A 57,671-nucleotide genomic window follows, 5' to 3' on the forward strand; every position below is an offset into this window, starting at 1 on the left:
GCCAGTCCTACCATGCAAAACCAACCCTCTTCAATGGAACGGATCAATAAATTCCGAGATGATCGCAATTGGCGACAATTCCATAATGAAAAAGATCTAGCTATTTCTATCTCCATCGAAGCCGCCGAATTGTTGGAGATTTTTCAATGGAAAACACCTGAAGAAGCCACTCAAGATTTCGAACATCTAAAAGAAGAAATTGCCGATGTTCTGATTTATTCCTATATGCTGGCAGACAATTTGGGTCTTGATATTGATGAGATCATCAAAGAAAAGCTGGAAAAAAACAACATGAAGTATCCGGTGAAAGAAAGTAAAGATTCGAAAAAGAAGTATAATGAATTGTAACAAAAAGAAGCAAGGACGCTGCAGGTTCTTGCTTCTTTTTTTGATGGAATAGGAGCAGCAACGGCTTTCTGAATTCATCTGCGATTGGTTACGAACGTCAAAAATCTGTCATAATTGAGAAAGTTGAAGATAACTTCAAATTGGTTACAATTTTTCGGAAATTTGAAGTTAACTTCAAATAAGCGCAATTTTTGATAAAAAATGAAGTTAGACCTAGTATCTGCTAGAGCAAAAACAAGATTATCCTATCCGAAAATGAAGACAAGATCATCGGTAAAAAATCGGCAACAATGAAGGTCGTTTTCTATCAAAAATATTTCTCCCCCAAAAACCTAAAAAACCTATTGCCCCCCAAGCCCACTTACTGTATAGTAAACAAGAATATTTCATGAAAATAACCAAAAATAACTAATTAAAAAGACTTCGTTATTGAAAATTGCGATTAAACGTTGCCGCAAACGGAATATAAGAAGGGGAAAACAATGACGTATTTAACAAATAATTTTGTGAATTGCATGATCACTTTAGGGTTTATCTTCATCCATCTATTTTCAAATGTTATCTCATCCAGAAAACTAAACGTGCAATACATGAGCTCCTTTGCCGCTGGGGTAGGGATCTCCTATGCGATCGTTCATCTATTGCCCCATTTGGCGTATTTTCAAACGGTGTTGATCGATGAATTTGGCTGGGATTCGGGGATTTTTTATAGTCATGGGGTCTATGGCATCGTTTTGTTTGGCTTAGTCTTCAGTTACGTGATCTACAAAATCGATGAGCGGACGTTTATGGTGTTAGAAAAGAAAGACATCACCAGTGCCAAAAACGCCTTTTTTTGGTCGGATATCGCTTTTCATGTGATTTATAATATTATGATCGGCTATATCGTGATTGCCAATACGCTATCAGAGCGTTTCTACATTTTGACCTACTTTATCGCTTTTGGTTTGCACTTTCTCATGAACGATTGGTTGCTCTATCACCATCATGGTGCCCTTTATAACAAATATGGCCGCTTTGTGCTTTCCTTCAGTATTTTCGCGGGAGCGGCGTTCTCCCTCTTTGTATCATTGCCCTACTATTTGGTGGTCATCATTGAAGCCTTGATCACCGGCGCTTTGCTGGTGAATATCATCAAATTTGAGTTACCCAATGAAGGGGAAGGCAGTATTCGTGGGCTATTGGTAGGCACGATCTGCTCTGGAATTTTGTTTGTATTTGTCTAACGCGAAAAGGAGGACTGAATCATGGATGATTCGGTCCTCCTTTTTTTATAAATACGCAAAGTAATTACTATTTTCTATTTCAATCGAACAAATCACAATAGTTTTTTATTTTTTTGACCATTATTTACAATTTTGTTACGATGTTCGCTTGCTTTTCCCAAAAACATTCTATAAAATGTAAGCGAATAGAAACCAAAAAAATAGGCACCTCGTATCTCTGCGCCAACAGATTTACGAGGCCCTGATCAGTCACACCCTTAAGACGGATGACCAATCAAGTTGCCATAGTTGATCGCCAAAGGCATCAACGTGTTTATTGTACCCGATTTCCTTGTCGATTTCTAGTAGATTCAGGCAGGTTTTTGGGCAAAAACCGTGGGATGCTGGACGCTTATTTTGCTATGCCAAAGGCATTGGACAATCTTGTCCAATGCCTTTTTTGTCGTTTGAAACGGTTCATGCGCAGGATCGTTTGCGGCAAATAAAAGGTGTGAAGATCAGTTGAGAACAGTTGCATGGAAAATAGGCAGTCATAGTTGAGAAATCCAATGCCTTGCGTTCTTACTGTGTTCATAGCAATAGCGTTTTGGCGATCAGCACTTCAATCCTAGGTTCTTGAAGGTGGCAAGCCTTGGTTTCTATTCACACTTCGAAAAGATACCTGAACGCACTCTTTCAGCGATCTTTTAAGGTTAAGGAGGAAGCTTATGAAGGATTCGTTAAAGAAATTTATGGAAGAAAAAATGCTGCCATGGGGAATGAAAATTGGCGGTGAAAAGCATCTGGTTGCCATCCGTGATGGACTTGTCACCACGATGCCTTTGATTATTATCGGCTCCATTTTTGTTATTTTATCTAACGTTCCATGGGAAGGCTTTAACCTATTTGTTACGAGTATTTTTGGCGGGGAATGGCGCAGCAAATTAGACTTTGTCGTTCAAGTGACCTTTGGTGTGATGGCGCTGTTCAATTCCTTTGCTATTGCGTATAGTTTAGCAACCACTTACCGCGTCAGCGGTTTATCTGCCGGTGTATTGGCAGCGTCGGTTTTTCTTTTAGTCACTCCGATTGAAGATGGCGGCATTCAAATGTCTTATCTTGGTAGCCGCGGGCTGATCGTAGCAATCATCACTAGTCTAATCACGGCGGAGATTTTCCGATTATTCGTACAAAAGAATATCGTGATTCGCATGCCAGAAAACGTTCCCCCGGCGGTCAGTCGCTCCTTTATTGCATTGATCCCCTCATTCTTTTGCCTCTCGCTTTTCTGGGTGATTCGTTTATTAGTGGAATCATTCGGCAACACGAATGTTCATGATCTGCTGTACAGCCTTGTGGGACAACCTTTATCGATCATTGGCGGAGGCTTTATAGGTGGTCTATTTGCCATTATGTTTACGTCATTGTTTTGGTCAGTGGGCATCCACGGTTGGGACTTGGTCTTGAGCGTCCTGCAGCCGACATGGATTCAAATGATCGATGAAAATCGGATCGCTTTTCAAAACGGCGAAACGATTCCGCATATCATCAATTATACCTTTATGAATACCTTTGTCTGGATTGGCGGTAGTGGGGTGATTTTGGGCTTGGCGATCTTGCTATTAGTCAGAAGTAAAAGTAAGTATTTAAAAGAGTTGGGGAAACTCGGATTTCCATCAACGGTTTTTAATGTCAATGAACCCATCATGTTTGGGTTGCCTGTTGTCATGAATCCATTGATTTTGTTCCCATATATTCTGACGCCGGTCGTGTGCTATGTCATCTCTTATACGACAGTTGCCATGGGGATCGTCCAACCTGCCGTCGTTTTGGTTCCCTGGTCGATGCCGCCAATCATCGGCGGTTATCTAGCCACAGGCGGACATATTTCGGGGGCAATCTTACAGCTGGTGAATCTGACGGTTTCTATCGCCATCTATTATCCATTCTTCAAAATGCTAGATAATCGGACATTAGCCAGTGAACTCGGTTCAGAAAGTGGGGCATAAAATGAAGACAAAACGATTATTGAATTGCACGGCAGCTGATTTTAAATCATTTGATAAAGACCAACTATTGGAAAGTATCCGAGGAAGTGCCGGTCGGACGATCGTAGCAGAAAATGATGTCCAAATCGATCCGATGTCTAGAGGAATCACTAATGCTGAATTCGTCGCTGCATTTGGGGCGGATTTGATTTTGCTGAACCTATTTGATTTCGAAAACGGCGCTATCAAAGGATTACCGACAACGGATGACCCCATTCGCTTTTTGCAGTGCTTAACGGGGCGGCCTGTTGGGGTCAATCTTGAGCCTGTCGACGATTGTGCGGAGCAGATGGAACAGTTGACAACTATCGCTACAGGGCGTTTGGCAACAAAAAAAAACATGGCTCGTGCAGAAGCACTTGGATTTGATTTTATCTGTCTGACAGGAAATCCTTCAACTGGCGTTTCAAATAAAGAGATCACAGCGGCAATCAAACAAGCAAGAGCCATTTTCTCTGGGATCATTATTGCTGGAAAAATGCACGGAGCTGGTGTCAATGAACCCGTGTTAGATGAAGAAATTGCGTCTGCGTTCATTCAAGCTGGAGCCGATGTTATTCTTGTACCCATTGCGGGCACGATTCCTGGGCTGAGTGAACAACACATGAGTGATCTAGTGGCCTTTATCCACCAAAAAGAGAAGTTGGTCATGGGCACCATCGGTACTACACAGGAAGGTGCAGATACAGGTACGATCCGTGCCTTGGCATTGACTAGCAAACGTGCCGGCTGCGACCTTCATCATATCGGAGATGCAGGTTTTTCTGGGACCGCTGATCCCGAGAACATCTTGCAACTATCCATCGCCATCAGAGGCAAGCGCCATACCTATCACCGAATGGCCGTCTCAGTGAACCGATAGGTGGAACAAATCGGCACATGCCTATGAAATGCAAGAAGTGTTAGAAGAATTTTTCGTTGAATGTTGAATAATGAAGCAAGACCGAAACAGAGAGTGAGTTCTTTGTTTCGGTTTTTTATAGTGAGTAGCATTGAAGTGTGGATAAAGTGTTTTTATAATAAATCTATCGGAGGTGCGTATGTTTAAGATAGGTGAATTTTCAAAGCTCTCTCAAGTGAGTATCAGAATGTTGCGTTACTATGATGAGATGGGTCTATTAAAGCCCGATAGGATTGATACGTTTACTGGTTATCGACTGTATTCGGCTGTTCAATTGCCTGAACTCAATAAAATACTCTATTTGCGTGATAGCGGCTTTAGTGTAGCAGAAATTGCGGTGTTGCTGAAAAACCAAGAGCAGGACTTCCTTGCAGAACAATTAGAAAGAAAAAAAGATGAAATTGAGACAACTATAGAGGCGGAAAAACAAAAATTAATCAAACTAGAAGTAGCTAAATTAGAATTGACGAAGGAACGAACAGAGCGCAATTATCAGGTCACAATGAAAGCAGTCCCGAGTTATCATGTGCTCTCCCTTCGCAAAGTCATACCAAATTATTTTGCTGAAGAGGAACTGTGGAGAGAACTAGCCACTTTTATGGAGCTTCATAAAATAAAGAATTTCGGACAATCATTTTCGATTTATCACGACCAAGAGTTTAAAGAAAAAAATGTCGATGTTGAATTGTGTGTGCAAGTGAAAGCAGGCCTGCAAGTAGATTCCAAAGTATTTTCTATCTACGAAACGGAGGCAGTGCCAATTATGGCGTGCACGATGGTGTACGGTGCATTCTCCAACATAGCCAACGTCTATTTGTCCTTGGCTGAGTGGCTACAAGAACATCCTTATTACCAAATGGACGGACCAGACAGGCAAATCGTGCATCGCGGTCCTTGGAATGAGCAGGAGGAAAGCAATTATTTGACTGAAATACAAATACCACTCATAAAACGATGAGTAGCAGATTTTTTCTATTTTCTCTTGACTCTCACATTGTGTCAGGCACTATTCTAAGAGCACAAAGAGGAAATGGAGGAAAGAAAATGACAGAATATAAACTACAACCGATCGGAATCATTCAAAACAATGAGGACGGATGCTTGCTCAAGCTAAAGAAAGAATATGTTCCAGCTTTGGCAGGGATTGAAGGATTTAGTCACCTTCAATTAGTATGGTGGTTCAGTGATTTTGCGGATGCAAAGTATCGAATGATTTTGGATGCTGAGCAACCCTATAAACATGCGCCTGAAAAAATGGGGATATTTGCTACGAGATCACCCATCCGACCAAATCCAATTGCATTAAGTGTTGTTCAAGTATTATCAGTCGATGTTGAGAAAGGAATTCTTTCTATTCCTTATATTGATGCAAACGACCAAACGCCACTAATAGATATCAAACCGTACACACCAAGTTTGGATCGAGTAGAAGTGCCCAGAGTTCCTTCCTGGTGCCATCATTGGCCGAACAGTTTAGAAGAATCTGCTGATTTTAATTGGGAAAATGAATTTAATTTTTAGAGGATAAAAAATAGAGGAATCAATCGGTAGATTGTTGGCGCAACAATGAAAATTTAAGAAATGTCGATGTTCGATTCAAGTAAAGAAAAAACGCGGTTTGTTTTTAAGGGACATCCTCCGCTATAATTGGGGGGAACATTAGGAAGAGCGAAAGGAGTACACCACATGCTAACAGGCAACAAAGTCACTTTAACCCCTGCGGAAATCAAAGATAAAGAAGCGGTCTATCAATGGTGTTTTCACTCTGAAACCACAAAATATCATTCCGGACCACCTTCTTATCCTAATGCACCGATCGCCACTGAAGCAGAGTTTTTTGAGGACTATCAAGAGTATTACTTTACTGGTGCCCAACCGCAAGATGGCAGAGGCTTTTTGATTCTACATGCAGGTGAACCTATTGGCTTTATTAGTTACTCCTCGTTTCATCTAAAAGACGGCATAGCAGAATTGGATATCTGGTTGAATCGAGAAGGTCATTGTGGTAAAGGATTTGGTACCGATGCGATCGTCACCCTCGGTGATCATTTACATGAAACATTCGACATTCAAAAATTGATGATGCGACCATCGAGAAAAAATATCCCTGCAGTCAGATCTTACGAAAAGGCTGGTTTTACGCAATCTACCCAAGACCTTGCTGACTATTTGTTGGAAGAGTATCTTGCTTTATATGCCGAAGGGGATTATGGGGCAGAAGAAACGGTGACATTGATCAAAACGTTTCCGTCAACTGTAGTGAGCTGATCTGGCTGATCTGGCCGATCTCTAACATTCGGCTTCAAACGATTAAAGGTTATTTCATGAAAACAGTCCATTTCACTTTGCAAGCAAGGGGAAATGGACTGTTTTTTACCTTTTAGCAATTTAAGGTCATTCAAAATACTCCTTCTTCGCTCTATCTTCTAACTTCGTTCGCACTCTAAATTCCTTCCTATACAATAGTTATCGAAAAATTGCATAAGCCCTCTATCCTTGCTATTCCAACATTGAGAACAAAACATAAAATAAACATAGTTTTTTTGCAAAATTCCGAGAAACAGCGAGAATGTTTGTGCTATAATGGTCGCTCACTGTAAAAATTCAATAGAATCTGGGAGGGTATAGCATGCAGGAATACATTACGATCCACAACGCCAGGCAGAACAATTTGAAGGGCTTTGACTTGAAGATTCCCAAAAGAAAAATCACGATTTTCACGGGTGTCTCTGGTTCTGGCAAGTCATCGATCGTCTTTGACACGATCGCACAAGAAGCTGGTCGACAGCTGAATGAGAACTTTTCGAAATTTGTCCGCAACTTTTTGCCAAAATACAGCCAGCCCGATGCCGATGCCATCGACAATCTTTCGATGGCGGTAGTAGTTGATCAAAGCCGTTTAGGCGGCAATTCCCGCTCCACATTAGGGACGATCACGGATATCAACCCCTTGATCCGCTTGCTTTTTTCTCGTCTTGGTCAACCGTATTTAGGTCCTGCATGGAATTTTTCCTTCAATGACCCTCATGGGATGTGTCCCACTTGCGAAGGGATTGGGCGGATCGTCGGGTTAGATTTAGAAAAGGCACTGGATCTTGAAAAGTCCTTGAACGAAGGGGCGATCCTGCTTCCTGGCTACAAAGTCGGCTCTTGGCTACTGAAGTCCTTCACCAATACGGGCTTTTTTGACAATGACAAGCCGTTGAAAGAATATAGCGAAGAGGAAATGAACCGCTTTTTGTATGTCCAAGGAGAAAAAATCGATTCCTTGTATATGGAAGGCATGAGTTCCACCTATGAAGGCTTAGTCGCTCGTTTTAATCGCTCCAATATCAAAGGTGGCAATGAAAGCTCCGCTGCTACGCAGAAGAAAATCGCTTCTTTCATGAATGAGCAGAAGTGTCCTGACTGTCAGGGAAAACGATTCAATCCACAAGTACTCGCGTGTAAAATCGCGGGCTATTCGATTGCGGACGTTTTGGCGATGCAAGTGGATGAACTATTGACGGTTCTTCAAGAAATCTCGGAGGAGAGTGTCCACCCCCTGCTTCAAAACATCCAAGCGAGAATCACTGATCTGATCAATATCGGGTTGGATTATGTTTCCTTAGACCGTGAAACAACGACGCTTTCTGGTGGGGAAAGTCAGCGGGTAAAAATGGTCAAACACTTGTCTTCTAGCTTGAACGATGTGATCTACATTTTTGATGAACCGAGTATTGGGCTGCATCCAAGGGATGTCCACCGATTGAATGAATTGTTAGTCAAACTACGGGACAAAGGGAACACCGTCATCGTAGTGGAGCATGATCCAGATGTCATTAAAGCAGCCGACCATATTATCGATGTTGGTCCTAAAGCTGGAAAAAATGGCGGCTATATTACTTACGAAGGAACCTTTGAAGGTTTGCTGCGCTCAGATACACTGACTGGCAAAGCCTTTGGACAGATGGTGGATTTCAAAGAAGCCCCTCGCAGAAGCCAACAGTTTATCGAAACGAAAAAATCGACGCTGCATAACTTGAAAAATACAGCACTGCGGGTGCCATTAGGGGTATTTACGGTGGTGACCGGTGTCGCTGGTTCTGGAAAGAGCAGTTTGGTAAATGGTGTTTTTGCCAAAGAATACCCTGAAGCCATTACGATCGATCAATCAGCGGTGGCGGGGAATATTCGCTCTAATCCTGCAACCTATTCAGGAATCATGAATGACATTCGCAAGTTGTTTTCGCAAGAAAACAAGGTTTCAGCAGGTCTTTTTTCCTACAATTCCGAAGGTGCTTGTGAAACATGTAAGGGCCACGGGACCATCAAGATGGAGCTGTCCTTTATGGATTCCGTCGAGGTTTTGTGTCAGGCCTGCGGCGGCAAACGGTTTAAAGAAGAAGTCTACCAGTATCGCTTGAAAGGCAAGTCGATCGATGAAGTCCTTGCCATGAGTATCACGGAAGCGGTGGAGTTTTTTGAGGAAAAAGCGATTCAAAGAAAACTAAAACAGATTTTGGCTGTAGGTCTAGGATACATGACCCTCGGACAGCCATTAAATACCTTGTCTGGCGGTGAATGCCAACGACTGAAGTTAGCAAAAGAATTAAGCAAAAAAGGCAATATCTACATTATGGATGAACCAACGACCGGATTGCACATGGCAGACATCAAAAGCATCTTGGCGATCATCGAACGATTAGTGGAAAAAGGCAACACGGTGATCGTGATCGAACACAACCTTGAGGTCATGAAAGCAGCGGATTGGCTGATCGATGTCGGTGTTGATGGTGGAATTCGTGGTGGTGAAATCTTGTACGAAGGAACCCCAGACCAACTGATCAATTGTCAATCGTCGATTACTGCGCAGTATTTATTTTAACGAAAAAACCAAGACTAGCCGTAAGCAGCTCTTTTCATCGAGTGTTGCTTGCGGCTTTTTTCATTCCATCGAAGAAGCGATTACAAGTTAGAAAATAAAATTCAGAACGCTATTTTTTTCATTATTAGTAGGTTTTTTGATAAAAATACTGTAAATTTGAGTATATAATTACCAAATAGTGGTCTATTTATGTAATAGTATAGAAAAGAATCTCTTGAAAAAGGAGTGGAGTGGATGAGAGAGCTGCAATTGGCCTTCATCAGCAACCGCACAACCGCGCGGTTGTTTCGGCTGTTGAGTACGATTGAGCGAGATCGGGTGTTTACGATTGGCGACTTAGCTGAGCGCAATCAGGTAACTCAGCGGACGATTGCCAATGATATCAAATACATGAAAGAATATTTTGGGGACAGTATAGTTCTTGTTTCCGGCAATAGCGGGTTTGTTTTCGAAGAGAAAAAGCCTACAGAATATCAAAAAAGAAAACAAAGTTTGTTAAAAAATGAATGCTTATTTGAAATTATCGGGAATATCTTTCATGGCAAGTTAGCTAAGGTGGATGAGCTAGCACATCATTACCATTTTTCAGAGAGTACATTTCGGCGCTTACTTAATCAGCGCAACCCTATTTTGAAAAGCTATGGCTTACAATGGACCTCCAATCCTTTAACGATTGAAGGAAGCGAAGCCAACTTACGTAAGTTTTTCAAAGATTTTTATTATGAAGGGGTCGAAACGATCTATACATTGGTCCCAGACCAAGCATTGCATGACTTGATTTTAGGGCAATTGGATGACAAGTTCGGCTATTATGAAATCGGATCTGGGGCGACCCCCGCAGCGTTTTACTATACGTTTTATATTGCCATCAAACGCGCGAGCCTTGGCTATCATATCACTGTGCCCAAAGAACTGGTCAGGCAAGCGTATAAAGGGAATAGTTTCGCCAAACTTTATTCCTTGAAAAAAGGCATTGAAGAAATCTATCAGACCCAGTTGCCCAAAGAAGAATTTGCTTGGATTTACTTGGTCACCCTGTGTAAGCGAACCTTGGATCAAGAAGAACGAGAGCAAAAATTTTACCGTCAGTTTCATCAAGGTACAGCGATTGCAAACGTGGCCGAATTGTTTCTGCAGAACCATGATGTGCCCAAAGAGCAAGCCATTACGGTTGCAACATTTTTACGTTCTTTCTTTTTATCGAGGAAAATAAACCATGCGATTGCGCCGGTTTTGAACAAGGAAATGGATGATATCAAAGAAGTGATCATGCGTTCCAACAGCGAGAATTATCAAAAGAACTTACAATTTCTTAAGGAGCAGAGCAAAAAACTCTCTTTGTCTAGTGCTTACTTAGAAGATATCTGTGTCAGTTTAACAATTTATAGCGAGTTGATTTTCGATTATTACGCACCAGCAAAAACCATTTATTTTCTCCTAGAAGGAGATCATTTTGTGTGCCAGCACATTCAAACTCGAGCAATCCAGCGGTTTGGCAGCAAGCACGAGTTGACCTTTGTGCAGCTGCAATATTTAACAAAGAAGACGCTAAATGGATCACATATTGATTTGATCGTGACCAATTACAATCGCTATCTCGTCGATTACAAAGTCAAAACAGATTATTTATTATTAAAATCTCTTCCAGATGATCGAGATTGGGAACATCTTGAACGGAAAATAAACCCGTATCAAAAACCGCTTTTTTAAACCCATTCCCGTACCTTTCACACAGTGAAAGAGGTAGGTTATTTATTCATCTATTTCAGGTGTTTATGAAAATAATGATTTTCTTTTGCTAAAGGACCACGCTATTCTTAGTTTAGTAAGGACCTGTCTCTTATACACATCTAGATGTGTATAAGAGACAGATATCAACCCCTTGATCCGCTTGCTCTTTTCTCGTCTTGGTCAACCGTATTTAGGTCCTGCATGGAATTTTTCCTTCAATGACCCTCATGGGATGTGTCCCACTTGCGAAGGGATTGGGCGGATCGTCGGGTTAGATTTAGAAAAGGCACTGGATCTTGAAAAGTCCTTGAACGAAGGGGCAATCCTGCTTCCTGGCTACAAAGTCGGCTCTTGGCTACTGAAGTCCTTCACCAATACGGGCTTTTTTGACAATGACAAGCCGTTGAAAGAATATAGCGAAGAGGAAATGAACCGCTTTTTGTATGCCCAAGGAGAAAAAATCGATTCCTTGTATATGGAAGGCATGAGTTCCACCTATGAAGGCTTAGTCGCTCGTTTTAATCGCTCCAATATCAAAGGTGGCAATGAAAGCTCCGCTGCTACGCAGAAGAAAATCGCTTCTTTCATGAATGAGCAGAAGTGTCCTGACTGTCAGGGAAAACGATTCAATCCACAAGTACTCGCGTGTAAAATCGCGGGCTATTCGATTGCGGACGTTTTGGCGATGCAAGTGGATGAACTATTGACGGTTCTTCAAGAAATCTCGGAGGAGAGTGTCCACCCCCTGCTTCAAAACATCCAAGCGAGAATCACTGATCTGATCAATATCGGGTTGGATTATGTTTCCTTAGACCTGTCTCTTATACACATCTAGATGTGTATAAGAGACAGCCTTTCACACAGTGAAAGAGGTAGGTTATTTATTCATCTATTTCAGGTGTTTATGAAAATAATGATTTTCTTTTGCTAAAGGACCACGCTATTCTTAGTTTAGTAAGGACCACGCGTGATACACTTACAGTTTTTTTCGTCTCAATAACCTTCGTTTTTAAGAAATCGGAACTCGTATGTAGATATTATTTTACAAAAACCCAATCTAACAACTTTCTTCAGACATTTGATTCGTCCAAATGTCTTTTTTTGTCGTTCCCCCAAAAACGAAGAATATTGAGACAACTTTGTGTGAAAAGGAGGAGGCTGTTTCTTAGCTTCAACCTTCTTGACGCACCAAAGACTTGAAGAAAGGAGGATATGATGAAACTACTTACATTGTTTTCTGCAGTATTCCTACTAAGCAGCACGGCGGTCAACACGACGCTGGCGTTCCAGCAAGTTGCTTATGCAGAAACAGAGTCACTTTCTGAAGAGACGCAACACTCCTCAACTGAGGAAACCACTAATTCTGCTGATCGATCGGAAGACCAAGAAACAACCGAAGAAAGCAGTGAAGAACAATCTTCTTCGGAAGCCACGGATGATTCCACGACAGCTAGCCAAGAAGAAGCAGAGGAAAATGAAGCACTGCCCGAAGCAGAAACGCCAGATAGCTCAGAAGATGAAGCGGAAACAGAAGCTGAGAATGAGCAAGTCGAAAGGTTTGATGCTGAAGCTTCAGCGGTCGCATTGACTGTAGCAAGTGAGGCGCAATTGCGGGCAATTTTACTTGGGGAATCCTTCACCGATGAAGATGGCACGGAGTATCATTACGAAGAAATCGCCAATGATCAATCCTTGGTGCTTACTTTTGCCAACAACTTGGCATTAACTGAGCCAATCAGTGGTATCCAACGGGCAGACGTTACTTTTCGTAGTCAAGATACACCTGTGATCGTTTCGCAGACGGCGGCAGAGAACCTGATGCAGTTTGCGGCACCTGTTCAACTGACTTGGCGAGGGGTGCAACAACAAGGCATTCAGTCGGCGCAAGGGCTGGCTCAAACAACTGGGGCTTCAACGATTACCTTTGAAGATACCCAACTGGAGCTGACCACTACCGCAGGACGCGTGGTGAATAACAACCAAGCACATCTTCATTTCAAAGGAACCAATGTGGTGACGACAGCGACGTCTTCCATTCCAACGTTATTCACGGCTGAAGGACTCTTGGTCGAAGGCCAATTGACGATCAATCATCGCTCATCAAATGCCACACCAATCTTTGAAATGAATCAAGTAGCAGTCGCTAGCCAAGCTGAAATTTCTGTCACCCGAAGTACCAACAGCAATACTGGCACTGTCTTTCACATGACAGGTACCGCAGCAAGCCTTGATTTTGGTCAAGGAAGTATGACCACGATTCGCCAATCTGGCGCAATGGTTTCCCTACCAAATGCCAATCAAGATAGTCGGTTGACGCTAGCAACCGGGGCAACACTAGATGTTGGCACGGGACAGGGGCTTTCTGGTAATTCCACCAGCACGCTAGGCGAAGTAAGGTTACAAGCAGGGAGTCAGTTAAAACTATCTGAGTACGGGACGGTCAGCGGGACGCCCGCCATCAATGTCGGACACCGCTTCATCGTTGAAAATAGTACCGCGGACCAACCTACCATTATTGAAGGAACGCGGACGGGCACAACGACCGGAGCTTTTATCCAGCTCCAAAGTGCAAATTCCTCCATCGATTTTGGGGAGAATACACAAACGCGAATATCGCAGCATGGACCGATGTTTACGGGTTTGGCTAGTACCACGATAGTGATTCAAGACCACGTGAAAATGAACAATCAGCATAGCAACGGGTTTAATGGCAACGTAGCAGTCAACAGTATTGCGATTGGTGATCAGGTGGATATAACCATAAGTGAACCTAGTAATGCCACTGTTGGTCAAGCGTATCGAACCTTTTTCGCAACGTCTTCGGTTCAAATCGGAAGTCATACAACAATTGACGTGCCGAGAACGCGAACGACCTCTTCAGCAAGTACATCGAATGTCGTCATCGGCTTAGCATCAAGCAACGGGAAAATCACCATTGGTGACTATTCTGAAATAGCCGTGAACCAGCGAGGGGCGTTTGTCAACGCAAGTTTGTCCCATGTCACTTTAGGGAAATACTCAAAACTAACGGGCGTATTAGGGAATGGTTTTACCGCTGGAACGATGGTCGATCAATTTGAGCTGCTTGAAGGGGCTGAAATCAATGTTGCTGAGCATTCAACGAGCACAGCAGCCAATTCTTTTTCCGTGCAACGACGTTTCTTCCTAGGAGAAAAAGCAGCGATCAATTATTCTCGCACATCATCAGCAGCCAATCCTTTCATTGCACTGGGTTCAACGTCGACGGCTTCACAATTTTTGTCAGAAGCAAATGCAACCATCACCCTCAATCAAGTAGGACCATTGGTGACTGGTCGCAGCACAACAGATATCTATATTGGTGAAGCAAATACGATCAGCCTACAAACCGCACAAGGCTTTACCGGTGGTACCTCATCTGCTGCTTCTTCAACCATTCGCCGGTTGCATGTGGGCGATCACTCCGAAATCACCGTTTCTGGACGAAGCAATGCAAATGTTGATTTTTTCCGGTTTAGAGAAGAAATCAAACTAGGTCGTGAAGCGGAAGTAACGGTCAATCATACAACGCGACAAGCTGCACGAGCCGTTTTTCGTTTAACCTTGGCGAATTCGAAATTTACGATGGAAGAAGGAAGTAAAGTCGAAGTTGATACTGGTGGACGATTTCTACAGGGAGTCGGAACAACAGATCTGTTATTCGGCGAAAATTCCTATACGAGAATAAACGCTGCTAGAGGAATGACAGGAAACACCACTGTTCGTTCAGTTACGCTTGCGCAACATGCTGAAGTACATTTGACAGAGCCAACAACGACGGCGATTCAAAATTCAGCAACAAGTCAAAATTATTCCAGAATCCGAGTATCACAAAGAGTGGAGTTGCAAGACAATGCTACCATGACGTCAAGAAGAGATCGAACGACTTCAGATTCCCGATTTATTTGGTTGACTGCTAGTAATTCATTTGTTCGGATTGGTAAAGGGGCTACCCTCGACGTGGATCAATCTGGAGGAATCTTTAGAGTAACGACTTCCTCTAATTTCATTCTCAATGATGAGGCAACATTTAAAGGTGTTGCGAGAGGTTTAAATACTCAGGCGGGAGGCAATGCCTCAAGCAATCATTCGAATTCATTTGCGAATATCACAGTAGGGGCCAGAGCTAATTTTTCCATGACCGATAATCGGACAGGCATGGGAACATCGGCGGAATTTATCAATCGCCCGTTAGTCAATGTGCGGAATTCATTTTCGGCAGGAGAAGATTCTACGGTTGTATTGGAAACCATAAGAAATAAATCTGAAGTTCTTTATTTCAGACTTGCCAATGCACGATTGAATATAAACAATGTGAATTTGTTTGAAATTAGTCATCCTACGACAAGAACTGGTCAAGCCAATGCGCAATTGCAGCGTTTGATCCGATCTGCACAAAATACGGTTGCGAACGGTTTGAGAATCAATGTTGCGAGTCAAAAATTAGCAGTTTGGGAAAATGCTTCTTTAGATGAACCAACAGAAGAATTTATCAATATTTCCGGAACGATGCGAATCAATCGAAATGGGGGGAATACATTCCCTTATGGCGGCACAGGAAATGGCGAAGCGCGTTCCAGATTACTGAGTGGCGAGCAATTAGAGGGTTCTTTGGAAAGTCTGGAAAAACAAACGGACATTTACCAAGTGATTGCTAAGAATAACTTCAATAAGATTCGTTTTTCAGAACCAGAAGGCCTCATTGCCCGAATCGATGCATTGAGTGATCAGTCGACTGAAATCACTGGTTCCATGTACGAGGATACCGATGTCACCTTGATCTCCTATACAAATACCGATGGAGAAATCGTCGAATTGGACAAAAACTCTGAACGAATCGAATGGGGCGACTATCGGGATGAAAATCAGCTGTATCGCTATTTCCGCATTCCCTTAAGAGAAAATGAGCGATTGGAAACAGAGACAGAAGTGTCGATTTTCTTATCGAAACCTTCGATTGAGACCTATGTCGATGTGACCGCTCGTCAAACCGTGATTAAAGGTGTGAATTTTGAAGCATACAATATCACTTTAGATCGCTATAAAATTAATGAATTAAGCACGCAAGAAGAATTAGATGCTTTGATCCTTCAAGAAAGTCGCGCGCAAGCCGTAAATGTGTTGACGGAAGCGGATATGACGGATGACTTTCGCATCGTAGAAACGGATCTTACACGAGAAGTGGACGAAGACGGCAGTTACTTCGCTGTTCTTGAGGTGGGGAATAAAGCCTACCAGATGACCATCGGTATCGATGTGACATCGAAACTGGAGCATATGCGAGTGACGATCCCGACCAAAATGGTCTTTGAATCCTTGTACAATACGGCGGAATCGAATCGTAATTTTGAAAGCCAAGCGTATGAGATCCGCAATCAATCGCCACTTGCTGTGGATACCTATATCAATCAATTGGCGATCGATGATCCTGCCGGAATCGTCTTGTTAGAAGAGGGAGAAGATCCCCTCGATTACGCTGAAAGTGAAAGCGAAGAGGAAGACCCAACCCTTACTTATGACGATATCTCAACCCCGCTGTTGCGATTGAACCTAAAAACGGAAGAAACCCAGATTCAACTCTATGAAGCGATGGAAGAACAACACTTGGTTCGCTTAGAAGAAAGAAGCCGCGTGCCGATTTCTTTAACGGGGGATTTCTATGGGGACTATCCCCAGTGGGTCGTTGATTCAGAAGCCGATCAAGGCGGGTATTATGAAGACTTGCTTGTACCGAATTATCGCATCGTCTTACGCTTTGTTCCACGAGACTAAGAAAAAAAGATCGTACCAAATGTGAAGGAGGTGAATCCATTGGAGCAAACGAATCAAACCGAAAACAAAAAACGACGGAAATGGCTCTGGTGGTTGTTGCTATTGGCAGTACTTGCCGGTGGACTCGGGTACTATTTCTATCAATCAAAAGAAGCAGTTCCGTTGATCAGTGCAGACCTTTTGCCTGAATCTGGCGATGCCACCGATCAGCGATTATCTGAACGGGCGCAGGAAATTGCAGATGCGAATTATTTCACCCTGCAAATCAATCCAGAAGCCATTTTTGAAGATGGTCAAAGCACGGGATCCATCGAAATCGTTAATCCAGGCACCAATGTGTACCCAATCGCCGTGGATATCTCTTTACTGTCGAGCGGGGAAGTCATCTATTCTTCCGGTGCGATCTATCCAAATCAATTTGTTGAAAATGTCGCCTTGGCGACACCATTGGCAAAAGGCGAGTATCCTGCCAAAGCCACCATCAATATTTATGACCCTGAAAGCAAAGAAAAACAAGGGGTCACTGAAGCTGAATTAACGATTATCGTTAAGAATTAAAAAAAGGAAAAGTGAGGAAATAAAAATGAAAAAATTTGTAGCAGCTATTCTAAGTACAGCAACGATCGCAGGAGTAATCGCAAGCGGCACCACCGCTTTTGCGACACAAACTATTGACGGACGTGAAGGCGATACGTCAGGAGATGTCCAAGTAAACGGGATCATCGGTGAATTCGATAATACAACACCTGGACCAAATCCCGATGATTTGAACCAATGGATCAATGTAACGATTCCAACGACTGCTTTGTTCTATACGACAGAAGCGTCAAGTCATACAGAGATCGTTTCGCCTACGTACACGGTGACAAATAACTCAGCAGTTGGTGTGATCGCTTCTGTTGCAGGTGTTGATACACCATTGAATATGTCTGAAGTAGACTTGTTAAACGTAAACGGGATTGAGTTGTTTGAAAACGGCACACCAACTGTAACAGAAACAGAATTGTTTACCCTTGAAGGCAACCAAGGAACGAATGAAGGGACGTTTGCGTTCACTGGTGAAGCAACACCTGTCAATGCATCAGAAGAATCAAACCCAAGTTTCAAATTGGTCTTGAGTTTTGCGCCGGATGTAGAGGAAGACTAAAAACTGAAATCCCAGTAAAGAAGGGATCTATCGTATGAAAAAACGAAAAAGAATCATTTTTTTCATCGCTGCATTACTGGCTCTGACTGTCTGGGATCTATCAGAAACCGTTGTCGCAGAGGCGACAACAGGGCAGGTCACTGTGACTGGTCGAATTGGTGAAACAGCGAAGGAAGAGGAAGAAGCAGACGATGACAATAAGAAAACGATCGTCGCAGATGCTTCTCAAATCGGACAAGGGAAATTACCGCAAACAGGTTCTTCAAACACCACTCGTTTGATCATCCTTGGGTATGCACTCTTAGTACTGTTTGTCATTGCAGCGACAAGAAAAAAGAAGCACGGTGAAAGCGTCGCTCCTTAACTATCGTCATCGCTAGAAGCGTAAAGGAGAAACTGTGAGGAAAACTTACAGTTTCTCTTTTTTAATGAAAGAGTAGAGCGGATAAAAAATGAATCAAAAAGGTAAGCAGTCCTTAGTGATACCACAAACGCTGTATAAGTGAGGTCAGTGATAGTTTTGAAAGGATACAGAAGATGAAGATCAGGAAAGAAGCGTTTGAAAGAACCATCATAAATAGTGAATATATTGGCTACTATTATCATCTGCTGACTGCAGATTCTAGCCCCTATCCCCAAGGGGAACAAATAGATAAGATGCGTTACTTATTAGAAAATAATCACATAGAAGAAATAAAAGCGAATGCTCGCTATTTGTTCATTTTTCGTACGTATAAAGTACCTAGTGTCCTACAAAAAGAGTATCAGTTGTTGGAAGAATGCGTCTCGTACATCTCAAATTTGAACACCCATTTGTTGATGCCTCAAGAAGCAATTGAGCAAAGTCTTTCAATCAAGGCAGAAGATGAGGCGAAGGATCAAAAAGAGCATTACAAGCAGCTGGTCAGAGGGTTGCTGGATATTCTTCATTGACTACTGGACCTTGGTGTTTTTTCAGTAGCTAGAAAAAGTAGTGAATAGATAACGAGAAAGAATAGGCTGAGACTTAGGAAGAAAATAAGGGGGCTTGTTCCCCTCAAAGAAAGGAGCAAAGAAGCTTGACTGTATTTACTTCAAAGATAGAATATCTTGATGGATTTCAAAAGAAATTTACGGATTCCAATCGTGAAAATGGTGCCTTAGCCTCTTATGTAGAAAAGCAATTAACGTTACTTGATCAATTGGTAGCAGGGATTTCTCCAGAAACATTTTGGGCGATCACCCCAGATATTCTGGGAATCGATGCCAAACTGGTTTTAGTCACAGAAATGATGCGATTTGACGATTTTTCCGATGACGAGATCATCCGAATCGTCGAAAAAGATTATCGCTTTTATCTGAAAGAATTGTGCGGTTACAATCTAGGTATGGAAACGAAGCATTCTCTGGTTTTCAACGTGAGATAAATCAAGGAGGGGAATAGCCGGAATCACTTCTAGCAAAACGATTTGGTAAGAAGTGATGAGTATTTTTAATGTTTCTGCAATTAGTAAAGGTGAGCGATTGAAATAGAAGGTTTGTATCGAAAAAAAGGGTGAATAGACAAAAAGCATTCAGGAATTGGTTTCTTGAATGCTTTTTGTCTATTCATCTATCTGAAAAAGGTCTTTGCTTTGGTTTCTACTCCCTCTCATGTAAAATCACCGTTAAAACGATGCCGAATCAGTAAAAATTCTGCAAATAAAATTATTTGTGTTATATTTGAAGGGCATCTGTTCATTTTTTTAATATTCGTTTATTTTTAATCGCGTATAGTGAGAAAAATAAACGACGCGATGGCTATTTTTTTCGCATTAATTGATTAGCTGGGGAAGGTTTGTCCAAATAAAACCCTTGTTGAAGAAAAATCTCTTCTTCAAGCAAGTACTCATGGATATCCGAGGTTTCGACCCCTTCGACAATAAATTGGATTTTACGATTGCTGGCGATATTTCGCCAGAAGTCGATCAAAAAGAAAATCTCCTTTTGGGACAGCACTCGCAACGAGATAGGCGAAAATTTGATCACATCGATTTTATCCAGCATCGGTGCAATATTTGTCAGTGAATGAATGCCTGTCCCTACATCATCCAATGCGACAGAAAAGCGCATCTTTTTTATTTGGTTGATTTTGTTCATAAGAAAAGACTTGGGATCACAGGCGATAGAAGGTTCCGTATCGTCTTCGGTGATCTCAATCAAAATACGATCATGGTAGGGTGCTAAGTCAGCTAACATCAGAAAGGTTTCTGGGTAGCTGAGTTGTTGCGGGTGGATATTAAGACTGATTTTTGTTTCTTCATTCGGGTGAAGTAAGCTGAAAATTTCATTTCGGTACCATTGCAGTAAGCGAGTGTGTAGCTTTTTGTATTTGATCACTTGCTGGAAGAAGGAAAGGGGAAACCTATTTCTTTCGGTACTTCTCAATAATAATTCGTAGCCAATCACTTTCTGACTATCTGCTTTCATTTGAAAGATAGGCTGGGCATCAAAATATAATTGAGGAAATATCGATAAGAGTTCTTGTTCTATTTTCTCAGACATTGGTTTCTGCTCCTTTCTGGGGTAGTTTTATTTTTGGTTTCATGAAGTGCAGGAAAGGAAGATCGAGTTCTTTACCTGCATTGTTAAAGAATCGAGCCTTTCAAAATCATGGGCGAAGGATTTTAAAGAAAAATCTATGAAAGAAAGAAGGAATAGTGTGTTTGTCCATCTGATTTATGCTGCGATCTATTCTGTTTTAGTTGTAAGCTTGCTCATTTCGTATGATCTGTTTATCAAGAACTTCAAAGAATTGAATTTACGCTTGTCATTTAAAATTCTTATCGGTGTCGTTCTGTTCATTTCGCAAGTCTACTTTATTATATCATTTTCTTTGAACAGTATCGGTTATGTTGCGTATGAATATACGATTCCAATCTTTATTTATTATTTTGGTATCCTCAAAGAAAAAATATATCTGATTGGGCTGGTCCCCGTCATCTTGCTAACTTTTTTTGCATTGATCAATAAATTCGAATGGGGAGCCATGCTCTTTATTATCGGATTAAATTACATCATTTTAATCATTACTTGCTTATTAAAGAAAAGATTTTACGGACAGACAAATCATACTGTCTTTTATCTATTTTCGATTGTGGTTACGGTTGTCTCGCCGATGGTCAATGCATTGCTTTTTCATCGCCGTGAAGTTGGTCTTTGGGATGCTGTCACTTTAGGGATTGGATCAGTGGCAATCGTTTCTTTATGGAAGTATTATCTGCAGAATCAAAAAAACTTTCTCGAAAAAATCAATACGAAGATCATTGAGCGCAATTATGATGAGTTGACGAAGGTAAAAAATTTCCGTAGTTTGAACGAAGATATTTCAAAATTGGTGATAAACGAGAAGGATCAGCTGGTCGTGGTGATGATGGATTTAGATCATTTTAAGCAGATCAATGATCACCATGGACATCAAATCGGCAATCAAGCCTTAACCTTCTTTTCGGATAAACTGACGACATTTCTCTATCAAAAAAGTCCTTCCCATTTAATCGAAGTCTATCGGTATGGTGGCGAAGAATTTTTAGTCCTATTTAAAGAGAATACTTCCGTGTCAGTGAAAAAAATTATTGAAGAATTTCATTTGTTCTTAAGTAATGAACAGTTGAAACTAGAGGGAACACAACTGACCCTTTACTTTTCAGCAGGGATTTCAGAAGCAGGTCCTACGTTAGACATTTCAGAAATCTTTTATCAAGCGGATCAAGCATTGTACGAAGCCAAAAGGAAGGGCAGAAACCGCACGATCATATTTTCTTGAGACGCTTGCTTTTCTAAAGAAGGTTCTGCAGTCTTTTCTCAAGTAGATTGGGTGTTGTAGGAAACCAAAAGGAAAGACAAGGCCGTATGATTTTTTTAGACGAATGCTTTTCAGAAGAAGTTTTAATAAAGAGACAATGTTCGCAGGCTTCTTTGTCCAGCGTCGTAGCTTTTTCAAAAGGAAGAGGGGAAGCAATCTGGTAAGTATAACGGTTTACTAAACGGTTTCCGATTATCTTGAGAGGTTAAGCGAGGATAGAAAGGCAAGGAGAGTGCTTTTTAAGAAGTGGGAAGAAACCACTTCTTTTTTTGCACCAAGCATTGGGTAGCCGCACTTGGCAGCATCGAATTGGTTTTCTGCGTGTTTACACCCTTAGAAAGCAATGGTATATTTATTTGATAAGTAAATAAAATTATTTTTTTCCTGTGTGTAACGAAGACTGACTAAGGAGACTTCCCTATGAAACCAATTCGGCGAACACTGTACCAAGGTGCTTTATACGTAGCTATTCCTTTGATCGTGAGTCTACTGATTGGCTACTTAGCCAAATGCTCACTCCTGATTCCTGCATCCATTATTTATGGCGTTCTTTTGGTGTTTATGATCCCTTCCGACAGCTTTTTATCAAGCAGCGTGGACTACCAAACGAAAAGCATGAATCCAAGTTTTCGTCCTCCGCCATTAAAGAGAAGGATCGAAGGTGCGCCAGAAACGATCAATTTCCTCTTCGTTTTAACGGCACTGGTTTTGTGTTTGCTGCTCTTGTTGGTTGGGTAAAGGGAATTCATAGAAATTAAGTACTAAGAAGAATGTCGAAAAGAAAAGGAGAACAGCGATGAAATTACTCAAACAAATTAATTTAATGGATGATAAAAAAACAATAAAGAGATTGAATCTCGCGGCGATCCCTAGTTTTATTTTTTTCTATGTGTTCTTTACACTCTTTGTCTTAGGTGGTCATGGGTCAAATGCTGAAACTTCGTTTATTTTCGATCTTTTGCTCTTAATGGTTGCTTATTTTATTCTCATCATTATTCATGAATTGATCCATGGTGCCTTCTTCAAGCTTTTTGACCCTAAAGGGAAGGTAAAGTTTGGGTTCAAAAATGGGGTAGCGTATGCCACGAGTCCCCATTCCTTTTATTCAAAAGGGAAATTTGCCATCATTTTATTGGCGCCATTCCTTGGCATTTCTGTGGGTCTCTTTCTATTTTATTTATTTGGCTGGTTGACGGCATCTCTTTTCACCTTGATTGCTGCCGCACATGCCGCTTCTTGTGTGGGAGACTTTTACTTTCTTTTTCTGATTGTTAAAGCACCAGCGAACAGTTGTGTAGAAGATACTGAAGTGGGGTTGAATATTTATCAAGGAGAGTAGTTTATTTTTTCAATTGATCTTGGCAAAATCAAAGAGCAAGAAAATGTATGCTAGAAAATCTCTTACAAAAAAAACAAACACCTCAAAAGTGTTTGTTTTTTTGTAGGACTGTTTATGAATAACGTATATAACAAGAAGACTGTTCGGCCGACAAAAAGAAAATTTGTTTTAAACGACCGTTTTCTTACTAGCGCTTTACCGATACAACGGCAAACTACCAGCGACTTTATTGATACTCTTTTTCTTGCCTTTTAAACAAAGACCAAAATAAGCCAGTGTTTCTGTGGGAATCGTCTCAAGCGTCTGACGGTATTGCTCGTAAGAATTGGTGATCTGAGCAACGTCGGAAAAATCAATGATGGTTACTTCTGGATCAGCTTGCTGACTGATCGATTCACGAATGGTCTGCAACTGTTCCTTGTTCGTTTTTAAGATAGGAATGGGAAAGTTGACAATGCCAAGGTGTTTTCTGCCCGTCGAATCGTAAATATCTTCTCCGATTCCTTCGGGAAACAATTTGCCTAAGGTTGCGCCTAAAATTGCTGCAGTATTTGCAACTAAGCCAATCGGTAATTGTTCATCGATAATCATGACACATTTTTCTTGGTTATTCATACGTTCTCACCCCATCTTCTTGGTAAATTGTTTGGTAAGCTTTGGGGGTGACCCCAATCAAGCTTTTAAAGATACGGGTAAAATGACTTTGGTCACTAAAACCTGTCAGAAAAGCGACTTCTGCAATTGCTTCTTGTGCTTCCAGTCTTTTCTTGGCAGCACTGATGCGCACCGTACTTAAATATTGAAACGGCGACAGCCCATACGCTTTGGTAAATTGCCGAATCAAGACGTACTGATTCATTCCAAGACCGTCACTTAATTCACTCAAGGACAATTTTTCGGCATAATGTTGATCGATATAGGCTTTTGCCGCTGCGGCTTTATTTGAAACCGGATCTGTTTGTTCGTGGGTGAAATCCGCATACTGAACAAGCAGGTCGTGAAGGAGACAAGTAAAGCGTTCTTGTTTTTCAAACTCATCGCCGCGATCCGACAGCAACAGCTGGTGCACTGCATGAAATTCCTCTTTTTCTTTCACTTGGCGAATGACCGGTTCAGGAAAGTGCGGCGTCAATTGAGTGTTAAAAATTTTTTGTACTTGTACCGCCATGTTCTCCGGGGTTAAGTGGATATTGCGGTAAACCAGCTTTTCCTCTGTGAGTTGCTGGCAGCGGTGGGCAGCCTTTGGCGGAATCAAAATCAAGTCGCCTGCTTCAACGATATAGCAGGTATTTTGACAGGTGAATTGACGCGTCCCAGCTTCCATCAAGCCAATCACATAATATTCGTGCCAATGGTTGGGAAACTCCTGCTGGATGCCGTTAAATAATAAAGCCTCTACACCAAGGGTGCTATCTTGAATGATTTTTCGTTCATTTCTCATCTGCATTCTCCTTTTTGTTACTATAACAAAAGTGGTTTTTGGTGAATAGAATGATATTGACTTTTGACTATTTTTCTTGATGGAAGGCCCTTGATTGGGACTGAGAAAAGGGACTGGAGAATGTCGGGAAAGAGCGGATCAGCCTTGAAGAAAGAACAGCAGTATATTTTGACGATTCTATGGAATGAATCAAAGCAAATAGACCATGCACCGTGAAAAAAATAACGATAAATCCTTGGTATTTGAAAGTTTTATTGATGGAAGTATGGTACCATTTGACTGCAGTAAAGTTTGTGACGGTGGCTATCTTTGAAAGGTGGTGGTGCTTATGAATGTAAGTACTAACTCTTCAGAAAGGAGAAGCCTTTTTGTCCACAGCGGAAGCAATCGGGCTAATGATCAGTTTTGGTACATTTACCGCCATGCTGATCTTTGGTATCCTAGCCGCAGTGAAAAATGACAAAAAAAAATAACCGTCGACTTTAACAGGGAAACGGTTATCTTTTAAGTTAAAAAACCTGTCGCCGTCTTAAATGGCGCTGCAGAGGGGTTGTGGCAACAACTCCTCTTTACATAGTTAGTATAGCAAGAAGAGAGTGATTTTTCAACTTTAACAAGGATATTTTCAAACAAAATCGATAAGCGACATAGGCAAAACCTTATTCTCAATTGGAATAAGGTGTTCGATGTAGTCATTTTTGAAAAGTGTTCGAACATCTAAAAACGAATGCAATGTTTAAAGAAAAGGGAAGCATTATTATCGAAACTAGCGGCTAATAAGTTCCAGATAAATTCTGGTACATTTATTGCCGTGCTGCTCTTTCATATCCTAGCCACAGTGAAAAATAACAAAAAAATAACCGTCGACTTTAGCAAGGAAACGGTTATTTTTTTACTAATAAAACCCTGTCACCTTCTTAAAAGGTGCTAGAGAGGAGTTGTGGCAACAGATTTCTTCTATACAGATCACTATCGATCATATTCGTGAATGCTAATCTACCAATCGCTCGAGATCGTAGGAAAAACCGTTTTGCTTACTTAGTTCCTTGTAAAACAAGCCACTTTTCTTTATTGTACGTTTCTGTGTGGCTAAATCTAAAGAAACTAAGCCGTAGCGGTTTTTATATGCATTGATCCATGACCAACAATCAATGAATGTCCATAGATGATACCCTTTTATATTACAGCCATCTTGAATTGCTTTCCATAAATAGGCGAGATGATCCTGGATAAATTCAATGCGATAGTCATCAATCACCTGTCCATTTTCATCCATGAACCGTTCTTCATTAGCAACACCCATACCGTTTTCTGAGATAAAGGATTCAATATTTCCATAGTTATTTTTGATGTCCATACATAAATCATAAATTCCTTTTTCATAGATTTCCCATCCACGATATTCATTCATTCGACGACCAGGCATAATATGCGGTTCAAAGAACCATTCTGGTAAGAATGGACTTTCTAAATTAACGGCAGAAGTTCTTGCTTTGACACGGCGTGGTTCATAGTAGTTTAGACCAAGTATCTGCGCGGTATTCTCTTCAATAATTTTTAGGTCTGTGTCATTGAAATCAACGGGTAATTGGTCATATTCTTCCAGCAAAGAGACTAGTTTTTCTGGAAATACTCCTTTGACCATGGGATCTAAGAAACTACGAGTATAAAAAAGATCCGCAATTTCTGCTGCTTTTTTATCTGCTGAATTTTGGCTTCTTGGGAAAGTCGGACTCAAATTGAGAATTACTCCGATTTTGCTAGATAGCTGGTATTTTTTAAAAGTTTGAATGGCTTTTGCATGGGCTAATATGGTAAAGAACGCTGCTTGAGCACCACGTTTAAAATCAATGAGATTTGGATAGTGAAAATCTTCTAAATAAGAGCCCAAGATTGGCCCCAAAGGTTCGTTAAAGGTGAACCAATGATAAACTAAGTCGCCAAACGCTAGAAAACAGGTATCAGCAAAATTTACATAAGCTTCAACAACTTCACGTGATTCCCATCCCCCTTTATCTTGTAATTTTGCTGGCATGTCAAAATGATAGAGATTCGCAAAAACTTTGATATTATTATTTTTCATTTCGGTAAAAAGATCTCGATAATAGGCTATCGCTTTCTCGTTCGCTTTACCAACCCCATCATTTGGAAACATTCGTGCCCATGAGATAGACACCCGAAATGAATTGTGCCCGGTTTGTTTCATCAATTGAATATCTTCGTGGTAACGATGGATATGGTCTGTCGTAATACTAGGTCCAATTCGTTTATAAAAACGATGAGGTTCTTCGTGAAACCACCGATCCCATACGGTCTCTGCTTTTCCTGTTTCTCCACGCCCTTCAGATTGTTCTGCTGACCAAGCGGATCCCCACCAAAAGTCATCTGGAAATGTTAACTGAGTATGTATTGACATTATCGTTTCCTCCTGTTCGTTTTTAACAGTGTAACATTGCTTTTGATATAAATAAATACTTTTTATTAAAAATATATATCTTTTTATGGTGGGTATGGTTTTAGCTGTAAAAAGACAATTTTTATGTTAAAGTATAAGTAATAGAGATGAGTATGAGGGAGTAAGTTATGAAGAAACAGCCAAAATATATGGAGGTTTATACGGAGGTAAAGAAAAAAATTGCCAATGGAACCTATCAAATCGGTGAAAAATTACCTACGGGCGATGAACTTGCGTATGAGTATCAAACAAGTAAGCTCACTGTGAAGAAAGGTATTGATATGCTAGTATCAGAGGGAGTTTTACGAACACGTAGTGGATTTGGAACGGAAGTTCTACGCAGACCAATTGATAATTCGAAAGTGTTTGGACCAAATGAAGGTCTTTTTGATTTAGTAGGGGAAGAACATGTGACTTCTGAAATCCATACGTTCTCAATTGAGTTGCCATCGAATGAAGTTGCAGAAATTTTAGAAATAAATCAAAAAGAGTATGTCTATAATATTATTAGAAGTCGTTTTATTGATGAACAGCCTTATTCTATTGAGCAAACGTTTATGCCGCTTTCTGTTATACCGGGGTTAGAACCAAAGCATTTGAAACGTTCTGTATATGGCTACATTACAAATGAGCTTGGTCTAGAGATTAAATCTTCCCATATTTGGATCAAAGGGGATGTGGCAAATGATTTCGATGCGGAAATTCTTTCTGTAAAACCAGGCGAGTTTATGATAGAGGTAGACAAAGTGGTGTCATTGTCTTCTGGTATACCGTTTGAATATTCTCTTTCGAGACATTTATACAAAGATTTTATTTTTGAAGCAGTTTTTGTTGAGAAGTGAAGACTAACGAATTTCGTTGGTCTTTTTTTTGACTTTCAAAAAAGATATATAATTTTGAATAAAGATATTTACTTTTTAGGGGAGCTGGTGTATGATCATCCCATAAGCAATCGCTTACAACTAAAAAAGGAGACTGATTGGAATTATGAGTAAAAAAGATGCTATTTTTGAAAAGTTCGGAATAATAGCCACAAGGTTAGGGAACCAGATTCATCTTCGAACACTAAGGGATGCTTTCGCCACTTTTATGCCTTTTATGATGTTGGCGGGATTTGTTACATTGATCAACTATGTTATTTTAGAGCCAACAGGATTTATGGGAAATATTATTGATCCAGCAACATTAACGACGATTCAAGAGATCGGGACTTCCATCAGTAATGGAACGCTAAGTATAACGACACTATTAGTTGTTGCGGCAGTTTCTTATCATATGTGTGTTAGCAGAAATTATACAAATCATATTGCTGCTGTTCTAGTCGCTATTTCAACGTTTATTGTTCTCACCCCTATGATGACGATGTTTACACCAGAAGGAAGTCAAGAAGCGCTGGAAGTAGGTGGGGTTATTCCTGTCACTCATACTGGTGCGTCAGGAATGTTCGTTGGAATTTTTGTGGGCTTAGCTGCTACGGAACTCTTTATTAAGTTATCTAATAATAAAAAGTTACAAATTCAATTGTCAGGAAATATCCCTCCAGCTGTGTTGAAGTCTTTTAACGTCCTTATTCCGATCATGATTACCGTGACTACCTTCGCAATTGGTTCATTTGCTGTCAATCAATTATTCAATATGGATGTTAATTCGTTGATTACTACTCTAATCACTGGGCCTTTAAGTAGGGTAACGACAGGTTTACCAGGGTTCCTCTTAATTACCTCAATTGCAAATCTCTTTTTTGGGTTTGGAATTCATCAAGCAGTGATATCAGGTTCACTTCTCGATCCGTTCTTGATTCAAAATATGCAAGAGAATATGGCTGCTTATGCGAATAGGGAAGATATTCCACATATCATAAACATGGCATTTAAAGATACGTTTGCTGTTATGGGAGGGTCAGGAAATACTATTGCTTTGCTAATTGCTATTTTTATCTTTAGTCGTCGTAAAGATTACAAAGACTTTGCAAAATTATCCGTAACTCCAGCACTTTTTAATATCAGTGAACCAATCATTTTTGGTTTACCAATTGTTTTCAATATTAGTTTGATTATTCCATTTGTATTGGCACCGATTTTTTCCCTAACAGTTGCATATTTTGCGACAGCTGTTGGTTTGATCAATCATGTAGTCGTGCAGATACCTTGGACCACTCCTCCCGTCATATCTGGATTTTTAGCAACTGGTGGCGATTGGCGAGCATCAGTCTTACAAATTGCGATCATTGCTGTGAGTGTTTTTATCTACTTACCATTTTTACGTATCGATGAAAAAGTTACCTCAACAATAGGAAATGAAGAGTCAAATGATTGAGAAGAGGAAACTTCACAAGATTTTTTGAAGTCGTCTCAAACCAAAGGGAAGTGAAACAAATAAACTGAACAAATCTATATAACAAAAAGAGACCACATAGATGTATGTGAGTCTCTTTTTTTGTGGAAATATCGGTCGGTGAACTTGTGTTTAGACGGAAAGAATTACCTGAAGAATTTATTAGCAAGAATTTTTTTATACAAATCTATTGAGTTTCCATTCTATTTCTCACGGTTTTGGCTAACTTTTCAATAATATACATTGCCGGTATCTGGGTTGTAATATCAGCTTCATTAATTTTTTCTAGCGAAATATTATAGGTTATTGAAATATCAGCTAATTTAGAAAGTGTTGAATTAGAGCTGCTGGTAATTCCTATTACTGAGCTTTCTGATAGATTCAAATGATTTAAATATTGAATGATTTCTGTGGTCTCGCCGGAAACGGATAAAGCGACGATACACATTTTTTTTGCTAACTCAGTGGATAGGTAATTAATAGGATAATTACTAGGATCTTCAATGCGAATCGCCATGTTAAATAGTGACGAGAAATAAAGAGAACCATATTCAGCAACAACATTTGAGGAGCCTACGCCAATAAAAATAATCAGCTCTTTTTCCATCAATAAGTGAACTGCCTCATCAAATTTATCTTCAAAGAATTTGTCTTGTGTCCGTGCTAAAAAATTCAAGAGTTCACTCTCAAAATCAAGTGTTTTTACCTCTTTTTCTTCTTTAAGAGATTCGAGATACGCACTAAGGTAAATTTTAAATTCAGAAAAACCGGTACAGCGAAATTTTTTACAAAAGCGTAATACGCTGGCAGTACTCGTATGACTTTTCTCAGCTAATTCTCGAATACTCATGGAAGCAACTGCATTTACCTCTGAAATAATTGCTTTATATACCTCAATATCCGTTTCATTTAAGTCTGGTTGATAGTCAAGAAACAACATAGTAATCCCCTCCTGTTACAAATTGTAACAGGATTGTAACCGGTGTCAATCGTCTGTTTTTGTAACCGTTTACTTAAAAGCGGTATTTAAGGGGATAAAAATAATCTATACTGACCATGTAGTTAAGTTAAAGGAGTGTTTCAGGATGGATAAAGGAATAAAAATTGCAACAATTGGCGGTGGATCAAGTTATACACCAGAATTGATAGAAGGATTTATTAAACGATATGCTGAATTACCGATTTCAGAATTATGGCTTGTGGATATTGAACAAGGAAGAGAGAAATTAGAAATAGTTGGGGAACTTGCTAAACGTATGGTAAAAAAAGCGAACCTTCCAATGAAAATTTATATGACTCTTGATCGTGAAGCGGCATTAAAGGATGCGGACTTCGTTACGACGCAATTTCGTGTAGGTCTTTTGGAAGCGCGAGCGAAAGACGAGAGAATTCCTTTAACATATGACACGATTGGACAAGAAACGAATGGTCCAGGAGGGCTTTTTAAAGGATTACGCACGATTCCTGTTATCTTAGAAATAGTGAAAGATATGGAGCGCCTTTGCCCAGAAGCATGGCTGATCAACTTCACTAATCCAGCTGGCATGGTGACAGAAGCTGTCTTACGCCATAGCAATATGCGTAGAGTAGTAGGTTTGTGTAATGGACCAATTGGAATAGAACGTGGCATTGCAGAAACATTAAAAGTACCCAAAGAAGAATTATATGTTGAATTTACTGGGCTAAATCATATGGTTTTTGCGAAAAAGATTTATCATAAAGGGATTGATGTGACCCAAAAAGTACTTACATTGATGACGCAAGATACTGGCGATGCAGTTGGTCTGAAAAACATTGCTGATTTAGAATGGGAACCAAATTTTTTCCGAACACTTGGCATGATTCCCATCGGCTATTTAAGGTATTACTATCAAACAGCTACTATGTTGTCTGAGCAAAAACGATCAGCAGAGAAAGAAGGAACTCGTGCAGAAGTTGTGCAGAAAATCGAGCATGAGTTGTTTGAACTTTATAAAGATGAACATCTAGCAATCAAACCACCTCAATTGTCAGAACGTGGGGGCGCTTATTATAGTGAAGCAGCATGTAATTTAATTAATTCCATCTATAATGACAAACGTGATATTCAAACGGTCAATACAAGAAATAATGGTGCCATCAGTGATATCGATTGTGATTCAGCGGTTGAAGTAAATTGTTTGATTACAAAACAAGGACCGATCCCTTTGACTACAGGTGAATTACCTATTCCTATCAAAGGACTAGTTCAACAAATTAAGTCTTTTGAACGTATAGCGGCCCAAGCAGCTGTTACGGGAGACTATAACACTGCTTTATTAGCGATGACGATCAATCCCTTAGTTCCAAGTGATAGGACAGCAAAGCAACTACTTGATGAAATGCTTTTAGCACACAAAGAATATCTGCCGAATTTTTTTAAAGGAGAATGACAATGAAAGTAAAATACTATGTTGAGGCAAATTACCAAGAAGTCAGTAAGATCTGTGCAAAACTCATTTTAGATGTCTTAGAAGAAAAGCCAAATGGGTTATATTGCTTTGCAGGTGGTGATACACCCGTAGGAACGCTTAACATCATTGCAGAAGCAGCAATCAACAAAGAAATAGATTTATCCCAGGCAAAGTTTATTGAACTAGATGAATGGGTTGGAATCGATCCGAAAAATGAAGGCAGTTGTCTATCCTATTTAAAAAGAAACTTATTCAATCGGGTTCCTATTGACCTAAAGCAACTTCACACATTTGATCCTTTAGCCGATGATTTAAATGAGGAATGCAAAAAAGCTGATAAATTTATCGAGGAGAATGGAGGATTAACACTGAGTTTGCTTGGGGTTGGAGAAAATGGTCACTTAGGTTTTAATGAGCCTGGTTCGTCCTTCGAAGATAAAGCTCATATAGTGAACTTAGACGAATCAACCCAAAGTGTTGGGAAAAAATATTTTTCAGACGAGAAAGTTGATCGTACGAAAGGAATTACGTTAGGGATAGGACAATTATTACAATCTGGAACAATGATCGTACAAGCTAGTGGAGCAAAAAAGAAATCTGCGATACAACAGTTTCTATGCGGTACGATTACAAAAGAGTGTCCAGTTACTTCTCTATGGTTGCACAAAGATCCTGTATTGGTGGTTGATAAGGAAGTCGTGAACTAAAAGGAGGAAAAAAGATGCAGGTCATTGAGAACAAGGTATTGCCTATATTGCTGAAAATAGGCAATAGTAAACACTTAGTTGCTATAAGAAATGGGATTTCCATGACGATTCCTTTTACTATTGTTGGAAGTATCTTCCTAATCATTGGTAACTTTCCAATACAGTCATGGATGGATTTTGTGTCAAATTGGGGGCCGCAGTTGAATGCACCAGTCAATGTTACGTTCGGAATCCTTGGACTGATATCTGCAATTGGCATAGGCTATCATTTAGGAAAAGAGTTTGGTGTTGATGCTATTTCTAATTCGATGCTCACAACTATCGGCTTTCTTCTAGCAACATTAAACGATGACTGGACGATAAATTTGGCTAATTTTGGTGCTAGTGGTATGTTTACCGCGATCATTGTTGGGGTATTTGTCACTCATGCTTTTAAATGGTTTGTCACTCATAATATTGTAATAAAAATGCCAGAAGGTGTGCCGCCCACTGTAGCAACTTCTTTTGCAACGTTAATCCCAGGGGCATTTATTCTGACCGTTATATGGATCGTCAGAACTTTATTAGGGGTTGATATCAATGAAATCATTACTATTGTTTTCCAACCTTTAATGCAAGGGATGGGAACACTCCCAGGCATGCTGTTATACACACTTCTCGTTTGTTTGCTATGGATATGTGGAATCCACGGAGACAATGTTTTGTCTGGAATTGCGACCCCTGTTTTCCTAAGTTATCTTGCTGATAATACGGCAGCTTTTCAAAGTGGTGCAGAAGTACCTCATGTTTTTGCCGATGGATTTTGGATTGTCTTTATGTGTTTAGGCGGAACTGGAGCAACACTCGGTCTAGTGTTAAATATGCTCCATTCCAGAAGTAAGATGTATAAGTCGATTGGACGATTATCTTTGCCGTCAGCTATTTTTTGTATCAATGAACCGGTTATTTTTGGTTTGCCTATTGTGATGAATCCTGTAATGCTTATTCCGTTTATAGCAACGCCTATGGTCCTATGTATCGGTACGTATATCTTAATGAATATTGGTATAGTAGGACCGATTGTTATTCAAGTTCCATGGACTATTCCTCCTATTATTGGTCCTTATTTAGCTACTAATGGTAGTATTGGAGCAGCCGTTTGGTCTTTTGTATCGATTTTCATTTCATATTTTATTTATATGCCATTTTTCAAAATATTGGAAAAGCAGCAAGTGAAAAATGAAACCGCAGAGGCGCAAGAAACGGGAACAACGATTCCTGTTAGTATAAGTGAGTAGATAGAAAAAGCTTATTTTCCATCAGTCATTAAGATAAGTCTTTTAGGTATCAGAAAATAACTTTAAAAAAGTATATTGGAAAAATGACGATTGCTTTTAATGATTCTGATAGTTTCAATAATAAAACAACAAATAGCATCATTATCTAAGCGAATCAGTAAATGATTCGCTTTTTTTAATGTTGTATTTTTTATCATTTGCTTCTATCAATAAAACCTTCTCGAATACTTTATTGGATGTTATGGTAATCCTTGAAATCTCCTCTTCGGTCCATCGTTTAAAAAAAACGGAGTTTCAGTTGTGCCGAGAAATGATGGCGATTTCATTTTGTGCAAGCTATAGTTTAGGTGGGGGTAGCAAATATGATTCATTTCAAATTGACGTATCTGTTTTCAGAACCAAATATTGAGGCGTTTCTTCAGTTGACGAAGTGGAGGGATGAGGAATTTCTGGCGGAGATTGCCAAGATCAATCAAATCACTGAACAGCGGTTGAATCAACGAATCACGATGCATGAGGGAGAAGTTTTGATTCCTTCGCTGATTCAACGAAAATGGGCGGAAATTCTTTTCGATGTCCAGAAGAACACGTTGTTTTTTTCGGAAGAAGAGCGGCGGTCCTTGATTTATCTTCTGACTTTTTCAGCAGAGAAAGACTTATCCGTCTACCAGTTTCAAGAGCTGTTCTATGTCAGTAAAAATACGATTTTGAAGGATTTAAAGGGGATCAGAGAGGAACTTGCAGCTTTCAAGATTCAACTATTGTACTCTCGAAAATATGGCTTTTATCTAGAGGGAGAGGAATATCAGATTCGCGCTCTTGCTTTTCGAAAAGTCAGTGCGTTATCCAATACGAAAAATGGGAATTTGCTTTTATTTGAGGGAATCTATGAGCAGAATAAAACGATGTATATTCAAATAAGAGATCGTTTGTCCGCAACATTGACTGCCTTCAATCTGGTGATCGTACCGAGCCGCTTCGAAGAAATGCTTTATTTTCTTAATTATTTATCCTTTCGGATGGCAGAAACGTCTGTTTCTTTAGCGGAGACAGAAACATCGCTGCTACAGTCGCTGCATGTCCATCAAGTTAGTCAGCAGTTTTTAGCAGAATTTCCTGCCATCAAAGATCGGAAAACAGAAGAACTTTATGTAACGATCCTGTTGAAAACGATTCTGCAAGGAGATATCGAAGATACTTCATTAGAGTTTTTATTGGAATGTGCCAGTAAGATCATTCATGAAATGGAACGGCTGGCAGCTATCGAGTTTGTGGACTATCGCACCCTTTTGATGAACACATTCTATCATCTTGTCCCGGCGTATTTTCGAATCCGCTACGGTTTTCCACTGGAGAATGTACTGATTGAAGAAATCAAGCTGCAATACAATGAGTTGTTTGAACTGACGAGACGAGCACTGGGTTCTTTAGAAGACCTAGTCGGTACGATCCCTGATGAAGAAATCGGTTATTTTACGATTTTGTTTGGTGGAGAAATCAGTAAACAAAAGGCCAAACGTGATTACTTCCAATTGAATGCATTAGTTGTCTGCCCAAGCGGCATCAGTTCATCCTTGATTTTGGAATCAGAATTAAAGGAACTGTTTCCCCAGATCCATTTTTTTCCGGCTCGTTCGATCGAAGAGTATGAAAATGTTCGTTTCAATGACGAGATTGATCTGATTTTTTCCAGTGCCCCGATCAAAACCAAACGACCATGTTATGTGATCAATCCGATTATGACGCCCATTGAGAAGGATGAACTGCTTAGAAACGTACAAGCGGCATTCTTTCCTTCAAAAACTGGTTTGCATTCCATTGACGATGTGTTAGAAGTGATTTTGCCCTATGTTGATTTAAAAGCAGGCATCAGTAAGCAAAAGCTGAGAAAAATTTTGCAAAGAAAAATCAATCGAGAATTGAATAGAAGGGAAGACCAACGTCCGATGTTATCAGATTTATTAACAGCAGAAACCATCCAATTTACTGAGGTGCCGCTGACTTGGCAAGAAGCCATTCGAGAAGCTGCTGCGCCATTAAAAAAGACCAATAAAATTGAGGAACAGTATATAACCGCCATGATCAATAAAGTGGTAGATCACGGTCCTTTTATCCATATTGGAAAAGGCATCGCTTTGCCCCATGCGCGTCCAGAAGATGGGGTCAATGCGATCGGGATGTCGTTATTAAAAGTCAAAGAGCCAGTGCTTTTAAATGATGATCCGCAACACCCCATTCAAGTGTTTATATGTTTGGCGGCGGTTGACAATGAGCTCCATCTAAAAGCGTTAGCGAGTTTAACAAAAATTTTGTCGAATAATGAAAAACTAACTGCGTTACTTTCCGCAACCACTGCGGATCAAATAATTGAAGTGATCAGAGAAGGAGAAGATGAAAAATGAAATTTGCAGCAGTGTGTGGGTCAGGATTAGGATCAAGTTTTATGGTGGAGATGAATATCAATTCTGTTTTAAATGAATTGGGTGTCTCAGGTGTGGAAGTGTCCCATTATGATTTAGGAAGTGCCGCACCCGATATGGCGGATGTTTTCTTTGTTGGTGGCGATTTAGCCGATAGTGCGCAGCATCTAGGTGAGATCGTGGTGTTAGACAGTATTATCGATCTCGATGAATTGAAGCAAAAGGTTCAAGCCGTTTGTCAGGAAAAAGGATTACTATAAAAAGGAGTAGACAGTCATGAACGAATTTTTAGATATTCTTGTTGATATCGCGAGTACCCCAGCGATCTTAGTTGCGCTGATCGCCGTTTTGGGGAATGTGCTGCAGAAAAAAGACATTGCCACGATCGTCAAAGGGGGCATCAAAACCTTTGTTGGGTTTCTCGTGGTCACTGCCGGGGCTGGGGTGATCGAAAGCTCTCTGGCGCCATTTGGGGAGATGTTCCAAGCAGCCTTTAACATGCAAGGGGTCGTACCTAATAACGAAGCGATCGTTGCGCTAGCGTTGACGACATACGGCACCTATACCGCACTTATTATGTTAGCCGGAATGGCCTTCAATATTTTGATTGCCCGTATCACTCGCTTTAAATACATTTATTTGACTGGGCATGCCACGTTGTATATGGCTTGCATGATTGCGGTGATTTTGAGCGTTACTGGAATGAATACTTTTAATCTAGTTTTATTTGGCGGCTTAGCGTTAGGGATCTGTAACACGATTTTCCCAGCGATCGCACAACCGTTTACTCGAGAAATTACTAAAAATGATTCCGTCGCATTGGGGCATACGGGGAACTTCGGCTACGCATTGAGCGGGTTGATTGGGAAATACGTCGGCAATAAGGAAAAATCTACCGAAGACATCAATTTTCCGAAAGGCCTGTCTTTCTTGCGGGACTCTACTGTTAGTATCACGATTACGATGGCTATTGTATACGTGATCGTAGCAATTTTTGCTGGGAGTGAATTTATTACAGAAAATCTTAGCAATGGCACGAACTCGATCATTTATTCGTTGCAGCAAGCTGGTTCGTTTGCCGCTGGTGTCTTTGTGATTTTAGCTGGTGTCCGTCTGATTTTGGCAGAAATCGTACCAGCCTTTAAAGGGATTTCCGAAAAGCTTGTTCCTAATGCGATTCCTGCATTGGATTGCCCGATCGTCTTTCCTTATGCGCCAAATGCTGTTCTGATTGGTTTTCTAACCAGCTTTGTCGGTGGGATCGTTAGTTTGATCATCATGGTCTTCACAGGAACAACCGTTATTATTCCAGGTGTCGTGCCCCATTTCTTCTGTGGCGCAACAGCAGGTGTTTACGGCAATGCAACGGGTGGTGTGCGAGGCGCCGTGATTGGTTCCTTTATTCATGGGATCATTATCAGCTTCATGCCGATCTTGTTGATGCCAGTCATGGGGGATCTTGGGTTCCAAGGATCAACTTTCTCTGATACCGACTATGGAGTTGCAGGGATCTTCCTAGGAAACTTAGCCAATATGGGCGGTCAAATCGCCATCTTCTCAGGGATAATTGCGGTAGTCGCGGTCTTGATCGGATTGACGATTTTCAAGAAAAACAGCCGGGCAAAATCTGTTTCTGAATAAATAGAGGATGGAGGGATAAATAGTGGCAATCAGTGAACAAGAATACCACGAACTCGAAAGATTAGCGGCAAAGATTCGTTTAGATACCCTTTGCAGCATCAAGAAAATGGGGCAAGGCCATCTGGGCGGTTCCTTTTCAATTGTTGAATTATTAGCCGTTTTGTACGGCAAACAGCTGCGGGTCAATCCACAAGATCCACAGTGGGCGGATCGTGACCGACTCGTTTTATCAAAAGGACATGCTGGCGCCGCACTGTACAGCGCATTAGCAAATACGGGCTATTTTGATCGGTCGTGGTTATGGACGATCAATGAGGGCGGCACGAGACTGCCTTCCCATCCGGATCGCTGGAAAACGCCGGGGGTTGATGCCACCACAGGTTCACTGGGGCAGGGGACTTCAATGGCTGCCGGGATCGCGACGGGTCTGCGCTTGGCAGGGAAGGACAATTTTGTTTATTTGATCGTCGGGGACGGCGAACTAAATGAAGGACAGTGCTGGGAAGCCTTCCAATACATTGCCCACTTCAAACTGAATCACTGTATCGTCATTATTGATGACAATAAAAAACAGCTAGATGGGCCAACCAAAGACATTCTTGATCCCTTTGACATCCAGCAGAAGATGACTGCATTTGGCTTTTATACAGAAAAAGTTCCAGGAGCAGACATGCAAGCCATTGATGAGGCAATCGAGCGCTGCAAAGCGATCGAAGACCAAGCGGTTTGCATTGTCTTGGACAGCGTGAAAGGACAAGGCATTCCTTTCTTTGAAGAATTAGATGCCAATCACTCCGTGAAGTTTACCACGGATGAAATCAATCAAGCGGCAGAAGCGGCAATCAAAGAATTGACGATAAAAATCGAAGGAGGACGCTAAGGCATGTTTACATTAAGCAAAACCACTGCTGCTGGTAAAGAGCTGCGAACATGTGTCGTTGACACATTGGTGGAACTCATGGATGAAAATAACCAGCTAGTTGCGTTGGATGCCGACCTTGGCTCTGCCAGCGGCTGGACAGCGATTGCCAACAAACATCCCCAACGCTTTATCAACATGGGGATCGCGGAAGCCAATATGGTTGGCGTCGCTGCTGGCTTGAGTTTAACTGGCTATACACCTTTTATCCACACTTTTGGGCCATTTGCAACGCGCCGGGTATTCGATCAGCTGTTTATTTCTGGCGGCTATGGCGGCAATACGATCAATATTTACGGTTCTGATCCGGGGTTTGCAGTCGGACACAACGGCGGCACCCATACGACATGGGAAGATGTGGCTTTGATGCGAATGATTCCCCAATCGATCGTCTGCGATGCAGCGGATGAAGTCCAAATGGCGTGGATCATAAAAACCTTTAGCCAATTATCCGGCGTTCATTACGTACGAGGCAATCGGAAAGCTGTTCCAACGATTTATGAAAAAGGCTCGACCTTTGAACTAGGGAAAGGCAATGTTTTAAGACCAGGCGATGAACTGTTGTTGATTGCCAGTGGCCAACTGGTTTCTGAAACACTGCAAGTGGCAGAAGAATTAGCAGAAATAGGAATCAGCTGCGAAGTGATCGACATGTTCACCATCAAACCGATCGATAAAGAATTGATCATCCGCGAAGTTCAGGGAAAACGGCAAGTCATCACCATCGAAAATCATTCTATCACCGGTGGACTAGGGAGTGCCGTCGCCGAAGTGCTTGCTGAAACTGGCAGTGCTGTTCCCTTAAAACGTATTGGTGTCAACGAACGATTTGGCCAAGTCGGCACACCCGATTTCCTGCAAAAAGAATATGGCTTAGATGCTGCTTCAATCAAGCAGCAAATCGTCGAGGGGAAGGTCAGGGGATAGAAAAAGGAAGCATCAACGAATCAATGGTTGGTGCTTCCTTCTCATTTATTTCAGGTCTTGCGAAAAACGTCAAACAACGCGTCAGTTCTGCTGTTTGACGTTTTTTTATGAACTATGACAAAAACCAGCGCCGTAACTTTTCTGCTTCGGTTAATGGGAAGTAGAACAGCTTACTTTCGGTGAAGGTATCTTCGGTTTTGATGGTCAACTGTGACTTGCCCAGACCTTTTTTGTGCTGCCAATACGTCGTGGTGACGGTGAAATCTTGGATTTTATTTTTCTTCAGATAAGCGGTCACCTTTGTTAAGCCGCGAATCGTTTGACACAACAATACATGGTTATCTAAAAATTGATACCCTTGTATTTTGCCCCGCCAGATGCTTGATAACACGAAGGAGCCAAAGGACACGAAGAAAATCAGCGCTAACCACCAGAAAAAGAAGGCGGAGATTCCTACAACAAGCAGCCCGATAAGCAGTGGCCAACGGCAAAAGTACCAAAAGTTGGGTCGCGGATTTTTCACTAGAGCGGTTTGTTGAAACGACCATTCAGGTAAAAAGCGGGCCAATGTTTCGGTCAGCTGCGCCTCTTTCAAAATGGGGAACAGATAGACCGTATCATCGCTTTCTGAAGAACTGCCAGCAGCCAGCAGTAACTTGACGGAGCTTAGATGAAAGATTCGGCGATAAAGATTTTGTTCGACACTTAGCCCTTGGATCCTAGCGAGGGGAATCGTTTGGTGTCGTTTAGAAAACAAGCCTTGCGTGATCAGCAGCTGTTGTTGGTTCGTTTCCACCGTAAAGCCATAATAACGGAAAAGATTTCTAGCGATCGCAAGGAAGAAAAACAAAATTAACAGCCCCAGCAAAAGCGCAGCACCTAATAAAAGGCCGAGTTGTTGCAATTCCGATGCATAGGTAAAGAGATTGGGAATGTTGTCGATCACGTTGTAGCCGATGACTAGAACCAAGGTGAAAACAGAAAAATCAGTGATAGAAAACAAGAAAATCTCCTTGAATTTCAAAGTGAATGTTTCTAACGGCGGATTTGCTGTTTCCTCACCCGAAAAAACAGTAGCGTAATTATTGGTTGGTTCTTCTCCACTAGCTGCTTGGGCAGTCGGCTCTTGTGGTGTCGCAGCCGCTTTTTTTGACGCTTCGATGGAGGCAATGAGAGCCAGCGGCAACGCTGGGAAAAGAATTTCGGCTTCGCCACTCGAACTTGCGGCGCTTTCCAACTTTACTTCAGCTAGTTTAAACGGACGTAAATAAAAGTAATGATTCTCTTGAATCGTTTGAATGCGTTCAAACGGCAAAATCGTTTGTTTTTGGATAAAGAGTCCTTTGTTGACTAGCACACTTGTTTGATCGATTTGAAAGGTAAAGCGGGTGTAAGACAGTACCGCAAAAATCAGACAGACCAGTAAAAATAGCAGAATGCCGCCCAGAATCATCGGCAAAGAAGGGGCGTCGTTGAATAATTTGAATACAAGCAGAAACGCTAGTACCAGAAAATTTTTGCAATTTTTGAACCAGTAAAGTCCAATGCACAGCAACGGCAGTCGTTGTTTTTCATAGATCATCTTTGACCACCTCGACTAAAGTCATAATGGTTTCTCGCAAGCGTTCGGCTTGCGCCACTGGTAGGCCTTCAATGGTGTGGTTGGTGGCAGCCGTATGGATCTGTAAGGAGACTAAGGAGTATTTTCGCAAAAAGATCCCTTGGTCTGTTTCGATATGCTGGATTCGGCGGATCGGAATATACGTGGTGCTGCGGAATAGATAGCCGTGTTGAATGGCGATATCATTTTCTTGGATCTCGTAGCGATGGAATTTGTAACGGTAGCTCATTAGCACAAAAGAAAGCAGATGGCTGATCAAAGTCAGCGCCAATAAGCTTGACCAAAGGGTGATCACCCAGAAATGCAGCCAGTTTTGCGTGGCTAGAAACCAAAAAGAAGCAGCGAAAATCAGGCTGAAAATAATCAGTGACGTAATCCTTCGCAACCGCCAAACACGAATGATGGTTTGAGGCATTTGTTCATTTAATAAGGGATAATTCAAGGGAAACATCCTCTCTACATAGAAATAAATAGGGTTACCCACAAATATAGTGGAGATAGAAGAAAAAAACAAGCTTAGAAATTAAAAATAGTTAATTGTGATTTAAATAGTGTAGCTCTATCGAACAAAAAGAAAAAGCCGCTTTTAGCTAACCAATGAGTATGGGGTTGTTCGTCATGAAAAAAGGCAAGTAGGCTATTGACTCTCCCTCAGGAGGAGACAGTATGCTTTAGTAGAAAGGGGCGATTGCTGTGGAAAAAATGATTGAGGTTGCCGAGCTATCTAAGAAAATCAACGGTCGGAAAATTATTGATCAACTTACCTTCACCGTAAAAAAAGGCGAGGTGTTCGGCTTATTAGGACCAAATGGAGCAGGAAAAACAACAACGATTGAAACAATTTTAGGTATCAAAACACCAGAGGAAGGTTCTGTCAAAATTCTCGGATCAGATCCTCAAAAAAAGCGACGTGAGGTATTTGAAAAAGTGGGGGTACAGCTTCAATCTTCAAGTTATCAGAACAATATTCGCGTCGGAGAATTGTGCAAAGAGATGACGCTCTTGTATCGACAGCCTCAAGACTATCAAGAGCTTTTGCGTTTGTTTCAGCTGGAACCATTCGAATCGCAATTCATCGACAAACTTTCTGGTGGGGAAAAACAAAAGCTTTCAATTGTACTCGCGTTGATCCCGAATCCCGAGGTGATTTTTTTGGATGAATTGACAACGGGACTGGATACAAAAGCACGGAGAAGTGTCTGGCAAACGCTCCTCAAACTAAAAGAAGCACAAATGACGATTCTATTGACGACCCACTATATGGAGGAGGCGGAGATTCTTTGTGATCGGCTATGCATCATCGCTCATGGGCGCAAGGTAGTTGAAGGCAGCACGAAGGAGCTGTTAAAACGAAGCGGTCAGCAAAAACTTGAAGAGGCATATCTTTGGTTTGTAGGGGAGGAGATAGAATGAGCAAAGTAATGAAACTAGCAAAAATTGAAGGAAAGTTAGCGTTGCGAGGAATTGATGGGATCGTCTTTGGCATTGGCATGCCGCTGGTCGTCCTGTTTTTGACGAATATGATCGGTGGAGAGAAAGTGATTGGTGCTACTTCATATACATTTCAAGAGGGCAGTTTTGCTTCGTTGCTGGTGGTGGGGATTTGCGCAACAGCCTTTATGGGGATTCCGTTAACTATCTGTGATTATCGAGACAAAAAGATTTTGAAACACTTTTTTGTTACCCCAGCTTCTCCAGTTCATCTGATTGCGGCTCAAGTGGTAGTAGCTGCAGCGACTGCACTACTCTCAGCGATAGGTGTCGCATTCGTGTCGGTGGTATTTCTCGACTATCAAATGAAAGGCAGCTGGATAGTATTGATAGCTAGCTATTTTTTCGTTATGATTGCCATGTATAGCCTAGGACTATTGATTGCTAGTTTGTGTAAAAATATCAAGATTGCCAATCTCGTATGCACAGTGGTTTATTTTCCCATGTTGTTTCTTTCTGGGGCAGTGATTCCCTTTGAGCTCTTTCCAGAAGGTGTGCAAAAAGTCGCTAATGTTCTGCCATTGACACAAGGCGTTAAATTGTTAAAGAGTGTGAGTCTCGATCAACCAATCGGTGACCCTCGATTCATTCTTTTTCTATTGACAGTGGTGACGATCATAGGATTTGGTTTGGCAGTTAAGCTTTTCCGTTGGGAATAACAGGAAACGGAGGAAAGAGTTATGACACAAGAATGTGAAAAAACACCAGATAAGCTGTATCGAATCGGCATGTTTTCTAAAATGAATCAAGTGACGATAAAAACACTGCGTTATTATGATGAGGTGGGGCTGCTTAAGCCCCATTTTATCGATCGAGATAATGGGTATCGCTATTATATCTCTAGTCAGTTGGCACCATTGCATCGGTTATTAGCTTTACGCAGAATGGGGTATAACATCGATGAAATCAAACAAGTGCAAGCAGGAGAAAGCGAAAGGCGAATACTGCATCGCAAGAGACAGCAACTGATGAGAGAGATCACGGAACGGATGGCGATGCTCACGCAGATCGAAGGGTATTTGCAACAGGAAGAAGCCAATTACCAAATGATCGTTAAACGTTTGCCAGCGGTTATCGTCGCTTCAATGAGAATGGTCGTGCCAAGCTTCGATCGGTTGTTTTCTATCATCCCAGAAATGGGGCTGCAGATGGAAACAGCTGGTTGCGTCTGCGCATTGCCCGAATATTGCTTTACTATCTATCATGACAACGAGTACAAAGAAGAAAACATTGATGTGGAAGTTTGCGAAGCGGTCACAGAAATGAAAGATAATCAAGGGAATTTGACCTTCAAGCAGATAGAAGAAGTACCAGAGGCAGTTTGCACGGTCCATAAAGGAGCCTACACTGAGTTTCCGAAAGCCTATGCTGCGGTGATCCAGTTTGCTGAAAATAACGGCTATCGAATCACAGGGCCTTTTCGTGAAAGCTATATTGATGGCATTTGGAAGAAAGAAAGTGAAGAGGAATGGCTGACTGAGATCCAGCTTCCTGTTGAAAAAATCAGCAGGCGACAGTAAGCAGAGACGTAGTTTGATGCAGTTTTTTTGTTAGGCAAGGTGTGAATTGCAGTAAGAACTTCTTTTATCGAAGGAAAGCAGGCGAATCTCATTGACAAATCGGCTGGCTCCTTCTAAACTAAAAGCAGAAAAACAAGAGAAAAAGGTGATGGCTCCGGCCTATCTGCTGTTATTCCTTCGTTAACAGGGGTAGGACTGGAAAAGAGTAAATAAAATCAATTTCATAGGCAAAAAATTGACTGCATGCAGTTTTATTTGAAGTGCCTATCATTGATTTTATTTTACTCTTCGCTTTTTGATCTTCATCGTTTGAAGGTTGACCGCAGAGTGAAATCTGCGGTCTTTTTTGTTTTTCAATTATTTTGAAAGGGGAAAATAAGATGTACCAAGAATTGAGAAAGGCAATCGAGCGGCCACCGCTCTATAAAAAAATGGCAGAGGCGTTTTGGGACGATGCGTATATTTCCAAGCAAATGTTAAAGGCTCATTTGGATCCTGATTTTGAGGGAGCTAGTAGAAAGGTTGACTTTATCAACGAATCCGTTCGATGGATCAGTCGCCTTGTTTCGCCAGAAAAACAGACGCAACTTCTTGATATCGGCTGCGGACCAGGGATCTACGCGGAAAAATTTGCAGCGCTGGGCTATGAAGTGACAGGCGTTGATTACTCCAGAAGATCCCTTGCCTATGCGAGAGATTCTGCGAATAAGCGGGAACTAAATATTACCTATCTATTTGATAACTATTTGGAGATGGCATTGCCTCAGCAATTTGATTTTATTACCTTGATTTATTGCGACTATGGTGCCTTAAATCCAGAGGAACGCAAACTACTGCTAAAAAATGTGCTGGCGCATCTAAAACCGGGTGGCAAATTTTTGTTCGATGTATTTACGATTGCACAGTTTTTAACGCTTAATGAAGAGCAGACCTGGGAAAGTCACGAATCAGAAGGGTTTTGGCGGGGGGAGCCCCATCTTGTGCTGAATCAACGATGGAAATATCCTGATCACGTCTTGCTGGAGCAAACAACGATTTTAGCAGAAGATGAGGTCATAAATTATTATTTATGGACGACCTATTTTACAAAAGATGCATTGATAAAAGAAGCTAGGGTTGCCGGTTTTGATATTTGTGAGATATTCGGTGATGTCAAAGGCAGTCCTTATAGCGAAGAAGGCTCGACAATGGCGATGCTACTGAAAAAACCATTCCCTATCTGAAAGAGTGGTTTTCTGTAAATAGAAAAAAGAAACGACGATTTTCTGTCGTTTCTTTTTGTTTGGCTCGGAACTGATCGATCAATTTTTTCGTACTAATGATCGGGCCTATTCAACACTACTCATTCAGCGAAACGTCGAACCATCGTAATATCTGTTTCCAAATAGCCCATTTTTTTGTATAGCTGATACGCAGATTGATTATGGGCAAAAACGTGCAAGCCGATCTCAGTGATGCCTTGCTGGATCGCCCACTTTTCCAAAGCTTGTAACGCTTTGGTTCCATAGCCTTTTCCTCGCTGGTCTTCCTCGATGATAAAGTCATAGATGAAGGCTTTCTGGGCAGCTGTGTTGATCCAAATCACCCCGATCGGTTCACTAAAATCAGCTGCAAATAAAGAAAACAAGTGATTGTTTTCAGTGGCAGTCCCTTGAGGAAGTAAAGAAGCAAAGCTTTCTTTGGCGAGGGAGAGGGCCTCGTCTTTGGCCCATGTGCCTGCTTGGATTTTGTCATTGGCGTATTCGAAAACAGCATTGGCTAAGTAGGCAGCGTAGTCGCTGTCTTTCATTGGTATTAAGTTCATCTATTTCTCCTTTCGTCCTTTTGGATTCTCCCTATCTTGCAGAATGATTGCAGTAAGGGGAAATGGGGACGCTTGATTGGTAACTATTTGTTCCCCCTTCAGTTGAAGGTCTCTGACAGCGGGTCTCGTCGTTGAAACAAAAACAGGTCATCCGGTGCAAACTGGTGGCGTGCATCGCAAGTATAGCCTCGCAACCAGTCACAACCATCGATGCGGCGAACGTAGAATCCTTTGGGGAAATCATCGGTTTTCTCCAAAGGCATAGAAGCGATCGTGATTGCGGCAGCTGGCGCTTTTCCTTGGGATTTCAGTCCGGTGCTATTTGCCAGTTGATGATAACTGAGGCGAAAGTGTAAGGCCATTTCCAATGTACAATCGGTCAGTCCATAAGAAGGTGCAGCTGCAAAAATCTCCGTCAACGAGCCACCTTGTGTGAGTCCCAGTTCTTTAAGGGAAACAATCACACAAGTAGTACGCTGTTTATCGGCACTGAGGGAGAGGTGGGGATGGCGCAAGAGCTGGTTGGCATACGCGTTTAAGTGAATCTGCTGTTCTTCCAACTGCTGGCAAAGGCGGGCTAGCGAAACCCCGCCATAGTCTACGATCACTTCTTTCAAATCAAACACTCCTTTCAATAGGGATCCATTTCTTGAAAAATCAGTTCGCACCCTCGTTCTCAGTCAAATTGGCATAAATCGCAGCAACTTCTTCTTGGTAACGATTCTTTAGTCGAGGGGGACTTAAAATGCGTAGGCTTTTTCCAAAAGAGAACAAATAGGGCACCACCCAGCTTTCCTCGGGTAAATCAACGGTAACCACAGCAGTGCCTTCCTCCGTCAAAGTAATATCCTGATGATCGAACTCATCATATACCCGATAAAGAACGTCGGCTTGAAAGAATAGACGAGCGGGATAGGTGTCAACAGTCAATTCAATGGCAGAATTAGGCGCAGTGACCGGAAAAAAATGCTGTTCAGTGACGTGGACCTGACTCATACGGCTGATTTTAAATGTCCGAAAGGCATTCTTTTGCTGGTCGAAGGCTTGCAGATACCATGCTTGCGAACGAAAAAGCAGTTTGTAAGGCTGACAGACGCGTTTTTGCGGTCCCTGTTTACTGATATAGTCAAAGGTGATCACGTGGTTCGTTAAAATACTCTTTTTTAATAAATCAAACGTGTCGTTGCCGTTTTCTCGCCGATGCCAAGTGGAAAAATCAACTTCTAGCCAGTCTGCATCGTTTTGCTGGAATAAGGATTGCAGTTTTGCCAATGATTCTCCGCTGATCTGTGGCGTCAGCTGGCGAATCCCTTTCAACGCCAAAAGCAGGTTTTTCCGTTCTTCCTCTGATAATAACACTTTATCCAATACAAAACTGCTTAACAAATAGACGCCGCCATTTCGACCCGTTTCGGTATAGATGGGTACGCCAATACTGCTTAGGGTATTGATATCTCTGGTGATGGTGCGAGTCGAGACTTCAAATTGTTTGGCTAATTCAGAAGTGGTTGCTTTTTCATGATTCAACAGGTGGTAGATAAGGCCGAACAGGCGTGTCGTGCTCACTGGGGTTACTCCTTTTATAAAAAGATGATAAAACACTGACAGAAGGTGTCTAGGTTTCTATCGTATCATAAAGACAAAGAAGGAGGAACTCCAATGAAATTTTCGATAATGGCAACGGAAAGAACCAATAATTTTACTGATCCAGCGATTCAAGCAAAAATCACTGGCTTATGGGAGAAAAACAGCGAGGCGGTCAAGAAAGCCGCAGAAAAAGGAACAGTCATCGCTTGCGTTTACCACGGGTATGAGTCAAACTATCAAGGAGACTATGCCGTTTCGCTTTGTTGCGAAGAAACGGAGCAAGAAGACTTTGATACAGACAAATTTACTTGGAAAAAGTATCCGATCGATCGGCGCGATGCGCAGGGCATTCTGACTACTTGGCGTCAAATCTGGTCAGAGGAAGAAAACCGGCAGCTACAGCGCAAGTATTCCTTTGATTTTGAACAGTATGCGCCAGACGGCGAAGTAACGATTTTTATCGCCATTGAAGAAAGCGACAAAGAGTAACCATTTTCCTGAATAGGAGGACAGTCAATGAGACAGTACGAAAGCAAAGCAGACTTGATCCAAGAGATCACAGAACGTTACCAAAAATTTCGCCAAGAATTTGTTGAAATTCCCGAAGCGTTACGAAATCAGCGAACAGCTGGGGTCGATAAGACGCCTTCAGAAAACTTGTCTTACCAAATCGGCTGGGTCAGTTTGTTATTGTCATGGGAAGCACAGGAACAACAAGGGATGAGCGTTCACACACCTGCTGAAGGGTATAAATGGAACAACCTTGGCGGATTGTATCAATCCTTTTATCAGACATATGGCAGTTTGACCTTAGCACAGCAGCAAGAGCTCTTAGACCAAAAAGTGACGGCCCTTTGCCAGTGGATCGAGGGCTTATCCGATCAGGAATTGTTTGAAGCAGGGCAACGGGATTGGGCAACCACCAAAGCACAGTGGCCAGTCTATAAATGGATCCATATCAATACAGTAGCACCCTTTACCAATTTCCGAACGAAAATCCGAAAATGGAAAAAGGAAGCACTGCATTGATCAATAGAGAAATGAATGAATCGAACAGGAAAATCACACCCTTTTCATAGTGTGATTTTTTGCTGTACATAAAAAAACGGTTTATTGAGAAACAATGGCAAAGAAGCGCCAGCGACTTGCTATCAATTGTGAGAGACTGAAAATCGTGCTATGATGGCGTTAATCAGAGCAAGGAGGAAAAAGCTGATGTGTGGTGGCATTATTTCCCAAAAAATTGCCTAAGCCCATGTAGATCAAGACCAGCAAAAAACGATTTACATGGGAGGAACAAATGATGAAAGAAAACAAATATGATGACCAAACGTTTTTTACTAAATACAGTGAAATGACTCGTTCACAAAAAGGCCTGCAAGGAGCTGGAGAATGGCAGACGCTAAAACAAATGTTGCCGGATTTTAAAAAGAAGCAGGTGCTTGATCTAGGTTGTGGGTATGGATGGCATTGCCAATATGCTGTAGACCATGGAGCGGCAGCAGTACTAGGAACTGACATTTCTCAACGGATGCTTGAGGAGGCCAAGAAAAGGAACCCTGGTCCGAAAATAACGTATCAATGTGTCGCAATGGAAGAAGTGACACTTCCTCCAGCCACAATAGACGTTGTTTTAAGTTCATTGGCGTTTCACTATGTGGCAACGTTCGAAACATTGATCAAAAGCATATCGGTCTGGCTGAAACCTGGTGGTGTACTCGTATTTTCGGTGGAGCATCCGGTTTATACTGCGGAAGGATCGCAAGATTGGCAGTATGATAGGCAGGGGGAAATCCAGCATTTCCCAGTCGATCATTACTATTATGAAGGCAAGCGGGAAGCGCAATTTTTAGGTGAAACGGTGACCAAATACCATCGTACCCTGACAACTTATTTAATGACCTTATTGCAAAACGGCTTCATTTTAGAAAAAGTGATTGAGCCGCAGCCGCCAAAAGAATTACTGGAAGTACCGGGAATGAAAGACGAAATGCGCCGACCAATGATGCTGCTAATAGCTGCTAGAAAAAGCTGACTTAAAGAATTGTTAAACAGTTGATCTGTGAAGGTCAGCTGTTTTTTTGTTTTGTGTCATCGTAAGAAACAACCGATGAAGCCTGTGATCGCTTGATGTGTAGTGGGGTGAGTTAACAAAATAAACTGTTATTTTAATTGCTAAAGTGACGCGAAGGTGACAAAAATGAAACGCCATTACTTAAAAGGGTATGCTATATTTTAGACAGTACTTGTTTTTTACGGAAAAAAGCCGATAGATGATGGCGTAACTTACGCAATCGCCGCCAATTGGTTTTATAGAAAAAACGCAAAACCATTACCTAGTCCGATGCACGTTTGCTGAATATTCAGCAAACGAAAAGTAAATGACTATGATTAGAAAGGGTGAGGATCATCGAAAACAACCAAACCATTGGCTTAACGTCAGGGGAAGTCAAGGCGCGGGTGCAGCGCGGTCAAGTCAATAAGACAAAAAAGGATACGACGAATACGTACCCGAAAATCCTGTTTACCAATATCTTTACCTTTTTCAATTTAATCAACTGTGTCCTATTCTTTCTCGTCTGTTTGACGGGTTCTTATCAAAACGGTTTGTTCGTCTTTGTTGTCTTCAGCAATGTGATCATCAATCTCTTTCAAGAAGTTCGTTCCAAACGAACGCTAGATAAGCTGGCACTGCTAAAAGTTGCCAAAGCCGATGTTTATCGGGATGGTAAGCTGGAGAATTTGCCGATCCACAAACTCGTAATGGATGATGTGTTACGACTGAAAAGCGGGGATCAAGTGCCGACGGATGCCAAAGTCATTCAAGGATCTTTAGAAGTCAATGAATCCTTGCTGACTGGTGAAATGGATACGATCCACAAACAGCCGGCAGACGAGTTGTTTTCTGGCAGTTTTATCACTGCTGGTGAAGCGTTGTGCCAAGTGATCCACGTAGGCGCTGATAACTATATCGCAAAAATCAACAAAGAAGCCAAGACCATCAAACGACAAAAATACTTGATCCAAGGCAGTTTGAATAAAATCATTCGTTGGATCAGCTTGATTTTGGTACCGTTATGTACCCTCTTGTTTGTCAAACAGTTCTATTTCTCTCATGCGGCTTTCAACACCGCCATCTTACGGACGGTGGCGGCAGCTGTAGGGATGTTCCCCGAAGGTTTGTTTTTATTGACCAGTGTCACATTGACCATCAGTGCCGTCTATCTGGCGCGCAAAAAAGTGATGGTGCAGGAATTGAACTGCATTGATGCTTTGGCACGGGTCGATGTTCTTTGCTTAGACAAAACCGGCACGATCACCGAAGGCAAGATGACGGTGGAAAAGACGATTTCCTTACAATCGGAAACACCGTTGGCAGAAATCACCGGCAACTTAATGGCTCAGCTACCCGATCAGAACCCAACGGCAATGGCGCTACGAACCTTTTTTTCAGAAAAAACGACGTACCAGATGCAGCAAGTCGTCCCCTTTTCATCTGACCGCAAATTCAGTTGCGTCACGTTTGAAGGGCAAGGCACTTATTTCATCGGAGCTGCGTCGATTTTACTGGGAACCAACCATGAAGCTGTCTTAAAACAGGAAAGACAGCTGGCAGAAGAAGGCTACCGGGTGATCGTTTTGGCGCACAGTGCGCAAGGCTATGAGGAGGCAGGACTGCCGACGGATATTGAACCGTTAGGATTTTATTTACTGTCAGACACGATCCGTGAAGATGCCAAAGAGACCTTAGAGTATTTTCGTTCACAAGCAATCCAATGCAAGATCATCTCTGGCGATGATCCAGTGACAGTCAGTCAAATCGCGAAAAAAGTCAATCTACCAGGGGCTGCTGATTTTATCGATGTATCAAAATTAACTGCAGCCGAATTAAAAGAAGCTGTCAGCAACTATCAGATTTTTGGTCGAGTGACGCCGCAACAAAAGAAAGAAATGGTACTCTACTTGAAAGAACAAGGGCATACTGTCGCGATGACTGGCGATGGCGTCAACGATGTTTTGGCGCTGAAAGAAGCCGACTGTTCCATCGCGATGGCTTCCGGTGTCGATGCTGCGCGTCAAGTATCAAATTTGGTGCTTTTGGAAAATCAATTCGATGCTTTGCCATCGGTCATGGATGAAGGCCGCCGAGTAATCAATAACATTACTCGCTCAGGTTCATTGGTGCTAGTGCAAGTCTTATTCTCCATCATGATCACTATGGGGACGTTGTTATCAGGAACGACATATCCTTTTGAGCCGATCCAATTAACGATCATCAATGCCTGCTTTGTCGGCATTCCGACCTTCTTTTTAAACTTTGAACCAGACTTCAATCGGATCAAAGGGGAATTTATGACAACGATTTTCAAAAATGCTTTTCCAACAGCATTGACGATTACGGTAGGAACTCTGCTGATCATTAACTTTGGCTATTGGTTCAACAGTAGCAGCAAAGCTCTATCGATCATGAGCATTATTTTTACCGCTTGGAACTATCGCTTGATCCAGAAAAAAGTCTATCCAGCTATCAACAGCTATCGAACGATGATTTTTTTCAGCACCCAGATCTTGTACTTTGCTGCCTTGATCGTCGGTCGTGACCTCTTTAACCTAGGCAATACCAGCTATCTCAACCTCATTCTCTTGATTGCCTTGTTGAATTTTTCCGCCTATATGCAACGCTTTGCGGATAAGGGCATCGAGTTACTGATGCGAAGGTATACGAAGAAACGTAAAAGCTTATCAAAAGAAATGATTCAGTAAACAGTAGAAAAACTGATTGCTTAAGTAGCGCTTGTAGCTTGCTAAGCAATCAGTTTTTGTTTATAAATAAATTTCTTTTATTTTCAAGGAGTCTAAGTCTTGCTATGAAACTCGTTTCATACCGTACAATCAACCAAGGGACCTTTTCAGAAAATTTGTCGAAAGTGAATCAGTAAATTTTCTATGGTAGACTTAGGTCAATCGTAAAACAAACAGATAGGAATGAAGGAAATGGCAACGATACGCGATATAGCAAAAATCACTGGTTTTTCGATCACGACAGTCTCTCGTGTGATCAATGGCCATCCTTATGTCGATGAGCAAAAGCGAGCAGCGATTTTGGGGGTGATGGAAGAACTGGATTACAAACCGAATAAGATCGCCCAAAAGCTTAGCTCGGGGAAAACCTATAATATTGGGGTCATCGTGCCGTTTGTCAATCACGCCTTTTTTGATGGGATTCTAAATGGCATTATGGAAGAAGCCTTTGCTAAAAAATACAAAGTGACGTTATTGCCGACCAATTTTGATCGGAAATTAGAACTAGAATATCTAGAAGAATTCGCTGCAAAAGGGTTTGACGGATTGATCGTCATTACCCGCGCAAATCATATCGAGACGTTTTATCCCTACATGGAAAAAGGACCGATCGTTTTTTGTGAAAATTCGACCGGTACTGCTGTTCCTTTCGTTGCGATCGACTTGGTCGGCTCTGTGACAGCTAGTATCAATTATTTAAAAGAACAAGGCGTAAAACGTTTGGGACTGACGCTCGGGCGCAGCAAACGTCTTAGCTGCAATTCAGTCAATACCATCGCAAAAGCCAAGGAGCTGTTTCCTGCTTTTTCGGAAGCCGATATTTATTGGGATTGTATCAAAGCCCAAGACGGGATTTCCGCAGCAGCCTTTTTTAAAGAACGAGGAATCGATGGGGTGATCACAAATGGAGACGAAATCGCAGCAATGATTTTGAATCAATACTCCCACGGGACAGCACCCATCGTGATTGGACAAGAAAACCTGCTTATCAGTCAAATGCTGCATTTTTCTTCCGTTGAGTTTCATCTGAATCAGTGCGGCAAAGAAGCCTTTCGCTTGTTTCAAGAAAGAAAACAAGAACAGATCATTCTGCCTTATGAACTTATTATTCGTGAATAATCATTGTCATAAAAAGAACACACCTTATTACGAGAGGTGTGTTTTTGCCTGATTTTTAAAGGGAATTTGAGGAGATAAAATAAAAAAATAAAGAAAAAATCAATTTTGAATGCTTGCTTTTCACAGAGTAAAGGGCTACCATTGGTCTGTGGCTTTTTCGCCACAAAAATAGGAAACGTATCAGACAAGAGTACTTGGGGAAGATTCTCTTGGGGGAAGCCTGATACGTTTCCTTTTGTTCATTCTAACACTATTTATATATAAAGTAGAGAGATATTGAGTAGATAAATAAAAATACTGCTGTAATTGATGAATAGGAAAAGAGCAAGCTCACAAAGGACTACTTTCAAATCGTTTTCCTACAACATGTTGGATGGCAAATGGCTCCTCATGTTTTGGTTAATAAAAGAGGATCAACTAACTAATTGCGTGGCACCAACTAGAAAATTACATAGCTTAGCAACACCTGTTTCAGCTGTTTCTTTGATTAGAACAGTTGCAGTATTCTCGTAAACATGAATCACACTAACTTCTTGTAAACCGGTAAAGCCAATAACATTTGCCTGATAGTTTTGACCAGGGAACACTTGGTATTTTTCCATGTTTTTATCTCCTTCATTATTCTTATTTCAAAAGAATAATAATTAAAATTTAAGAAAAAGTAAAGTGAAACGATTTTTCATTCAAAAACACAGCCCTTTGGCGTTTGTCTCGAGTAGTTTCGATCTTTTTCTGCAATTTTTCATTATTTTTTTCAATAAATATGCGGTGGCTTATTGAACTTTATTCAAGAATATGTGCCTCTTTTTTTAGCAGCAACCACAGATTTCATCTAAACGAATGGGAGAAAACAGCAGCTGAATTGTTTGTTTTGTACCGGATTGGGGCTTATAATAAAAATAGGAAGAAGGATCGACGTCACCGCTTCCTAAATCAATTGAAAAGGGCGTGGAAGTTATGGAAAACGTATACCGAAATAACTTTGTCAAAAGAACTATTCAACTGATGTTTGCACCAAAAAAAATCAGAAAGCGTCCACCAGAACAATGGATCAAAATGCCTACCGACCGAGGTATTCGGAGAAAGGACGCGTGATCCAGCATCTCGCAGCTATGCGTGAAATAGTATTTGAAGAGAAAAGAACGTTAGGAAGTCCCGAACGCGGGACTTCCTTTTTTGTGTCAGTGACATTGGGAATTTAACGAGAAAGTAGTTGCCAGCAGGTTCTCTTGTGAAGGGCTCTTTTCAGAAAAGGATATAAAAGGAAGCTTGCACTTTTCCTAGCGCTCAATAGACGAACGGAAGAAATCAATAGATAGCAGTGTTAGTGGATAAAGGATCGAAAGGATTCTTTCCAGCTGTTTTCAATTTTAAATTGGGTTTTCCAAAAAGTATGATATTCAAAGTGGCGTTAGTCTATCTACGTGATCAGAATGGATGATTGATAAAAGAAGGGGAATATAAAAGCCACTTTTTTCGCACATAGATTCTGTTAAAATAAACTTAGAGGTTCAAACCTGTAAAATAATCTTATAATTTTTAAAGAAGGTGAAAGCATGGACTACCCAGAAATCGCAGGTCATTTCCAGACAACATCCTTTGATCCCCAACCGTTTGTGCAAACGGCGATCGATGATCGAAAGGTAAGAGAGAGGCTAGTGGAGAATATCGTTGATGGTCAAAATCATATCAATGAGTATTTTAATAGTTATTTGATCATTAAAGAAGTAGCCGTTAAAAACCCTGAGCTGATTTATGATGAATGGGAACGGATCTGGGCATTGCATACCCATAAAAACTCCTATCATCGGTGGATCGCTCATGATTTGATCACTCAACTTTTGGTGATTGATCATGAAGACAAGTTTGAAGGGATCAAGCAAGAGTATGTACTGCTGCCTAAAGGAGAAAAAATTAGTAATTTCTTGAAGATGACTGAAAACATCCAGGAAGCCAGTCGATACAAAGACCTTCAGCAAGAGATTCAGCGTTTACTTGCGGATCAAGAATGGCTGTCCCACTTCAATGAAAAACAAGTGAAGCGTATTGAAAAAGTCCTTCAAACCCTTTTGGCTGAATGAATCAAGAAAAGCAATAAAAGTTGTTTCAGAAGGAATTTTTCTACTATTTTTTCCCACTATTTTTCTTGATTACTAGGAATAGTAGTGAACAATGGGGAACACATTGCAATGATAACTACTAATTATTTGCATGTATCGAATGCAAAATCTCCCTTAAGTCCTTGTAAGAAGCTAAGTGAAACTTTATACTAGAATGTAATACTTATTCAAAAAAAGGACAAATAAAATGAGGACATGAGCTTTTATGAAGAAATATTGTAAGGATAATGTGCTGGAAGCGGCGATGACGCGCCTGGAATATATTTTTGATACCTTTCCCCATGTTTATTTCTCTTTCAGTGGTGGAAAAGATAGCGGTGCCATGATTCAGTTGGCTGACCAAGTCGCCCGACAAAAAAAGAAAACTTTTGATCTGCTGATTTTAGATATCGAGGCAAATTATGATGCTACGAGAACGTTCATGGAAAAAATCAAAGCGTTACCAACTATCAATCAAACCTTTCACTTCTGTTTGCCCTTTTACGAGGACAACAACACTAGCGTATTTCAGCCACAATGGCTGATGTGGGATGAACAAGAACGTGAGAAGTGGGTACAGATGATGCCAAAAGATGCAATTTCACTTGCTGATTTAGATGAATCATTGATGGAAATCTATCAGAGTGCAAATATGAATCCAGATAAGTTCTTACGAAACTTTGCTCACTGGTACGCAAACTATCATCAGTGTGAACCCGTTGCTTGTGGCGTTGGCATCCGAACACAGGAAAGTCTATACCGATATCGGTCGATAACTTCGCCAAAGTATAACTTTCGGAAGCAATGCTGGATCAAACGGCAAGTAGCAGATTCCATGGTCGTCAATTTTTACCCCATCTATGATTGGAAGACAGAAGATGTCTGGGGCGCCTATGCCCATTTTGACTGGCCGATCAATGGCTTTTATGAAAAATTATATGATCATGGCGTTCCGATTCATCAAATGCGAATCTGTCAGCCTTATGGTATGCAACAACGAAAAGGCTTATACCAATATGCTCTGGTGGAACCGGAAACGTGGGAACGCGTCGTCAACCGCGTGTCAGGAGCCAATTTTGGTCGATTGTATGCCCAGACGGGATTATTGGCGCATTACAATACGAGAAAGCCAAGTCATATGACTTGGCAAGAGTATGCGGTCTTTTTACTGGAATCAATTGGACTTTATTCAAAGAAATTACAGGACCATTATTACCGCAAAATCACAATCTTGATTGATCATTATCGAGAAAAGCACGGGATCGAAGTGGAAGACATTCCCGATGTGACCAAACGTAAGGAGTGGCTGAAAAACGAAGTACTCTGGCATGACTGGAAAGGGATCGCTCGTGCGTTAGAAAAAAATGATTTTTCTTTGAGCACGCGACAATACAGTCTGACGAAAAAAGATGAGACGGAATTGTATGAGTTGGCGGTCGATTTTGGGGCGGCGTTGGGAATCGAGCATTTACCCAAGTATCAGTTAAAAAAATTGAATGCCAAATATGAGTATTTAACGAAAAAAATCACCTAACGATGGACGAATGTGTCCCTAGAGAGGAAGGGTTTTGTGAACGAACGATTGGTTTTATTTTTTCCACCGTATAAGAAAAGCCAATTCTATCAATTGATGGGGGCATTTTTTGCGGAACGGGTGTATCAGCAGCAATTTCCGTACTTAGTCAATGATGAGAACTGCTACTGGTATGTGATTCTTGATGACGAAAAACGGGTGACCGCTTTTTCTTATTATGAAAAAGGCGTCAATAAAGTGGAGCTAGGGGAATTTTATGAAAAAGATCCAACTGCTCAATTTAAAAAGTTTCTTTTACGGAAAATGTTGGTGGATATCAGCCGCAACTACCCAGAAGCAGA

The 57,671-nt window shown here is 41.2% G+C and carries 53 protein-coding genes and 1 pseudogene (2 of these 54 running past the window's edge); 43 read left to right on the top strand and 11 right to left on the bottom strand.

The features are described 5' to 3' along the window. The 17 genes from A5882_RS07300 to A5882_RS07385 form a co-directional block, all read left to right on the top strand. Positions 1-50, top strand: the end of a protein-coding gene (locus A5882_RS07300; protein WP_086372600.1) for a DUF2075 domain-containing protein. Its footprint begins 1,645 nt before the window's first position; only the last 50 of its 1,695 coding nucleotides appear in the window; its start codon lies off the left edge, out of view; the stop codon is at positions 48-50. Further along, positions 13-348 carry a nucleotide pyrophosphohydrolase gene (locus tag A5882_RS07305; protein WP_061053736.1) on the top strand — a complete coding sequence of 112 codons (336 nt, stop codon included), beginning with the start codon at positions 13-15 and terminating at the stop codon, positions 346-348. The genes A5882_RS07300 and A5882_RS07305 overlap by 38 nt, the downstream gene beginning before the upstream one ends. 482 nt (positions 349-830) lie before the next feature. Continuing rightward, a complete protein-coding gene (locus A5882_RS07310) occupies positions 831-1,574 on the top strand; it encodes a hypothetical protein (protein ID WP_008377866.1) in 744 nt (247 codons plus the stop codon). Between the two features lie 707 nt (positions 1,575-2,281). Continuing rightward, on the top strand, positions 2,282-3,562 hold the full coding sequence (gene celB, locus A5882_RS07320) for a PTS cellobiose transporter subunit IIC (RefSeq protein WP_086372601.1): 1,281 nt from the start codon (positions 2,282-2,284) through the stop codon (positions 3,560-3,562). 1 nt (position 3,563) lies between these two features. Next, complete coding sequence (locus A5882_RS07325) at positions 3,564-4,463, top strand: hypothetical protein (protein WP_035006566.1); 900 nt, start codon at positions 3,564-3,566, stop codon at positions 4,461-4,463. 178 nt (positions 4,464-4,641) lie between these two features. Continuing rightward, positions 4,642-5,460: a MerR family transcriptional regulator gene (locus A5882_RS07330; RefSeq protein WP_016612447.1), complete on the top strand. Its 819-nt coding sequence runs from the start codon at positions 4,642-4,644 to the stop codon at positions 5,458-5,460. Positions 5,461-5,546: 86 nt separating this feature from the next. After that, the gene (locus A5882_RS07335; RefSeq protein ID WP_034872811.1) at positions 5,547-6,023 is read left to right on the top strand and encodes an SAM-dependent methyltransferase; all 477 of its coding nucleotides are present in this window, start codon (positions 5,547-5,549) and stop codon (positions 6,021-6,023) included. Positions 6,024-6,188: 165 nt separating this feature from the next. Continuing rightward, positions 6,189-6,770, top strand: coding sequence for a GNAT family N-acetyltransferase (locus tag A5882_RS07340; RefSeq protein ID WP_016612449.1), 582 nt, complete (start codon positions 6,189-6,191; stop codon positions 6,768-6,770). Positions 6,771-7,131: 361 nt separating this feature from the next. Beyond that, positions 7,132-9,369 (top strand): excinuclease ABC subunit UvrA, encoded by a 2,238-nt coding sequence (locus A5882_RS07345; RefSeq protein WP_086372602.1) that lies wholly within the window; start codon positions 7,132-7,134, stop codon positions 9,367-9,369. A gap of 234 nt (positions 9,370-9,603) precedes the next feature. Further along, on the top strand, positions 9,604-11,079 hold the full coding sequence (locus tag A5882_RS07350) for a helix-turn-helix domain-containing protein (RefSeq protein WP_016620737.1): 1,476 nt from the start codon (positions 9,604-9,606) through the stop codon (positions 11,077-11,079). 172 nt (positions 11,080-11,251) lie between these two features. Continuing rightward, positions 11,252-11,935 (top strand): hypothetical protein, encoded by a 684-nt coding sequence (locus A5882_RS07355; protein WP_086372603.1) that lies wholly within the window; start codon positions 11,252-11,254, stop codon positions 11,933-11,935. Positions 11,936-12,312: 377 nt separating this feature from the next. Further along, complete coding sequence (locus tag A5882_RS07360) at positions 12,313-16,890, top strand: hypothetical protein (RefSeq protein WP_086299088.1); 4,578 nt, start codon at positions 12,313-12,315, stop codon at positions 16,888-16,890. 39 nt (positions 16,891-16,929) lie between these two features. Continuing rightward, positions 16,930-17,448, top strand: a complete 519-nt coding sequence (locus tag A5882_RS07365) for a hypothetical protein (RefSeq protein WP_034871937.1) — start codon at positions 16,930-16,932, stop codon at positions 17,446-17,448. Positions 17,449-17,473: 25 nt separating this feature from the next. Beyond that, positions 17,474-18,037 (top strand): hypothetical protein, encoded by a 564-nt coding sequence (locus A5882_RS07370; protein ID WP_008377887.1) that lies wholly within the window; start codon positions 17,474-17,476, stop codon positions 18,035-18,037. A 34-nt stretch (positions 18,038-18,071) separates the two neighbouring features. Continuing rightward, positions 18,072-18,401, top strand: a complete 330-nt coding sequence (locus A5882_RS07375) for an LPXTG cell wall anchor domain-containing protein (protein WP_008377889.1) — start codon at positions 18,072-18,074, stop codon at positions 18,399-18,401. A 173-nt stretch (positions 18,402-18,574) separates the two neighbouring features. Then, on the top strand, positions 18,575-18,970 hold the full coding sequence (locus A5882_RS07380) for a hypothetical protein (RefSeq protein WP_061053740.1): 396 nt from the start codon (positions 18,575-18,577) through the stop codon (positions 18,968-18,970). Positions 18,971-19,095: 125 nt separating this feature from the next. Then, on the top strand, positions 19,096-19,443 hold the full coding sequence (locus tag A5882_RS07385) for a hypothetical protein (RefSeq protein ID WP_016611346.1): 348 nt from the start codon (positions 19,096-19,098) through the stop codon (positions 19,441-19,443). A gap of 373 nt (positions 19,444-19,816) precedes the next feature. Here the strand turns inward: A5882_RS07385 and A5882_RS07390 are convergent, their stop codons facing one another. Beyond that, positions 19,817-20,560: an EAL domain-containing protein gene (locus tag A5882_RS07390; RefSeq protein WP_061053741.1), complete on the bottom strand. Its 744-nt coding sequence runs from the start codon at positions 20,558-20,560 to the stop codon at positions 19,817-19,819. A 136-nt stretch (positions 20,561-20,696) separates the two neighbouring features. Here A5882_RS07390 and A5882_RS07395 point away from each other — a divergent pair, with 136 nt between their 5' ends. The 3 genes from A5882_RS07395 to A5882_RS07405 all read left to right on the top strand — a co-directional run bounded on the left by A5882_RS07395 (position 20,697) and on the right by A5882_RS07405 (position 23,199). Beyond that, a complete protein-coding gene (locus tag A5882_RS07395) occupies positions 20,697-21,821 on the top strand; it encodes a GGDEF domain-containing protein (protein ID WP_223273077.1) in 1,125 nt (374 codons plus the stop codon). 459 nt (positions 21,822-22,280) lie between these two features. Further along, positions 22,281-22,598 carry a hypothetical protein gene (locus tag A5882_RS07400; RefSeq protein WP_086372604.1) on the top strand — a complete coding sequence of 106 codons (318 nt, stop codon included), beginning with the start codon at positions 22,281-22,283 and terminating at the stop codon, positions 22,596-22,598. 58 nt (positions 22,599-22,656) lie between these two features. Continuing rightward, on the top strand, positions 22,657-23,199 hold the full coding sequence (locus A5882_RS07405) for a DUF3267 domain-containing protein (protein ID WP_016611343.1): 543 nt from the start codon (positions 22,657-22,659) through the stop codon (positions 23,197-23,199). Between the two features lie 195 nt (positions 23,200-23,394). Here A5882_RS07405 and A5882_RS07410 read toward each other — a convergent pair whose 3' ends face one another. Together A5882_RS07410 and A5882_RS07415 are read right to left on the bottom strand one after the other, a co-directional pair. Beyond that, entirely contained in the window at positions 23,395-23,814 is a 420-nt protein-coding gene (locus A5882_RS07410; protein WP_086372605.1) for a DUF2000 domain-containing protein, read from the bottom strand. After that, entirely contained in the window at positions 23,807-24,640 is an 834-nt protein-coding gene (locus tag A5882_RS07415; RefSeq protein WP_086372606.1) for an AraC family transcriptional regulator, read from the bottom strand. The genes A5882_RS07410 and A5882_RS07415 overlap by 8 nt, the downstream gene beginning before the upstream one ends. A gap of 328 nt (positions 24,641-24,968) precedes the next feature. Between A5882_RS07415 and A5882_RS07420 the strand changes: the two are divergent. Continuing rightward, positions 24,969-25,113: pseudogene (locus A5882_RS07420) on the top strand (putative holin-like toxin). A gap of 518 nt (positions 25,114-25,631) precedes the next feature. On the opposite strand, the gene A5882_RS07430 reads toward A5882_RS07420, so the two are convergent. After that, positions 25,632-27,056, bottom strand: a complete 1,425-nt coding sequence (locus tag A5882_RS07430) for a glycoside hydrolase family 1 protein (RefSeq protein WP_086372608.1) — start codon at positions 27,054-27,056, stop codon at positions 25,632-25,634. A 167-nt stretch (positions 27,057-27,223) separates the two neighbouring features. Here A5882_RS07430 and A5882_RS07435 point away from each other — a divergent pair, with 167 nt between their 5' ends. Further along, the gene (locus tag A5882_RS07435) at positions 27,224-27,937 is read left to right on the top strand and encodes a GntR family transcriptional regulator (RefSeq protein ID WP_086372609.1); all 714 of its coding nucleotides are present in this window, start codon (positions 27,224-27,226) and stop codon (positions 27,935-27,937) included. A gap of 145 nt (positions 27,938-28,082) precedes the next feature. Next, positions 28,083-29,411 carry a PTS sugar transporter subunit IIC gene (locus A5882_RS07440; RefSeq protein WP_016611335.1) on the top strand — a complete coding sequence of 443 codons (1,329 nt, stop codon included), beginning with the start codon at positions 28,083-28,085 and terminating at the stop codon, positions 29,409-29,411. Positions 29,412-29,616: 205 nt separating this feature from the next. Here the strand turns inward: A5882_RS07440 and A5882_RS07445 are convergent, their stop codons facing one another. Then, entirely contained in the window at positions 29,617-30,369 is a 753-nt protein-coding gene (locus A5882_RS07445; protein WP_005232077.1) for a MurR/RpiR family transcriptional regulator, read from the bottom strand. A 145-nt stretch (positions 30,370-30,514) separates the two neighbouring features. On the opposite strand from A5882_RS07445, the gene A5882_RS07450 reads away from it, so the two are divergent. From A5882_RS07450 to A5882_RS07485, 8 genes are all read left to right on the top strand, one after another. Then, positions 30,515-31,840 (top strand): 6-phospho-beta-glucosidase, encoded by a 1,326-nt coding sequence (locus A5882_RS07450; protein WP_016619912.1) that lies wholly within the window; start codon positions 30,515-30,517, stop codon positions 31,838-31,840. A gap of 2 nt (positions 31,841-31,842) precedes the next feature. Continuing rightward, positions 31,843-32,568 carry a glucosamine-6-phosphate deaminase gene (locus tag A5882_RS07455; RefSeq protein ID WP_086372610.1) on the top strand — a complete coding sequence of 242 codons (726 nt, stop codon included), beginning with the start codon at positions 31,843-31,845 and terminating at the stop codon, positions 32,566-32,568. A 14-nt stretch (positions 32,569-32,582) separates the two neighbouring features. Then, positions 32,583-33,845: a PTS sugar transporter subunit IIC gene (locus A5882_RS07460; RefSeq protein ID WP_005232072.1), complete on the top strand. Its 1,263-nt coding sequence runs from the start codon at positions 32,583-32,585 to the stop codon at positions 33,843-33,845. 362 nt (positions 33,846-34,207) lie between these two features. Beyond that, the gene (locus A5882_RS07465; protein ID WP_086299098.1) at positions 34,208-36,247 is read left to right on the top strand and encodes a BglG family transcription antiterminator; all 2,040 of its coding nucleotides are present in this window, start codon (positions 34,208-34,210) and stop codon (positions 36,245-36,247) included. Then, complete coding sequence (locus tag A5882_RS07470) at positions 36,244-36,525, top strand: PTS sugar transporter subunit IIB (protein ID WP_005227537.1); 282 nt, start codon at positions 36,244-36,246, stop codon at positions 36,523-36,525. The genes A5882_RS07465 and A5882_RS07470 overlap by 4 nt, the downstream gene beginning before the upstream one ends. A 16-nt stretch (positions 36,526-36,541) precedes the next feature. Beyond that, positions 36,542-37,906: a PTS ascorbate transporter subunit IIC gene (locus A5882_RS07475; protein ID WP_086299099.1), complete on the top strand. Its 1,365-nt coding sequence runs from the start codon at positions 36,542-36,544 to the stop codon at positions 37,904-37,906. 22 nt (positions 37,907-37,928) lie between these two features. After that, positions 37,929-38,786: a transketolase gene (locus A5882_RS07480; protein WP_005232060.1), complete on the top strand. Its 858-nt coding sequence runs from the start codon at positions 37,929-37,931 to the stop codon at positions 38,784-38,786. A gap of 3 nt (positions 38,787-38,789) precedes the next feature. Next, positions 38,790-39,752 carry a transketolase family protein gene (locus A5882_RS07485; protein WP_086372611.1) on the top strand — a complete coding sequence of 321 codons (963 nt, stop codon included), beginning with the start codon at positions 38,790-38,792 and terminating at the stop codon, positions 39,750-39,752. A 112-nt stretch (positions 39,753-39,864) separates the two neighbouring features. Here A5882_RS07485 and A5882_RS07490 read toward each other — a convergent pair whose 3' ends face one another. Together A5882_RS07490 and A5882_RS07495 are read right to left on the bottom strand one after the other, a co-directional pair. After that, positions 39,865-41,334: a PH domain-containing protein gene (locus tag A5882_RS07490; RefSeq protein WP_086372612.1), complete on the bottom strand. Its 1,470-nt coding sequence runs from the start codon at positions 41,332-41,334 to the stop codon at positions 39,865-39,867. Continuing rightward, a complete protein-coding gene (locus A5882_RS07495; RefSeq protein WP_034878068.1) occupies positions 41,324-41,815 on the bottom strand; it encodes a PH domain-containing protein in 492 nt (163 codons plus the stop codon). The genes A5882_RS07490 and A5882_RS07495 overlap by 11 nt, the downstream gene beginning before the upstream one ends. Before the next feature lie 260 nt (positions 41,816-42,075). On the opposite strand from A5882_RS07495, the gene A5882_RS07500 reads away from it, so the two are divergent. The 4 genes from A5882_RS07500 (at position 42,076) to A5882_RS07515 (ending at position 45,607) form a co-directional block, all read left to right on the top strand. Beyond that, positions 42,076-42,786 (top strand): ABC transporter ATP-binding protein, encoded by a 711-nt coding sequence (locus A5882_RS07500; RefSeq protein ID WP_176462031.1) that lies wholly within the window; start codon positions 42,076-42,078, stop codon positions 42,784-42,786. Continuing rightward, positions 42,783-43,523 carry an ABC transporter permease gene (locus A5882_RS07505; protein ID WP_016609706.1) on the top strand — a complete coding sequence of 247 codons (741 nt, stop codon included), beginning with the start codon at positions 42,783-42,785 and terminating at the stop codon, positions 43,521-43,523. The genes A5882_RS07500 and A5882_RS07505 overlap by 4 nt, the downstream gene beginning before the upstream one ends. Before the next feature lie 21 nt (positions 43,524-43,544). Further along, a complete protein-coding gene (locus A5882_RS07510; protein ID WP_086372613.1) occupies positions 43,545-44,384 on the top strand; it encodes a MerR family transcriptional regulator in 840 nt (279 codons plus the stop codon). A gap of 380 nt (positions 44,385-44,764) precedes the next feature. Continuing rightward, positions 44,765-45,607: a bifunctional 2-polyprenyl-6-hydroxyphenol methylase/3-demethylubiquinol 3-O-methyltransferase UbiG gene (locus tag A5882_RS07515; RefSeq protein WP_086372614.1), complete on the top strand. Its 843-nt coding sequence runs from the start codon at positions 44,765-44,767 to the stop codon at positions 45,605-45,607. A 119-nt stretch (positions 45,608-45,726) separates the two neighbouring features. On the opposite strand, the gene A5882_RS07520 is transcribed toward A5882_RS07515, so the two are convergent. The 3 genes from A5882_RS07520 to A5882_RS07530 all read right to left on the bottom strand — a co-directional run bounded on the left by A5882_RS07520 (position 45,727) and on the right by A5882_RS07530 (position 47,754). Further along, positions 45,727-46,188 (bottom strand): GNAT family N-acetyltransferase, encoded by a 462-nt coding sequence (locus A5882_RS07520; protein ID WP_008377933.1) that lies wholly within the window; start codon positions 46,186-46,188, stop codon positions 45,727-45,729. Positions 46,189-46,286: 98 nt separating this feature from the next. Further along, positions 46,287-46,856, bottom strand: coding sequence for a hypothetical protein (locus tag A5882_RS07525; RefSeq protein WP_035006572.1), 570 nt, complete (start codon positions 46,854-46,856; stop codon positions 46,287-46,289). Continuing rightward, positions 46,846-47,754: a YafY family protein gene (locus A5882_RS07530; RefSeq protein ID WP_034878067.1), complete on the bottom strand. Its 909-nt coding sequence runs from the start codon at positions 47,752-47,754 to the stop codon at positions 46,846-46,848. Before A5882_RS07530 ends, A5882_RS07525 begins: the two co-directional genes overlap by 11 nt. A gap of 93 nt (positions 47,755-47,847) precedes the next feature. Here A5882_RS07530 and A5882_RS07535 point away from each other — a divergent pair, with 93 nt between their 5' ends. The 5 genes from A5882_RS07535 (at position 47,848) to A5882_RS07555 (ending at position 53,697) form a co-directional block, all read left to right on the top strand. After that, on the top strand, positions 47,848-48,264 hold the full coding sequence (locus A5882_RS07535; protein ID WP_086372615.1) for an effector binding domain-containing protein: 417 nt from the start codon (positions 47,848-47,850) through the stop codon (positions 48,262-48,264). A gap of 27 nt (positions 48,265-48,291) precedes the next feature. After that, positions 48,292-48,804, top strand: coding sequence for a ClbS/DfsB family four-helix bundle protein (locus A5882_RS07540; RefSeq protein WP_005232023.1), 513 nt, complete (start codon positions 48,292-48,294; stop codon positions 48,802-48,804). A gap of 274 nt (positions 48,805-49,078) precedes the next feature. Continuing rightward, complete coding sequence (locus tag A5882_RS07545; protein WP_034878066.1) at positions 49,079-49,810, top strand: bifunctional 2-polyprenyl-6-hydroxyphenol methylase/3-demethylubiquinol 3-O-methyltransferase UbiG; 732 nt, start codon at positions 49,079-49,081, stop codon at positions 49,808-49,810. Between the two features lie 365 nt (positions 49,811-50,175). Further along, positions 50,176-52,539 carry an HAD-IC family P-type ATPase gene (locus A5882_RS07550; protein WP_086372616.1) on the top strand — a complete coding sequence of 788 codons (2,364 nt, stop codon included), beginning with the start codon at positions 50,176-50,178 and terminating at the stop codon, positions 52,537-52,539. A 231-nt stretch (positions 52,540-52,770) separates the two neighbouring features. Beyond that, positions 52,771-53,697, top strand: a complete 927-nt coding sequence (locus A5882_RS07555) for a LacI family DNA-binding transcriptional regulator (protein ID WP_176462008.1) — start codon at positions 52,771-52,773, stop codon at positions 53,695-53,697. 413 nt (positions 53,698-54,110) lie between these two features. On the opposite strand, the gene A5882_RS07560 is transcribed toward A5882_RS07555, so the two are convergent. Next, entirely contained in the window at positions 54,111-54,299 is a 189-nt protein-coding gene (locus A5882_RS07560) for a hypothetical protein (RefSeq protein ID WP_005227564.1), read from the bottom strand. Positions 54,300-55,253: 954 nt separating this feature from the next. Here A5882_RS07560 and A5882_RS07570 point away from each other — a divergent pair. The 3 genes from A5882_RS07570 to A5882_RS07580 all read left to right on the top strand — a co-directional run. Continuing rightward, a complete protein-coding gene (locus A5882_RS07570) occupies positions 55,254-55,778 on the top strand; it encodes a hypothetical protein (protein WP_016619925.1) in 525 nt (174 codons plus the stop codon). 244 nt (positions 55,779-56,022) lie between these two features. Next, entirely contained in the window at positions 56,023-57,330 is a 1,308-nt protein-coding gene (locus A5882_RS07575) for a DUF3440 domain-containing protein (RefSeq protein WP_008377955.1), read from the top strand. 36 nt (positions 57,331-57,366) lie between these two features. Continuing rightward, a protein-coding gene (locus A5882_RS07580) for a hypothetical protein (RefSeq protein ID WP_050790962.1) crosses the window boundary here: on the top strand, positions 57,367-57,671 show its 5' portion. It continues 187 nt past the right edge of the window; 305 of the gene's 492 nt are visible here — the first part of the coding sequence; the start codon lies at positions 57,367-57,369; the stop codon falls past the right edge of the window.

The organism is Enterococcus sp. 4E1_DIV0656, from assembly GCF_002140695.1.
Classification (GTDB): Bacteria; Bacillota; Bacilli; order Lactobacillales; family Enterococcaceae; genus Enterococcus_D; species Enterococcus_D entomosocium.

Coding starts and splice junctions, on each gene's coding strand:
- A5882_RS07305 (WP_061053736.1), top strand. CDS start 13: ATGCAAAACCAACCCTCTTCAATGGAACGGATCAATAAATTCCGAGAT.
- A5882_RS07310 (WP_008377866.1), top strand. CDS start 831: ATGACGTATTTAACAAATAATTTTGTGAATTGCATGATCACTTTAGGG.
- celB (WP_086372601.1), top strand. CDS start 2,282: ATGAAGGATTCGTTAAAGAAATTTATGGAAGAAAAAATGCTGCCATGG.
- A5882_RS07325 (WP_035006566.1), top strand. CDS start 3,564: ATGAAGACAAAACGATTATTGAATTGCACGGCAGCTGATTTTAAATCA.
- A5882_RS07330 (WP_016612447.1), top strand. CDS start 4,642: ATGTTTAAGATAGGTGAATTTTCAAAGCTCTCTCAAGTGAGTATCAGA.
- A5882_RS07335 (WP_034872811.1), top strand. CDS start 5,547: ATGACAGAATATAAACTACAACCGATCGGAATCATTCAAAACAATGAG.
- A5882_RS07340 (WP_016612449.1), top strand. CDS start 6,189: ATGCTAACAGGCAACAAAGTCACTTTAACCCCTGCGGAAATCAAAGAT.
- A5882_RS07345 (WP_086372602.1), top strand. CDS start 7,132: ATGCAGGAATACATTACGATCCACAACGCCAGGCAGAACAATTTGAAG.
- A5882_RS07350 (WP_016620737.1), top strand. CDS start 9,604: ATGAGAGAGCTGCAATTGGCCTTCATCAGCAACCGCACAACCGCGCGG.
- A5882_RS07360 (WP_086299088.1), top strand. CDS start 12,313: ATGATGAAACTACTTACATTGTTTTCTGCAGTATTCCTACTAAGCAGC.
- A5882_RS07370 (WP_008377887.1), top strand. CDS start 17,474: ATGAAAAAATTTGTAGCAGCTATTCTAAGTACAGCAACGATCGCAGGA.
- A5882_RS07375 (WP_008377889.1), top strand. CDS start 18,072: ATGAAAAAACGAAAAAGAATCATTTTTTTCATCGCTGCATTACTGGCT.
- A5882_RS07380 (WP_061053740.1), top strand. CDS start 18,575: ATGAAGATCAGGAAAGAAGCGTTTGAAAGAACCATCATAAATAGTGAA.
- A5882_RS07390 (WP_061053741.1), bottom strand. CDS start 20,560: ATGTCTGAGAAAATAGAACAAGAACTCTTATCGATATTTCCTCAATTA.
- A5882_RS07395 (WP_223273077.1), top strand. CDS start 20,697: ATGAAAGAAAGAAGGAATAGTGTGTTTGTCCATCTGATTTATGCTGCG.
- A5882_RS07400 (WP_086372604.1), top strand. CDS start 22,281: ATGAAACCAATTCGGCGAACACTGTACCAAGGTGCTTTATACGTAGCT.
- A5882_RS07405 (WP_016611343.1), top strand. CDS start 22,657: ATGAAATTACTCAAACAAATTAATTTAATGGATGATAAAAAAACAATA.
- A5882_RS07410 (WP_086372605.1), bottom strand. CDS start 23,814: ATGAATAACCAAGAAAAATGTGTCATGATTATCGATGAACAATTACCG.
- A5882_RS07415 (WP_086372606.1), bottom strand. CDS start 24,640: ATGAGAAATGAACGAAAAATCATTCAAGATAGCACCCTTGGTGTAGAG.
- A5882_RS07430 (WP_086372608.1), bottom strand. CDS start 27,056: ATGTCAATACATACTCAGTTAACATTTCCAGATGACTTTTGGTGGGGA.
- A5882_RS07435 (WP_086372609.1), top strand. CDS start 27,224: ATGAAGAAACAGCCAAAATATATGGAGGTTTATACGGAGGTAAAGAAA.
- A5882_RS07440 (WP_016611335.1), top strand. CDS start 28,083: ATGAGTAAAAAAGATGCTATTTTTGAAAAGTTCGGAATAATAGCCACA.
- A5882_RS07445 (WP_005232077.1), bottom strand. CDS start 30,369: ATGTTGTTTCTTGACTATCAACCAGACTTAAATGAAACGGATATTGAG.
- A5882_RS07450 (WP_016619912.1), top strand. CDS start 30,515: ATGGATAAAGGAATAAAAATTGCAACAATTGGCGGTGGATCAAGTTAT.
- A5882_RS07455 (WP_086372610.1), top strand. CDS start 31,843: ATGAAAGTAAAATACTATGTTGAGGCAAATTACCAAGAAGTCAGTAAG.
- A5882_RS07460 (WP_005232072.1), top strand. CDS start 32,583: ATGCAGGTCATTGAGAACAAGGTATTGCCTATATTGCTGAAAATAGGC.
- A5882_RS07465 (WP_086299098.1), top strand. CDS start 34,208: ATGATTCATTTCAAATTGACGTATCTGTTTTCAGAACCAAATATTGAG.
- A5882_RS07470 (WP_005227537.1), top strand. CDS start 36,244: ATGAAATTTGCAGCAGTGTGTGGGTCAGGATTAGGATCAAGTTTTATG.
- A5882_RS07475 (WP_086299099.1), top strand. CDS start 36,542: ATGAACGAATTTTTAGATATTCTTGTTGATATCGCGAGTACCCCAGCG.
- A5882_RS07485 (WP_086372611.1), top strand. CDS start 38,790: ATGTTTACATTAAGCAAAACCACTGCTGCTGGTAAAGAGCTGCGAACA.
- A5882_RS07490 (WP_086372612.1), bottom strand. CDS start 41,334: ATGATCTATGAAAAACAACGACTGCCGTTGCTGTGCATTGGACTTTAC.
- A5882_RS07500 (WP_176462031.1), top strand. CDS start 42,076: ATGATTGAGGTTGCCGAGCTATCTAAGAAAATCAACGGTCGGAAAATT.
- A5882_RS07505 (WP_016609706.1), top strand. CDS start 42,783: ATGAGCAAAGTAATGAAACTAGCAAAAATTGAAGGAAAGTTAGCGTTG.
- A5882_RS07510 (WP_086372613.1), top strand. CDS start 43,545: ATGACACAAGAATGTGAAAAAACACCAGATAAGCTGTATCGAATCGGC.
- A5882_RS07515 (WP_086372614.1), top strand. CDS start 44,765: ATGTACCAAGAATTGAGAAAGGCAATCGAGCGGCCACCGCTCTATAAA.
- A5882_RS07520 (WP_008377933.1), bottom strand. CDS start 46,188: ATGAACTTAATACCAATGAAAGACAGCGACTACGCTGCCTACTTAGCC.
- A5882_RS07535 (WP_086372615.1), top strand. CDS start 47,848: ATGAAATTTTCGATAATGGCAACGGAAAGAACCAATAATTTTACTGAT.
- A5882_RS07540 (WP_005232023.1), top strand. CDS start 48,292: ATGAGACAGTACGAAAGCAAAGCAGACTTGATCCAAGAGATCACAGAA.
- A5882_RS07545 (WP_034878066.1), top strand. CDS start 49,079: ATGAAAGAAAACAAATATGATGACCAAACGTTTTTTACTAAATACAGT.
- A5882_RS07555 (WP_176462008.1), top strand. CDS start 52,771: ATGGCAACGATACGCGATATAGCAAAAATCACTGGTTTTTCGATCACG.
- A5882_RS07560 (WP_005227564.1), bottom strand. CDS start 54,299: ATGGAAAAATACCAAGTGTTCCCTGGTCAAAACTATCAGGCAAATGTT.
- A5882_RS07570 (WP_016619925.1), top strand. CDS start 55,254: ATGGACTACCCAGAAATCGCAGGTCATTTCCAGACAACATCCTTTGAT.
- A5882_RS07575 (WP_008377955.1), top strand. CDS start 56,023: ATGAAGAAATATTGTAAGGATAATGTGCTGGAAGCGGCGATGACGCGC.